The sequence below is a fragment of the Pseudomonas sp. HMSC063H08 genome, from assembly GCF_001813645.1.
Lineage (GTDB): Bacteria > Pseudomonadota > Gammaproteobacteria > Pseudomonadales > Pseudomonadaceae > Pseudomonas > Pseudomonas aeruginosa.
Map to the genome: position 1 here is coordinate 40880 of NZ_KV813543.1, position 57221 is coordinate 98100.

A 57221-nucleotide genomic window follows, 5' to 3' on the forward strand; every position below is an offset into this window, starting at 1 on the left:
CGCTACGACAAGACCTACTTCGACAAGATCGTCGCATCGCTGCTGCCGCTGCTGGAGAAGCTCACCAGCGGCAAGATCGCCCAGCTTCTGGCCCCGAACTACTCCGACCTGGCCGACCCACGCCCGATCTTCGATTGGATGCAGGTCATCCGAAAGCGCGCCGTGGTCTATGTCGGCCTCGATGCGCTGTCCGACGCCGAGGTCGCCGCCGCAGTCGGCAATTCCATGTTCTCCGACCTGGTTTCGGTCGCCGGCCACATCTACAAGCACGGGATCGACGACGGCCTGCCGGGCGCATCGGCTGGCTCGCGCGTGCCGATCAACGTCCATGCCGATGAGTTCAACGAGTTGATGGGCGACGAGTTCATCCCGCTGATCAACAAGGGCGGCGGCGCTGGCCTGCAAGTCACCGCGTACACACAGACGCTCTCGGACATCGAAGCACGCATTGGCAACCGCGCGAAGGCCGGTCAGGTGATCGGCAACTTCAACAACCTGTTCATGCTGCGCGTGCGCGAGACGGCTACCGCTGAATTGCTGACCCGGCAATTGCCGAAGGTCGAGGTCTATACGACCACCATCGTCAGCGGCGCGACCGACAGCTCCGATATTCGTGGAGCGACAGACTTTACGTCAAACACCCAGGACCGCATCAGCATGTCCAGCGTGCCGATGATCGAGCCATCGCACATCGTCGGCCTGCCCAAAGGCCAGTGCTTCGCGCTGCTGCAGGGCGGTCAGCTTTGGAAGGTGCGTATGCCGTTGCCGGCGCCAGACCCGGATGAAGTGATGCCGGCGGACTTGCAGCAACTGGCCGGGCACATGCGCCAGAGCTACAGCGAGGCCACGCAGTGGTGGGAGTTCACCAGCTCCCCGGTCTTGCAGGACGCGGCCTTGCCGGACGATCTGCTCGATGAGACGGCCATCGCCACACCCATCACCGGCACGGGCGACACGGCCAGCGAAGAGGCCGCGCCATGAGCGATGCCGCCTCGACTGCGCAGCGCGAGCAGAACCGCCGCCAGGGCTTGATCGTCGGCACCATCACCTTGCCGCTCCGGCTGCTCGGGGTGCTGGTCGGCTCGCTGCTGTTCTCGATCCTGATGGAGTGCATCGGCATGCACCTGTTCTGGAAAGACCAGGGCTGGCAGCACTCCCAGCAAATGTTGCAGTACGAGCTGGGGCACCTGTCCAAGCATTTCACGCGCAGCGTGGTCGTGCAGGAGCCGGGGCGAACGGCGCACGAGCTGGTGGACACGGGTTATGAATGGGTGTTCGTGCGATCAGGGCTCCTGGAGCGCATGAGCCAGACCGCCGAGCGCGCCCGCGCGCCCAGCCAGGGGAAAAACCAGGACGGAGGGCGCAACTTCCGCTACTTCATCAGCCAGGTCTATGTCTGGACGGAGAGCTACCTGATCGCCGCAGCCTTCACGACGCTTACTTTCCTCGTGCGCCTGCTGGTCCTGGCGCTCACGCTGCCGCTGATCTTCACGGCCGCTTTCGTCGGCCTGATCGACGGCTTGGTACGGCGGGATGTGCGCCGGTTCGGCGCAGGCCGGGAATCCGGCTTTATCTATCACCGAGCGAAAGCGAGCCTGATGCCGCTGGCCGTGCTGCCCTGGGTCACGTACCTGGCGCTGCCGATCTCGGTGCATCCGCTGCTGATCCTGCTGCCCAGCGCCGGCTTGCTGGGGCTGGCCGTGAGCCTGACTGCAGGGAGCTTCAAGAAGTACCTCTAGGCCATCAATCCGGTCATCCGCAGGTTCTTATTGTTTGCGGCCTGATACGCCTTTGATCGCCACGATCAAGCCATTGCTTATCACACAGGAATGGCGCGATGTTGGCTCCGATCTGGCTGCGCGCCGCGCATCGCGGCGTGCCCACTTTTCTCGTGACGGCCCTGCTGATGGGTCAGTTCCCGGTTGCCTTGGCCGAATCCCCGGCACAGCGCCAGGAGCTGGTTGCCGCGCTACGCCAGCTCGACGCGCTGGAGCGCACCATCGCGGATGGCGCTGCACACGCACCCATCCAGCCGGGCGAGCGCTACCACTTCGATTACCCACGACTGCTGGCTGATCTGGCGCGTGTGCGCGCCGGCATCCAGGCCCATCTCACACCGTCGCGCGCCCAGCCACGCGACCTCTCCGAACTGGCTGGTGAGTACCGCACCGAGCGGACCGCCCCGCCATCGCTGCCGACGACTGCGCAGGGCAGACCATGAACGGCGCCCAGGTCTCGGCATTTCAAGCCAACAGCGGTATCGCGCCGTCCGCGATGGCGACCGTTCTGGTCGGCATCGTGTTTGCGGTTCTGCTCGTCTGGGGCGTCTGGGCCATCCGAACGGCCTACGTGGGGTGGGCCGAGAACCGCCTCAACCAACGCCAGTTCCTCGGCGTCTGCATCCGCTTCGTCGCGATGTACCTCGTCATGACGTTCTTCCTCCTCTCCTGACCTGAAGGGATTGACCATGCCAAACCGCATCCTCACTACTCGTTTTGTCCAACGCGCCGCCGTCGCCCTGGGTGCCGCCGCGCTGCCCGCGCTGTCGTTTGCGCAAGGTCTGCCGCAGCTGGAAAACCCGACCCGCGGCGCCGGCAGCGGCATCATGGAAACAATCAGGAACTACGGCTACGACATCATCATGCTCGTGGCCCTCCTGGTGGTGGCGTCGATGTTCATTGGCGTGTGCTACCACGCCTACGGCACCTACGCGGAAATCCACACCGGTCGCAAGACTTGGGGGCAGTTCGGTCTCACGGTCGCCATCGGCGCCGTCCTGCTCGTGATCGGCATCTGGCTGCTCACCGAAGCCACCGGCATCCTGTAAGCGAGGACGGGCTATGTCCGAGCAACAGCATGTCCGTGCCGATGGGACAGTCACGTTCCTTCCACACCGGCTCAACAGGCACCCGGTGGTCGTGCGCGGCCTCACTGCCGATGAGTTGTGGATTTGCTGCGGCCTGTCCGGCGCTGCCGGCCTGGTGGTTGGCGCGCCGCTGTCCTGGGTGTTACGCACCATTGCCATCGCGCCGACCTTCGTTGTCCTGGGCGTGGCGCTGGGCGTTTTCATCGGCGGCGGCATCCTGCGCCGTCTCAAGCGTGGGCGTCCCGACACCTGGCTGTACCGGCAGTTGCAGTGGCGCATTGCCACGCGCCATCCGCTGATGGCCGGTTGGGTGGGCGGCCATGTGCTGATCTCGCGCTCCGGCTTCTGGACCATCCGCAGGGGCATGCACGGGGGCGCGCGATGAGCCGTTTCAAGAACGAGATCACCCACCTGCAGGCGCACATCAAGACGCTGCGCCTCGGCGCGGGTGCGCTGGTCATCGTCGCCCTGGTCATGGGCGGCGGCTGGTGGAGCGCACCGCGCGATCTGACCATCCACGTCCCGCCTGACCTACGCTCCGGCAGTACCCGCAAGTGGTGGGAAGTGCCGCCCGAGTCGGTCTATGCGTTCACGTTCTACGTGTTCCAGACCCTCAACCGCTGGCCGACGAATGGCGAAGAAGATTACCCGCGCAACCTCCATACGCTCTCGCCGTACCTCACCCCGTCCTGCCAGGCATTCCTCAAGGCGGACTACGACTACCGCCGCAGCACCGGCGAACTGCGCCAGCGGGTGCGCGGCATCTACGAAACCCCCGGTCGCAGCTATGGCGACAACCCCACGGCGCGCGTGCGTGTGATCTCCGACCGCGACTGGGTGGTGACGTTGGACATCAGCGCCGACGAGTACTACGGCGCCGAGCAGGTCAAACGCGCCCTGGTGCGCTACCCCGTAAAGGTCGCGCGGGTGGACGTCGATCCCGCACGCAACCCGTTCGGCCTGGTGATCGACTGCTACGAGGGCACGCCCCAGCGCATCAGCGCACCGGAGCCGACGCGCCCGGTGCCTGGTGGCCTGACGCCGCAAGCGCCTCAAGGAGGTAATTCCCCATGAAGCCCATGAAGCATCCTGTACTCGCGCTGCTGGGGCTGCTGGCCGTGGCCGCCGCAGTGGTCGTGTCCCCCGCTGTCCAGGCGGTGGAGATCCTGCGTTGGGAGCGCATGCCGCTGGCGGTGCCGTTGAAGGTCGGCCAGGAGCGCATCGTGTTCATCGACCGAAACGTCCGCGTGGGCGTTCCCGCAGGCGTCGGTGAGCGCTTGCGCGTGCAGAGCGCGGGCGGCGCGGTGTACCTGCGCGCCAGCGAGCCGATCGAGCCCACTCGGCTGCAATTGCAGGACGCCGACACCGGCGCGCTGATCCTGCTCGACATTGCGGCGGAGCCGCCCAAGGACGGCGAAGCCGAGCTGGAACCGGTGCGAATCGTCGAGGGCAACAACTCAACAGCGCGCTATGGCGATCAGCCTGACGGTGCCGATGCGCCCCATGCACGAGCTCAGGAGCAGGCGGGCACCCGGACGGCGCGGCGCGAAACGCCAATCCCCGTCGTGCTGACACGTTTTGCTGCGCAGAACCTCTACGCACCGCTGCGCACCGTGGAAGCCTTGCCAGGCGTCATGCGGGTCAACCTGCGCCGCGACCTCGACCTCGGCACGCTGATGCCGACCTTGCCGGCACGCGCGGTCGCGCTCGCCTCGTGGCGCCTGGAAGACCAGTGGGTCACTGCCGTGCGCCTGACCAACAGTAGCAGCGACTGGATCAGCCTCGACCCGCGCGTGCTGCAAGGGGATTTCCTCACCGCCACCTTCCAGCACGAGGCGCTTGGCCCGCGCGGAACCCCCGAGGACACCACCGTCCTGTACCTGGTGACGCGCGGGCACGGCCTCGCGCAATCGCTGCTGCCGGCGATCCATCGCTTCGACCCCGCTGTGCATCTCCCGCAGCCCAAAGCAGCAGCCAGCGACGACAGGGAGGCCCGCCATGCGCAGTAACGGACTCCTGAAGTGGCTGCTGATCCCCGTGGCCCTGCTGGTGCTGTTTGTCGCCATCCGGCTGTTTTCCGGTGGCGGTGCGTCGGCACCGCCTGTCGCGGATGGCGGCGGCAGGCTTACGCCGGAAGAAATGAAGGCGCTGGGCATCGAGGGTGACACCCCGCGCGACACCGTGGCGACGCTGGTTGCCCAGGTGAAGCAGTTGCGCACCGAGCTTCAGACCGCGCTGTCCGACAACAGGTCGCAGCGTGAGGAGAACCAGCGACTGCGCCAGCGCGAGAACGCCATCGACCAACGCATCAGTTCCGCCCTCGAATCCGAGCGCTCCAACCTGCGCCGCGACCAACAGCAGGCGGCCAGCGCGCGCCAGCAGACCGAGGGGCTGCTCGCTGACCTGCAGCAGCGCCTGGACAGCATCGGCGGGCGTGGCGGCGGCCATGCCGATTTGCCGGTGGGGCTGGGCCTGCGTGACGGCGACGAGGCCGGCATGGAAGGCGGTATGCGCTGGGTGGAGCCGGATGACGCGAAACAAAGCGACGGGCGTGGCAGGTCGAATGGCGGCATAAGCTTCCCCACCAGCTTCGGTTCCGCACAGAGCACGCTGGAAACCACAGCGCAAACCGTGGCGAACGCGGGCGCACGCGCGGCAGGCGTCAAGAGCCCGACGCCCGTCTATACCGTGCCGACCAACTCGACGCTGATGGGGTCGGTGGCGATGACGGCGCTGATTGGCCGCGTGCCGATCGACGGCACGGTGAACGATCCATACCCCTTCAAGGTCTTGGTCGGGCCTGACAATTTGACCGCGAACGGCATCGACATTCCCGATGTGGCCGGGGCCGTGTTCTCCGGCACCGCATCGGGCGACTGGACGCTCTCCTGCGTGCGCGGCCAGGTGCGCAGCATCACCTTCGTGTTCCATGACGGGACCATCCGCACCATCCCCGAGGATCGTGAGGGCAACCAGCAGAACAACCAACAACGCGACGGCCTGGGCTGGATCAGCGACCCGCACGGCATTCCCTGTGTCAGCGGCGAGCGGCGCAGCAATGCGCAGCAGTACCTCGGCACCCAGGCGCTGATCACGGCGGCTGGGGCTGGCGTGGCCTCGCTGATCGAATCCGACAGTGGCAGGGCGTCCTATGTCGGCGCCGACGGCTCCATCGGCAGCGTGGGCATCAGCGGCCAGGAAGCCGTGGGCCGGATTCTCGCCAGCGGCGTCCAGGACATGTCGAGCTGGGTCAACAAGCTCTACGGCCAGGCCTTCGCTGCCGTTTATGTGCAGCCCGGTGCCAAGGTCGCCGTCCACCTCGAAAAGCCGCTCGCCATCGACTTCGATCCCGAAGGCCGCAAGGTCGATCACCGCGCAGGAGAAAGCCATGCCCTCGAACTTGAATAGCTGGGCTCAGGGCCTGGCGCTGGCCTTGGCCGTCGCGCTGCTCGGTGGCTGCGCCACCAGCAAGGAAAAGCTGCTGACCCACGGCGACAGCACGATGATGAACATCTGGCAGCAGAACGCCGGCGACGGCGGCGGTGGTGCCGGCCAGGTAGCGCGCAGGCAGTTGCTCGATGCGCGCCAGAGCCTGCGCAGGCCGCTGACCGAGATGGACGTGCAGGCCGCGCCTGCCGAGCAGATGCGCTACACGCGCACGGCGCGCAACGAGGTCTACCGCCAGTTCCAGCGCCTGCCCAACCCCGATCTCGTGATGTACGTGTATCCGCATTTGGCGGGCACCGACCCAGTGCCGATTCCGGGCTATACGACCGTGTTCCCGCTGTACCAGCGCGTGCAGTACGCCATGCCAGGCGAGCGCGTGGAGGATTACTGATGCGCTGGAAACTCCCCAGACCGAAGCCGACCGCGCCGAAGCTGGCCGCATCCGATGCTGACGACGACGAGCAGCCGGACGGCTGGCAACGCCACGTCGAGGCACTGCGCCAGGTCGGCATCCCCGAACCCGGCACGGCGGTGCAAGGCCGCAGGCCGGCGACCCTGGCAGACGAGCAGGCGCTGTACGAGGTCGCGCCGTCGTTCGTGGAACTGCTGCCCTGGGTGGAGTTCCTGGCGCAGTCGAAAGCCATGTTGCTGGAGGACGGGCAATCGGTGGCGGCGTTCTACGAGCTGGTGCCGCTGGGCACCGAAGGCCGGGAACCTGGCTGGCTCGCGCAGGCCCGCGATGCCTTGGAAAACGCGCTGCAGGACAGTTTCGATGAACTGGATGAGAACCCCTGGGTGCTGCAGCTCTACGCTCAGGACGAGCCCAGTTTCGACCAGTACATGCAGACCCTGCGCGACTATGTGCAGCCGCGCGCCCGTGAGACGGCGTTCACCGAGTTCTACCTGCGCTTCTTCGGCCATCACCTGCGCGCGGTGGCCAAGCCGGGCGGTCTGTTCGAGGACACGGTGGTCACACGGCTGCGCTGGCGCGGCCAGACCCGGCGTGTGCGCATGGTGGTCTATCGCCGCGTGACCGGCCAAGGGCAAAACAGCCGCCGCGGGCAGACGCCCGAGCAGATGCTCAATATCGTTTGCGACCGCCTGTGCGGCGGACTGGCGAACGCCGGCATTCAGGCCCGGCGCATGGTGGCTGCGGATGTTCACGACTGGCTGCTGCGCTGGTTCAACCCGCGTCCCACGTTGCTTGGGCCTGGGGCCGAAGACAGGGAGCGCTTCTATGCGCTGGCGCGCTACCCCGACAGTACGGAGGCCGGCGAAGACGGCGAGATCGAATTGGCGAGCGGGCGGGATTTCAGCCAGCGGCTGTTCTTCGGCCAGCCGCGCTCCGACGTGGCGCAGGGCACCTGGCATTTCGACGGCCTGCCGCACCGCGTGCTGATCACCGACCGCCTGCGCATGCCGCCGGGCACAGGGCACCTGACCGGCGAGACACGCAAAGGCGATGCCATCAACACGCTGTTCGACCAGATGCCCGAGGACACCACCCTTTGCCTGACGATGGTCGCCACGCCGCAGGATGTCCTTGAGGCGGACTTGAACCACCTGGCCAAGAAAGCGGTCGGCGAAACCCTGGCGTCGGAGCAGACGCTCAAGGACGTGCATGAAGCCCGTTCCCTGATCGGCAGCGCGCACAAGCTCTATCGCGGCACGCTGGCGTTCTACCTGCGCGGGCGCGATGAGGCGGAACTGGACCGACGCGGCCTGGATCTGGCGAACGTCATGCTCAACGCTGGCCTGCAGCCGGTGCGCGAGGACGACGAGGTGGCACCGCTCAACAGCTACCTGCGCTGGCTGCCGTGCTGCTACAACCCCGGCCAGGATCGGCGCAAGTGGTACACCCAACTGATGTTCGCCCAGCACGCGGCGAACCTCTCGCCGGTGTGGGGCCGCGCCCAGGGTACGGGGCACCCCGGCATCACGATGTTCAACCGCGGCGGCGGGCCGATCACCTTCGACCCGCTCAACCGCCTGGACCGGCAGATGAACGCCCACCTGTTCCTGTTCGGCCCGACGGGTTCGGGCAAGTCGGCGACCCTCAACAACCTCTTGAATCAGGTCACGGCGATCTACCGACCCCGCCTGTTCATTGTCGAGGCCGGCAACAGCTTTGGCTTGTTCAGCGACTTTGCCCGGCGCCTGGGCCTGACCGTGAACCGGGTCAAGCTCGCGCCGGGCTCGGGCGTTACCCTGGCGCCGTTCGCGGATGCGCGCCGGCTGATCGAGACGCCCAGCGACGTGCAGACGCTCGACGCCGATGCCCTGGACGAAGACCTGCCGCCCGATGCTGTGGCCATGGAGGCAGATGAGCAGCGCGACGTACTGGGCGAATTGGAGATCACCGCGAGGCTGATGATCACCGGTGGCGAAGACAAGGAAGAAGCCCGGATGACGCGGGCCGACCGCTCGCTGATCCGTCAGTGCATCCTCGATGCCGCAGAACACTGCCACAGCAAGGATGGCGAGAAGCGCACCGTGCTCACGCGCGATGTGCGCAATGCGCTGCGCACGCGCAGCCAGGACCCGACGCTGCCGGAAATGCGGCGTGTGCGACTGCTGGAGATGGCCGACGCCATGGACATGTTCTGCCAAGGCACGGACGGTGAAATGTTCGACCGCGACGGTTCGCCGTGGCCCGAGGCCGACATCACCCTGGTCGATCTGGCGACCTATGCCCGCGAGGGCTACAACGCGCAGCTCTCCATTGCCTACATAAGCCTGATCAGCACGGTGAACAACATTGCCGAGCGCGATCAGTACCTGGGCCGCCCGATCATCAACGTCACCGACGAAGGGCACATCATCACCAAGAACCCGCTGCTCGCCTCCTACGTGGTGAAGATCACCAAGATGTGGCGCAAGCTGGGGGCCTGGTTCTGGCTCGCCACACAAAACATCGACGATCTGCCGCGCGCCGCAGAGCCCATGCTCAACATGATCGAGTGGTGGATCTGCCTGTCGATGCCACCCGATGAGGTGGAGAAGATCGCCCGCTTCCGCGAACTCTCGCCTGCGCAGAAGGCGGTGATGCTTTCGGCGCGCAAGGAAGCCGGGAAGTTCACCGAGGGCGTCATCCTCTCCAAGAGCCTGGAAGTGCTGTTTCGGGCCGTGCCACCGAGCCTCTATCTCGCGCTTGCGCAGACCGAACCCGAGGAGAAAGCCGAGCGTTACCAACTCATGCAACAGCACGGCATCAGTGAACTCGACGCGGCCTTCAAGGTGGCCGAGAAGATCGACCAGGCGCGCGGCATCGAGTCGCCGGCCTTGGGCCTGCCGCAATAGCCGCCGGAGACTGCCGTGAAACCGAAACATCCTTCCATTCCGATGCCAGTCCAGGCGCTCCGCCATCGGCGCTCGCGCAAGCGCTGGCCCTGGTTCTTGGCCGCTGGATTGATCGCGCTGCTGCTGATCTGGCTCGTGTCCCGCGCACCCAGCGAACCCGCGTCGTTGGCTCCCGCGCCGGTCAGTACCGCGCAGGTGGCCGGGCCGCCCTGGCAAATGGGCAACGCGCAGGGCCGGTTCACGCTGACGCTCTATGCCGACCTCGAATTTCCGTTCTGCCGGGAGTACTTTCCGCAACTCAAACGCTGGGTGGGCGCCAACGCGGACGTAGCCCTGCAATGGCAGCACCAGCCGCTGGCCGCGCACGAACCGGCCGCCTCTGCCGAGGCACGCCTGGCCGAGTGCGCCGCCGAAAGTGGCGGGCATGTGGCCTTTTGGCAGGCCATTGAATGGGTCTATGCGCACACGCGCAGTGACGGCCTGGGCTTGCCCGAGGGCCTGCGCTATCCCGGCCTAAACCCAGCCGTCGAGCAGTGTTTGGCCAGCGAGCGGCCCGAAACGTTGATTCGCGCTCAGGCCGAGGAAGCCACCAAGGGCGGCGTGACCGCGACGCCATCCCTGCGACTACACGATCGCCAGACCAGCCAGGCGATCCTGCTGCAGGGGCCTATCGAAGGCGATGCACTGCTGTCGGCCATGGACATGCTGGCAGCTGAGGATTCGGTCGTTTCACCCACTACGGAAATGCCTGCCGACGTCGTCGGCGACATGCCCAGGTAGCCCGCGGTCATTGAGGCTACGGCGCAGCACGCTGCGCTGACCGCTACCCGTTCGCCCCGCATCCTGGCCGCGAACGATCACCGCTGCTGCGGTGATGGATGCACCTTGTTCCATTCCCTGGAGGGCCTGCCCTCCAGGGGCATGTGCGCCCTCCGATTTCCCTGCCTGGAGGTTCGCCATGTCTGTCGTCATCAATGACTCCTGCCTGGAGTCGCTTTCCGATATTTCTGTTCAGAACGAGGACTGGATCGTCCAGCAAGCCATCGTGTTGCTGGAGCGACGGGTTTTCAAAGCAGGGCCACGTCTTGAACGGCCCGCTGCGGTCAGGGACTACCTTCGCTTGAAGCTGGTCGCCGAGCCCAATGAGATATTCGTCGTCGTGTTCATGAACAGCATGCACGACGTGCTGGCCGTGGAGCCGATGTTCCATGGAACGATCAATACGACCTCGGTTTATCCGCGTGTCGTGCTGCAACGCGCTTTGCAACTGAACGCCGCTGCGGTCATCTTCGCCCATCAGCACCCCTCGGGCACCACCGAGCCATCCAATGCGGATCGCTTGCTGACCGAGCAGTTGAAGACGGCCTTGGCGCTTATCGACGTGCGGGTACTTGACCATTTCGTGATTGGTCAGGGCACACCGTACTCGTTCGCCGAGTCTGGTCTTTTGTAGGAAGGCCCGTGGTTCACTGATCACAGCGGGGGCTTCGGCCTCCGCTTTTTTCCATGCGGCAGCACCGAACAGGTATGCGGGGTGCCCGCGATGCGCATTGTTTGTTGGGGCGGCAGCGGGTTCGCGTTCGACTATGGCTCTGATCAACTTCCAGGGCACGCGACATGCCAGCATCTTTATTCCGCTTCGCATCCGGCTGGCGAACCCTTGGCCTGGCCGTTGCACTGCCGGCATCCTTGGCCGTTTTCAGCCCAGCCACCTTCGCCGCCGATGTGGTGGTCGTCACCGACAGCCGCCACCCGGTCAAGACCATGGGTGGCGAGCGGTTGATCGAGTTGGATGAAGGCCCGCGCATCGAAGCCGAGCTTTCCGCACAGCTGCCCGCCGATCCTGAGCAGGCCACGGCCATCGTCAAGCGCCGTCTGAACAACGGCGGTGCCGACCTCCAGCGCCGCATTGCTTCCGCATACCAGGGCGTCGCCGACGCATGGAGCCTGGGCGTCACCAGCATCCCGGCGGTCGTGGTGGATCAGCGTTACGTGGTCTATGGCGAGCCGGACGTGGCCCGTGCCGTCGCGCGCATCGAGCAACACCGGAGGCCGCAGCCATGACCCGACCCTTCGAGCGGATGCGCCGCCTGCGTGCTGGCGTGGTCTCAGTGCTGCTGCTCAGCGCCACGGGCAGCTACGCCCTCAACACCGCAACCATCGTTGGCTCAGTGGCATCGCCGGACTGCCTCGAATACCGCGTCGTCGGCATCTGCTACTGGCTCTACTGCACCTGGACGGGCTGCACGGTGCGCACATCCATCAAGGTCCGCCACTACATCCCCGATGCGGTCGTCTCCAGCTACAGCAACACCGGCGAGAACCCTTGGGTCGAAGTCCGGGCGATGAGCGCGCCCAACCCATCCGCGCAGGCCGGCGGGGACGGCACCACCAACGAAGACCACGAAAACAATCTCGCCAAGTTCAAGAACGCGGACGTCATCGGCCATCCCGGCGTCGAGGTGTTCAACCAGTTCGTCTCATCGTCGGGCTACTTCTGCGAGGGCGCGGGCACGGCGTTCATGCCGTATCTGCTCAGCACCCTGGACACACTGGCCTGGCGCTACAACGTGCCGGATATGGCCTACCCGGAGGCACTAATTCCGGGCAGGCGCGAGGTCGGCGCGCGCACCACGATGAACCTGTGGGGCAACGTCTATCCGCGCGGCGGCTTCCTGCACCAGGCCGACGACCACAAGGCCGGCGCCGTGGTGGCCCAGCGCGCCGGCGATGTCGTCACGCGCCGTGGGCAGATTCACGTCTATCAGCCGCTGCTCGCCAACTCGCGGCCCGGTTACTGGCCTGCCGGCGCGCTGATGGAAGGCGATGCCTCGACGGGCAAGTGGCAGGAACTCACGCCCGTCCTGTCCTCGTCCTGCACGGTGTTCCCGCGCAGCGGCTTCCTGACCCAGGCGCAGCAGGGCGATTACGCCTGGGCGCTGTGGCGGCCCTATGCGTGCTGCGAACGTCGCGGCCAGGTATTCCTCGGCAGCGTCGATTTCCAATGAGGGTACGGCGATGAAGCGTCCTGAACTGACAAACCTCTCCACCAAGGCGTGCCGCCTGCTGCGTCCCACGGTATTGGCTGGGCTGCTGGCTGGCGCACTCGTTCTTGGCGGCGGCCTGGCGTGGGCGCAGGCCGGATTTCAGACCGGCGGCTCCGTGATCGGCGACGAAGTGATGTATTCGATTGGCGGCGGCAGCGCGGTGTCCATGGGCCGCGCGGCCGGCATGCGCTCGATCGGCGTTGGCGTGGGCTGGAACAGCAACCTGATCTGCGGCGACATGAGCATCCAGACCACGCTGCGCAACCAGCTCAACGGCGTCACCAACGGCTTTCAGCAGATCATGAGCAACGTGATCCAGAGCGCCACCAGCGCGGTGGCATCGCTGCCTGCGCTGATCATCCAGCGCGCCGATCCCGGCCTGTACAACCTGCTGACCAACGGCGTGCTGCAGGCGCGCCTGGATTTCGACCGCTCCAAGCTGACCTGCCGTGCCATGGCCGAGAAGATGGCCGACACGGCGGGCGGACAACTCGGCTGGAGCCAGATGGCCGAAGGCATGGCACTGCGCGATGCGGTGTCGAGCACGGATGCCGTGTCGGCAATTGAACAGGCGGAGACGCGCCGCGGCAACGACGGCGTGCCTTGGGTGGGTGGTAGCAATGCGGGCGGCGCAGGCCAGTCGGCCATCCGCGTGGTCGGCGACGTCACCCGCGCAGGCTACAACCTGGTCAACGGCCGCAGCGTGACCGACACATCGTCCATCGCTGCCGCCAGTTGCGCGAGTCTGTCTTGCCAGACCTGGACCTCGCCACAGCAGGCGACCGAATGGGCCACACGGGTTCTCGGCGAACAGGTGCAGCGCACTTGCGATGCCTGCACCAAGACCGAAACGGTGCCCGGCGTCGGGCTGACGCCGCTGATCCAGGAGGAGTACGAGGCAAAGCTGGAAGCCTTGCAGGAACTGGTCTCGGGAACGCGCAACACCACCTTCGAGAACCTGCGTGCGGCTGGCAGCACCTCGCTGCCCATCACACGCGGCGTCATCGAGGCGCTGCGCGACGAGCCGGATCAAGACCTGCTGGCGCGGCGCCTGGCCTCGGAGGTCGCGCTGGCGTCGGTGCTGGAGAAGGCATTGCTGCTCCAGCGCACCCTGCTGACCGGCAAGAAGGAGCCCAACGTCGCGGCGAACCAGTTGGCGGTCGAGGCCGTGAACCACGAGAGCGACACGCTCGACCAGGAAATCCGCAACCTCAAGACCGAGCTGGAGCTGCGCCGCGAGCTGGCGAACAACTCGCCCATGGCCATCATCCAGCGCCATGGCACACGCGCGGCTGGCTCACGTGGCATCTACGAAGGCGATCCCATTCCCGACCGCCTCGACCGGCTCCAGAAGGGCAATCCGGGAGGCAACCCATGAACCCGTCGCGTGCCAGCTGGCTGCGCCCGCGCTGGCTGTTCAACCGGCGCGCGATGAAGGCGCTGCTGTGGACGGTGTTGCTCGTTGCCGCCGCTGTGGGCGCCAACATCGTCGGCATTTATCTCGTCGGCAGCGTTGCCAACTGGGAGCGGTGGCTGGCGGCCACGGCAGGCTACTTTCTAGTGTGGCGGATGTGCCTGTACGGCGCGACAGCCTACGGCTGGGTCTGGATGCGCCGCCGGCTGCTGGCGCGTGAGGCCCAACGCGGGGCTGATAGGCAGGCGCGACGGCGCCTGCTGCGCAGCGAGATCGCCGGCGTCGCCGCCATTGTGGCGCTGGAAGCCAGCCTGTTGATGCAGGCCGCTTGAAGGGGCGAGGACATGACGCTTTTCACCACCGACTACTTGGAGTACTACCTGACGCTGGTGTCGTGGATCGTCCATAACGGCATCTGGGCCGTGCTGGTGGCGAGCGGCGTATTCGCGCTGCCTTTCATTGCCATCATCGTGCAGGAATGGCTGAAGGCCCGTGCGGAGGGCGCCGACGAAGGCAACAAGGGCGTGCTCTCGGCTGCGCGCATTGAGAACCGGGTGTTCGTCGCCATCGTGGTGGTGATGTTCGCCGGCATCCCATTCATCGACGTGGATCTCAACACCATCCGCTACGACAGCTCGCGCTCGGCCCAATGCCAAGTCAGCGTGCCGCAGCCCACCGATACCGGCTGGTCGCAGTCCTTCAGCACTATCAACAACCAGTCGGCGAAGGTGCCCGTCTGGTGGGCCTTTATGCACACACTCTCGCGAGCAGTGACCGGTGCCTCTGTGGCGGCGATTCCCTGCGGCACCGACTTGCGGCAGATGCGCATGGAGATCGACGCGACGCGCATCGACGACCCGGTATTGGCTCAGGAAGTGGCGGATTTCTCGCGGGACTGCTACGGACCGGCACGCGCCAAGCTCTTCATGCAGCGCCCGGACCTCGATGAGACACAAATGCACGACGTGACCTGGATCGGCTCGCGCTTCTTCACGGACACCGGCGGCTACTACGACAGCTATCGCTCCAGCACACCACGCGATGACTGGCCCTACGACAGCAACCGTGATGCCGGGCTTGCGCAGGTGGCCAGCGGTGGCGGCTATCCGTCCTGCAGGCAGTGGTGGGCCGATGGCAGCAATGGCCTGCGCGCACGCCTGCTGGGGCAGGTAGACCCAAGCCTGCTGAATCGCCTGGCGGGCTGGGCCGGCTTTCTGAGCCGAGCCGAGGTGGACGACTCGGTAATCCGCACCATCGCCTCGCCGCGGCAGCAGAAACTGAACCAGGGCAACGTCTATACGGACTACGGCGGCCAAATCGACAAGACCCTGCCAAACATCGTGACGCGGGCCACGGGCGACGTCGGCATGGCTGTCGGCGCGATTGCCGCGTTTCCCGCCATGGACGTGGTGCGCCAAGCGCTGCCCATGGTGCTCGGCTTGCTCAAGATGGCGCTGGTCATCTGCATCCCGCTGGTGCTGGTTGTGGGCACCTATGACTTGAAGACGGTCGTTACCGTGAGCGTCGTGCAGTTCGCGCTGTTCTTCGTCGATTTCTGGTTCCAGCTCGCGCGCTGGATCGACAGCACCATCCTCGATGCGCTTTATGGCTGGGGCTTCGGCTGGAACCGGCCACACGCCAACTTCGATCCACTGGTGGGGCTGAACAACGCCTTTGGCGACCTGTTGTTGAACTTCGTTATGGGGACGATGTTCATCGTGCTGCCCACCTTTTGGATCGGTGCGCTGACCTGGGCCGGAATCCGCGCTGGAACGATCGCAAACAGTTTCTCAGCAGGTACGAGGGACGCAGGCGCTGCCGGTGGAAAAGGAGCTGGCGCAATGTCAAGGAAGTTGAAGTGACGCACGCTCAAGCCGAGTGTCAGTCATCATCCTTGTACATCTCATGAGATGTGTCGTTGTAGAGATTCGGGTCATAACCCGGTGTCTCTCGAAGTTCTTCCAAGGTGGTAGGAAACTGCAAATGGAACTCTTCGTCTGAATGGCTCTGATTTGCTGCCCATCCCACAGCCACGACACAAACCAACAGCAGTGCCAGCCAGAACGCGGAATAGAGCAGTACACCGAGCACGGCCAGCTTGACCACCCACAACAGCACGGTGGCACCAACTACCGGCACGCCCCTGTACACCAACCAGCTCGACGCCCGCCGTTCGCCACGCGCATAGGCGCGCCATCCACGGCCAAAGCTACGGCCGAGGCGTTCTGCGGTGCTGATGCGGGTCGTCGTGTTCATGGTCGTCACCTGCTATATGTGAAATCACTACTCCAGTTTGCTCCAATCCTGCTTGCTTGCCTGTACCAATGCGCTCCATTCGTCCGGCGGATTCCCGCGCCCGAGCATCTTCTCGAACACGGCATACGGGTCTGATTTGCTTCCCGAAGACCGCAGGGTCTGTTCATCGTTGACCCAGGCGTACACGATGACCTTCGCCTTCGAGTCGTAGCGGAAGAACAGCCGGTATCGCCTTCCGAGCTTGGCCCGCCGCCAGTGGCGATATGCCGGCCCCATGGTGTTGCCTTGCCGGTACTCATCGCGCGCCGGGTCACTCGGTATCACGTCTTGTATCAACTGGGTCAAGGCCCGGAAGAACTTGACGTTGGCGTTCGATCCGAACCCTTCCGGGTCGTTGCCTTGGGCGCGCAGCACAGCCGCGCGCAGCTTCATCAACTGCTCGATCAGGTTGTCGTGGAACAGCAGTGTCCAGCCATGCTGTTGCATCAGATTTCCACGTCCTCATCGAAATCATCGCCCAGGTCCACCTTGTGCCCCGCGTGCTCCAGCATTGTGCGAGCCAGATTCTCGGGCAGGCCGCGCACATTCCGACCCGCTTCAATGTCGCGGGCCAGCAAGGTCAGAAACGCGGCAATGGCCGGGTCCTCGTGCTCGGCATCGGCGCGGGTCACGACGACCTCACTGCCACGAAGCTCGAACGCAAGCTTGCTGCCGGTATCGGCCCCAAGTGCCTGTCGGATGGACTTGGGTAGTGTGATCTGGCCTTTGGAGGTCAGCGTGGCAACTTCGTGAATGGCAGGCATGGCGGCTCTCTTGATCGCAATGCCCGTATTGTAAGGAAATATCCTTACCTCGTCAATGAAAGGTCTCACCGGGGTCCTCCAGCATCCAACAATGAATCTCATCGTAGGGTGGGAACAGCCAGCCTTCCTGCATCAATCCGGCCCCGCCATACCCGCATTGACGGTGGACAACCAATGCTCACCGCTCTATATCCAAAGGCTTCTAAAGGCCAAAGGGCCGAAACGGCAAGGGAATGGGGTGCAAGGGGAAAGGCCCTACCCGAAAAGGCGAAAAGGCCGCCCGCTTGCCCGCCACCAGGACACCCACATGCTCTCTCTGTTCCAGCGGAAACGGCCTCCGGTCGCTGCCGCTCCGTCGCCTGCACCCGTCACCGATCTCCCGAAAGGGCTGCTGCAACCGGAATCGGCCGCATCGCTGCTGGCGACACCGCGCCGGCAGAAGCTGCTGGAACACATCTGGCAGCGCACCTCGCTCTCGCGCAAGCAGTTCGCCGCGCTGTACCGCACGCCGATGGAACGTTATGCCGAGTTGGTTCAGGCTTTCCCTGCATCCGAAGCACATCACCATGCCTACCCAGGCGGCATGCTCGACCACGGCCTGGAAATCGTCGCCTACAGCCTGAAGCTGCGCCAGTCTCATCTGCTGCCCATCGGCGCCAACCCCGAGGATCAGGCTGCGCAAGCCGAAGCCTGGACCGCTGCCGTCGCCTACGCCGCACTGCTGCACGACATCGGCAAGATCGCCGTCGATCTGCACGTCGAGCTGGCCGACGGCTCGATCTGGCATCCGTGGCACGGCCCGCTGTGCCAGCCATACCGCTTCCGCTACCGAGACGATCGCGAGTACCGGCTCCACAGCGCCGCGACAGGCTTGCTCTACCGGCAACTGCTTGACCGTGAAGTCCTGGATTGGCTCAGCTGCTATCCGTCGCTGTGGGCACCGCTGCTCTACGTCCTGGCCGGGCAGTACGAGCACGCTGGCGTGCTGGGCGAATTGGTGGTGCAGGCCGACCGAGCTTCCGTGGCCCAGGAACTGGGCGGCGATCCCACACGCGCCATGGCCGCGCCCAAGCACGCACTGCAACGCAAGCTGCTCGACGGGCTGCGTTACCTGCTCAAGGAGGAGCTGAAGCTGAACCAACACGAAGCCTCGGATGGCTGGCTCACCGAGGATGGTTTGTGGCTGGTGAGCAAGACGGTCTCGGACAAGCTTCGGGCACATCTGCTGTCCCAAGGCATCGACGGCATCCCAGCGAACAACACCGCCGTGTTCAACGTGCTGCAGGATCACGGCATGTTGCAGCCCACGCCGGACGGCAAAGCGATCTGGCGTGCGACCGTGACCAGTTCCACCGGCTGGAGCCACTCGTTTACGTTGCTACGGCTGGCACCCGCGCTGATCTGGGAATCTGGTGAGCGACCGGCACCGTTCACCGGGACGTTGACGATCGACACGCCCACCGCAGTTGAAGATGTCGAAGCAGGAGCCACCCTTTCTGCGAACGGCGCGACGTCCGCTTTGGAGAATCCAAACGCTCCGCCAGCGGAGGGTAGTGGCATCACCTCAGCCCCTCCACCCAAGGCCCAGGCCAGCCCCGACGTCATAGCGGACATGCTGGCGATGGTGGGAACGGGAAACTCGCCAACCACAGATCAGGATGTGGAAACCGTCCCGGACGAAGTACCCGCAACTCTCCCCGATGCGACCCAGCCGCCCTTGGCCGCCGCTGCGCCTTCGTCACCGGCCTTCACGTCCTCGACGACACAGCCATCCGGCGAGCACTTCATGGCGTGGCTGAAACATGGCATCGCCACGCGGCGGCTCATCATCAACGATGCGAAAGCGCTGGTGCATACCGTGAGCGACACCGCCTACCTGGTCAGCCCTGGCGTGTTCCAGCGCTATGCGCAGGAACACCCGCAGGTAGGCAAACTGGCCAAACAGGAGAACCTGCAGGATTGGCAGTGGGTGCAGAAGCGCTTCGAGCGACTGCAATTGCATCGCAAGCAACCAAGTGGCCTGAACATCTGGACTTGCGAAGTCACAGGCGCCAGAAAATCGAGGAAGCTACATGGCTATTTACTTATCAAACCAGAAATGGTTTTCGAATTTACGCCTCCAAATAACCCATATCTATTTTCAATGAAATTTCCCGGCCTATGAAGATCAAGATATGAAAATCATCTATCAAAATTAAATGGTCTCATCAGTATTTCCATCAGAAACACTAGATATGTGAATAGCGTTCGCACCATCGTCACCAGTGAGGTACAGGCGCAGCGCGTAGAGCAGATCGGGGGTGCGGTCGCCTGAGGGTTTCTGGATGTTGATTTTCACACGGGAGAAGAGCTTGATGTTGGACAGTGTGACAATTTCTGTCACTCGCTCGATTTTCTTGGCCAATTCCTTGGTGATTTTTTGATGCGGCTGAAGGAGAATCTTGATTTCGGGGGTGGATGATGCACGGGTGCGAAGCAGGCCGAGCAGAAGTTCAAGCGGTTCTGTCGTGGCGCGAATCCAGTTGCGAGCAGTCCACTCGTCTTTCCGGGGCGGATATTGCTTGATGTTGAGCATGATGTTCAGAGCATTCAGAATGGACTGCAAGTTGGCGAGGCTGAATTTCTCAACAAACTGCTGCTCTCGCCAGATGGCATAGGCCAAAATACTGAGCGCGTCATTTGACGGATTCGCAACGAGCTGGGATAGCAAATCTTTCTGCCATTGCTGCGAAACATCACCAAGCGCGAAGCCGACGGCTCGCAGGTCACGAATTTTCTGACCCTCAACCTGCCCGGTTATCCACTGAACGCAATTTTCAGGCGCATCCTTGTGCATACAGGCCATTAGAAATCGAATTTCATTCTTTACTTGCTCAGGAATGCCACTCTCGTTCAGCAGGGCAACGAGGTGTTCTCCTCTGGCCTTCATTGCGTCGGCAAACCCTTTCGGACATTCACGGTCTCCAGTCGAGCGCCCATCGCGCCAAACCTGAATGACAGGAAAGTAAAGTCTCTTGCGTATACTGGCAACCAGATTTTTTGCTGATTCTTCGTCAAAGTTTTTCAGACGCACTTCATCTTTGTATCTCGGCCCTGCCACTTTCCAGCCAGAGAATTTCCCATCGCGCTCCTGTAGCTCGAATGAAATTTCTGCCCCCTCAGTGAAGTCGGCGTAGCTCAGTTCATGAACAAAACTGTTCTGATGAATGAATACAGACTCATCGGTGGATTTACATGTAGCAAAGGTAAACTGCCCGCCTATTTTGTCGGTCAGCCACTTTCTGTTTACCGTGCCAGTCGTCCTCTGTTTGGGGCGGATGTAAAAATCACGGTCAAGCTGTTCAATTGCCCTTTCCACCCAGTCCAACAGATCAGAGGTTTTATTACTGTCTTGCTTCGGAAACCGCTGCAACTCCGCCCAAGTCATTGGCTGCGGATATTCCGGCGCAGGGGCATCGGTGATTTCTTCCGTGCGTCGCCAGGTAGCGCGGATGGGTGGGAAAGATTTGTCGCGCGGTGTGAAGACGAGTTTATAGGGATCATCCGCGCCGTATTCAAAGGTCAGGTTCAACTCGCAGTCAACCTTGTTTTCCAATGGGAAGGCGGGTGAATCGAGACGAGCAGAGAAACCGAAGTCGTCACCCTTGTCGCCGACATAGAGCGGAAACGAGTAATGCGGCCTGCCAGCGGGCAGTGTGAAGAATTCATCAACCGGGATGGTGACGGGTTTACCCCGAATGGGTTTGACTGTCGTTCCGCGCAAAACCAGGTGGAATCGTTGCTGATGTCCATCCTTCATCACTTTGACTGAAAGCTCAGGAATCTGGTCGCGCCAAAGTGGAATATCAGCCACCTGTTGTTGTAAAGCATGTAGATGGATTCCGCCCATAACGGGGCTTTCCATCAAATTGATGCAGAACGCGAAATTCCCGATGTTTGGAATACGCTTCAGGTGTGCTGCCTCAATGAATGGGGGCTTTGCCGGGCGGATCGCATCGTGCCACCGCCCGTTGGCATCCAGCGTGATGATGTCGTAGCCGCTGCCACCTAGCCTTTCTGCTTCCTCGCCAGGGATAACAACCGGCGGGCAACGCTCCCAATAAAAGCCTTTGGTGATGGGAAGACGTTTCGCCAGGTCTTTGTCGCGCTTGGCGATGAGCTTGGTGGCGGTCGTCTTGCCGCCAATGGAATCAACGACGATGATGGCGTAACCCTCGCCCGTGATTTTGGCCGGGTCAGCTTGAGCGAACACGGCCGCCACACTTCGCGGCAACGGCTCGGCATTCGGGAAACGCGCGTTGAGGTTGCGACGGATGACTTCAAGCTCGAAATCGTTGAGAAAGTCAGGCGCAAGCCAGATGAGTGTATCGTTCTTGAACTCTTCGCGTAGCCGAGTAGTGAACGCGCGGGCGGCGGGGTCAAAAAGCTCAGTGGCGTTGTCTTTGGCGAAAAACAGATCTGGCGCAGAAATGGTGGTCGCATCGGGATTCAGCCAAACGGCATCGGAACCAAAGAGTTCGATGTCAACGGTTTCATTTTCGCGCTGCCACCTCTGCCAAAGAAAGGGGGCCGCCAGCGACTGCGCTCCTTTTCCGTCACCACTGGCATAGCGGGGATGCAGGGCTGTGATATCAACACAAATTGGTTCGGCACTCGCGCTTTGTCGCAAATGCCGGGGCATCTTGTACTTCACTTCCTTGAACAAAGGTGGCTTGGAAGTCCACGGAAGAATCTCAAACTTTTCATAATCGAATAGTAACGGTATCTCAGCAAAAAGATGCTTTCCATCAAGCCACATTTGCGCGCATTGCTGCCAAAGGCGCATGGTTTTCTCGCGGACATCCAGTTGAGAAAGGTCGCTGGTGATGTCCTCATCGAGGGTTTGCAGCCAGCGCCATGCATCCCACACGTGACGGTAATCTCGGTGTGCTAGTAGCGTGTTGTTAGGTGGCAGATTTTCCCAATTGCCGATGGCTTGCGCCTCATCAGAACGCAACCATAAGTAGATTTTTGATAGAAGCTCATCCTCTTGACCGAGACAATCACCGCGTAAATCAAGCATTTCCGCAAGGCGAATGGCAAAGGCTTTCAGCAAGCGATTTTCCGGCAGGTCGACGGATTGAAAACGACGCACAGCCTGTATGTAGGGGTTACCTGCCAGTTTTTCCCGAATGGTACGACCCGGACGATTACTCAGCTTAATAAAACTGTTGGCATCCAGTTCACGCACAGCATGAACAGGCAGTAGAGCGTGTTCGCGGCGAGGACTTTCGTTGAGAGAATGAAATAATCGCTCGACAGAAGCGCGGCAGTGTTCCGTTATGCGCCAAAGGCGGTCACGGGTTATCTCACTCGCTTCTGGCTGTGCGACTTTGGCGAGGAACCCTGACAAGGATTTCGGCAGAGCCGCGCCGGTCTTAGGATCGAAATCCGTGATTGAACCAAACCAATTCATTTGCTCAAGCAGTTTTTTGGCAAGTTTTTCTTTGGCACGGAAGTCGGTATAGATTTTTTCTAGAGTAATACTCATTGCTTGGCGTGAATCCTTCCTGCTCTGGCATTTTCTTCAAGTTTCACGCGCAGCTCATCTCGTTGCTCTGGTGTCTTTAAGTTCCACATTTTATGACGCTTGTCTGAATCTGGTTCATCTTTCATAAAAAGGGAGTGTGGCAATTCAGCATTGTCCGAGTCTCGACCGGCCGTGGATCTATCATTGGTTTCCGTGTCACCGACGTTTAGGTAATTTGCCGACTGCCAAATAAACTGACCATAGCCAAGATCACAGGCAAGGTCGAAATCCTCTGTCAGATTGAATGAGTTACTGCCGATTCCTGTAACGAGTTGTCCACGAATCCTGTCCAGGCACTCTGTCTTGCTCTTGCCGCGTGTATCAATACCCCGCAATTTGGGCATGACCTTCTGCACGAGTTGATCCTCGAAGGCGACATGCATAGCTCTGGCAAGCGCATCTTTATCGCGTGCAGCACGGACATCCGGGTAATTGGCCATGTAGTATTCAATGGATTGCCAAACGCGGTGACCGAGGGCACGGCCTGTAACCGCTAAAGAAGCATTGATTGCTTCAATGAATTTTTTGAACGGGCTGACTTGATCGTCGGAGAAGTTGCTGCCCTGTGCTAGCCAACTCTGCCACGACGTTTTGTGTAGCGCCGGGCCTCGATTTTTGTCATCAAGTGGAGCAAGCTTCAGGCGGCGTTTGAGTTCCGTCGGGCGCGGAAAGTTGATGATGATGGAACGGTCAAGCACCTTGTCCGAAAGGGACTTGGTGGTTTCGTCCTGGTTCATCGTCCCTGTCCAGAGTACATTACGACCGAGGGGAAGCTTATAGGGTTCCATGCCGGCGCCAATTTTCACCGGTATGAACGGAACATCATCACCCTTTCTGCCACGCCGCAGTTCTAGCTTGCTCAAAAACTCTGCAAAATAAAGCTCAGGGTGTGCCAGATTCATCTCATCAAGCAGAACAAGACACACTGCGTCCTGCAATCCTGGATAATCTGCTTGTTTCAACGCTTCAATCAGCTCTTTGTCCTTCTCAGGGTCAAGTGCTATTTGCTGATCTGGCGACATACTCTGCCAACGTCTAATGCGCTGTTCATATTGTTCGCGGCCTGATATCTGACTTTGCGCGAGAAAACGCAGCACCGGCTGTGCATCGAATTTATTGTCTATGGAATTGAAAAAGCCCAGCATGGATTCCTGCGAATCCCAATTAGGCTGGACAGACAGCGGCTCGAAATAAATTCCGCCAAAGTGCGAGTAGAGGCGCGGCAGTTCGGATTTTCCGGTTCCGGAAACCCCTGCCAGGACAGTGAGCGGCGACCATTCCGCTGTTTTGAGAGCTGTATGAAAAGCTTTCAAAATACGTGGATTGAAATGTAGTCCGTATGTATCGCAAGCATTACCAATCCCAGTGAGCCAAGTTAGCTCATCGATCTCGTGCTGCACCGGCTGCTTGACCTTATCCACACTGATGTGCGGCATCTCAATTTCTTTGTAGCGAGCGGTAACTTCAGCAGGGCGCTCATAAGCTGCACGCAAACGCTTGAGTTCGGCTTGCGCTTCGTTGGCTGCTCCCTCGAAGATGGATGCCCTTTGCGCCAGAGATTTGTTTTCGGCGTTGAGCTCCGAGCCTTGACGGCGCAGCTCGCCAATTTCAGCGACCGCAGCCTCATTGGTGGAAAGTTGCCGTTCTAACTGGTCTGCCCGTGTTTTCTGATTTTTGGCTTCTGATTCAAGGGCTTGATACCGCTCGCGCATTTCCTCAGTAGGTCGGGTAGCAAGCTCCTCTCGTAGGCGTTTGAGTTCGTCAGCCTGGCTGTTCAGCGCACGCAGAATTTCAGCAGGGTCTTTGCCACCAAGTTGCAACTTTAACTGTTCGAACGCGCCGAGAAGTTCGTCTTGAGTTTTAAACGCCTCGCGCAGTCGAATGTTTTCCTCTTTGGCAGATTGCAGAGCAGCCTCTAGCGATTTTCGGCGATCCTCAACACGCCTCTCAACCTCATCGTCCAGTTGCTCGCTGCGCCTCTGGTTCTGCTGTTCCAGCCGTTGTTCTTTGCGTTCGAGTGTCCGCTCTGAAGTCTCAAGCTCTGCCTGTCTTCCTTCGACTTCGCTTTGCAAGGCGGAGAGTGCGCCTTTTTGTTTCTCAAATTCCGTGCGCTCTGCATTCAACTGCTTTCGAGCGTCACCCTGTTGTTTTGTCCATGCATCGCGCTCTTGGGCGATTTCTGTCCGAATGCGCTCCCGTTCGGCGTTTTCGGCATGGGCAACCGCACCCAGTCGCTTTGCTTTCAGCTCGGAAATTTCAACCTCCAACGCTGAAAGGTTTTTCTCTCGCATCTCGGCAATTGCTCTTTCGCCCTGGGCGCGCTTTTCACGCAGCTCATCATTCAGCGCGGCTCGTTCATCGGCAAAACCTGCATCACACTTTTGCTCAGCCTGCGTGACGGCCTGCTCGCGCTGCGCCAGCTTGGCCTTGTCTTGCTCGATGACTTGACGCTCTGCAGTCGCATCCCTTTCACGTGTAGCCACGGCGGTTTCACGGCTGGCGATTTCGCTTTCCTTGGTGTTTATCCAGCTCTCACGCGCGTTCAAATCGGCAAGCCGCTGGGCTTCGGTGTCGGGTTGGACGGGGCTGTTCATTTTCAAGATTCCATAAGTGTTCTGATAGTTGTGAAAGCAGCTTTGCGAAGCTGTGCGATGTTCTCTTTGGGCAATGGCAGCGGCTCGTTGCCATGCCCACGCCGAGCGATAAGGTTTGCCATATCGCCGATCAAGGACGGCTGCGTGTCATGAATTGCGGCAAGTTCATCAGCATCGCTCACCAGCAGCCATGCAAGAACGCAAGCCCCGAGCGTTTGGCTGCCGCCTTGCAATGCCTGGCGCACAGCCGATGTTTTGACGGTTCGCAGGCTCTCCGACAAGCCTTCGCAGAAACCAGCCTCAACAGCCTTGCGTTCAGCCGTGTCTTTGAGCTGCGCGTCACTGGTATCGGACGGCAGCCTGCCTGTCAAAGCTCTCTCAAATGATGACTGGATTGCGGCATAAAGGTCGCGGACATAGGCCAAAGCGTCATCCCCGTCATGGCAAGACTGGAAAAAACGTTCCGCGTGAACCAGCCGGTCTTGCAAGTTTGCGCCCAGGCGGTTGAACAACTGGTGGCCGAACTCCTCCTGAATGCTAGTGCGGGCATCCAGCAGTGCATCACCCTGCTCGTCTTTGTCTGGCGCGGTAGGAGGCGTGTCGGTAAACACGATGCCTGGCACAAGCGCATGAACGACTTCGCGCATGAACGAATCGTCAGTTAGTGCCTGCTGCGGTGCGTCTGCGCCGCCCTTGCCGTGGCCCTTCTCGTTGCGTTTGGCGTTGATAGCGAACAGGCGAGTGATGAGGTCTGAATACGCGGCCGCAACACGGCGCAAGGGATGCAAAGCGTCGTCTTGCGCTTGAAGCAAAGCTATGGCAAGAACCGTCTCTTGGAACGCGCCGCCGTCCTCAAATTCCCGCAGCTTACCTTCCCGAATCGGCCTGAAGCCAATCGGCGGCTGCTCAAGACCGAGGGCTTTCGCGGCCTGCTCAAGCAGGGCTGCGTGTTGGTCTTGCGTAGTGAATTTCAGCCTTGCAATAACGGAATCAACCGGTCTGCGGCAGCAGGTATAGAACAGCGCCCATTCGATTGCGGCATGGATTTGGGCGATGGAGCGGAACGGGCTATTCCGCAAGGGGCGCAAATTGGCGACGAGCTTCGGGTAGCGTTGCCGGTTGGCATCGTTGTCGAACGGCTCTTTGACCGTGGCATCCTGCTTTTCTGGACGAGGAGTGCTCAATGACTGCTTCCAACCATGCAGCCACGTGGTCAGGCTTTCCTCCTGCTCAAGCAACTGTTCGAACGATTTTTCGAGAATCAAGGAAAAACCGTTGCCGAATGGGTCGGCGATGCGGAATTCGCCATCGCTTTTCTGGATGGCGATAGGGCAGTCAAGGTGAAGCAGGTCGGGCTCGGCGACTATCGTGATCTGCTGGACTACGGGCATCTTGGTGTCCTTGCCGAACGCAGACGAGCGCTTTTTCATTGCGCGCAAAGTTCTGATTACATCACGCGGCGCGGGTATCGCTTTTCTTTGGACACCATCCCAGCGGATTATCCGGAAGTCTTTGTCCTCGTTTTCCTTTTTCCGCATGGGGTTTCTGTCGTCCAGCCAATGCAGGAAGGGCAGAATTTTTCCAGTGGCGAGTTCGCGGAACAAAAGCGCGGTAACGAATGCCGGGGCACATTCTTCTTCGCGCTCCCGCTCAATGATGGCATGGTGGTCGTCAATCAAGTCCTTGTCTTGCAAACGGAGCAGAACGCTCTTGACCAAATCGACTGGAATGCGGGTTTCATCCGCCAGCGCATCGGCGTTCATCAAGCCGACAGTTTCAAGCAGTTTCAGGATGACGCGTTCAAATGCGTTCAAGCCATCGCCATCGTCAAGAACTCTGGGCAAGGTCACGCGGTATACGTTCACCGGCCACGCGAGGTGGCGAGGCCTGCCGATGATCCCTCCGAAGGGGGCAGGTTTACCGTAATCAAGGAGCTTCAGCATGGCAGCACCACTCCTTGCTCGCGGCATAGTCGAAGGAAATCCACCAGTCCCGGCACAAAGTCCGCCGCGAGTTCACTTTGCAGCAAACCCGTATCGCCAACGACCACCAGTAGCTTCTTCTGACGACTCATCGAGACATTCAGGCGGTTGTAAAGGCAAAGGTGTCCGAACAACCCTGTGGCCTGCTTTTCACGGTCATCGCTCTTGGATTTCCAGTTATGCGGCAAGGTTCGCACCATTGAGAGGAAGACGACATCGAACTCCATGCCCTGGAATGAGTCCACCGTGCCGACGCGGAGTTTTCTCTCGTCGTCCGCGATGCTGCCGAGTTGTCTCTTGATGAGTTCGGCCTGCGCCTTGTAGAACGAAATCACGCCGAACGAGAGGTCTTTGCCTGCATCTGAACTCATCCACGCCTGCAATTGGCGGGCAATAACGGTGGCCTCTGCCGGGCGCGTCCAACTGGTTCCGCTGCGCTGGTGTCTGCCTTTCGCCGCTGGCACGTCCAGCCACACAGCAGGTTTACCGTTTATGCCGGGCAGGTTGTGGGCGAAATCGCTTTCAGGCCGTCCAGAGCCGAATTGTTCCGTCGGATCGAAGCGTTCATAAAAATTGCGGCTGATAAAGCTGCCGAGCAGTGGGTGCATCCGATACTGCTTGTCGAGCGTGACACGGCGGGAGATACCGTCGCCGTCTTCCAGCGTTTTCAAGCGGGTGGCGAACAGATACTGGAACATGGATTTCTTGAGCCAGTCAGTTTCATTCTGTGCCGGTTCGTCGGCCGATGCTGCCTCGCCAGCCTCCATTTGGCGTGCTACCTCCTCATCAATGATATGCGGCAACTGCCGATGGTCGCCCACCAGAATGATGCGCTTGCCTTGCGCCATCGGAACCATCAGGTCGCGGGGTGAAACGCGAGCGGCTTCATCCACGATGACATATTCGTATTCCATGCCTTTCTGGTTTTCATTGACGTCGCGCCCGACAAGCCCTTTGCGCTTTTGCATATCACGATTGACGCTCTGTTGGCTGGTGGCGGCAAAGGCAAAACTGTATTCGGACAGGGCATCTACCATGCCATAGGGGTTGCCTTCCAGTTCGGCCAGAAACTCGGCCAGCGCAGCAGATTTTTTATCCTTAGCCGAATACTCGGCGTTTTTGATGCGTTGTATGGCGAATTCTGCCAATGCAAGCACTGCGTCGTTCTGCTTTTCCACGCGAAAAATCGGTGGAGCGGTGAACCGGGCGAAGAGCCTCTTTTTCAACGCGACCAGGTTGTCCAAAAATGGCGCTGGGCCATCTTCATTGCGCCACAGACTGGCTTTGTCCAGCAGTTTGCGTTCGTCTTCTTCAAGCACATCACGCAGGTCATCCAGTGCGTCCATCGCCCTTTCTGGCCCGTCGTCAGAAAAGCTTTCATGGCGAACACGCAGACGGCGCGCTGCATCAAGCCATTGGGTGGAGCCATCGTTGAGGTTTTCCTCGTGCGCGAGCTTTTTCGCCAAATTCGCCGACCGCCGAGCGCCGTCTTCGCCAAGAATTACACTGCCGAGCGCTGTGATTTTCCCAGCAAGGTTGGCGGCGAGCGCGCGTGACGGGGCTTGGACATATTGCAGGCACAGGTTTTTTATTTCCCGCTCCTGCTCGGCTTCCGCAATCTGGGGATTGCGCTCGCGCAGTTCGGTGGCAAGCGAGCTGCACCAGGCTTCAAGATTGCGCTCGAAGGTGCTGAGATCGTCTTCCGTCGCGCCAGACCGTTTGCCGAATTTCGGCACGGGCAGGCTGTTGAGCGAGAGCCGCTCGATCATGTTTTCCACCGCATCGTGCTGAAAGCCGGTCAGCAGCACTTGGCCTTTGATGTTCGCGCCGCGCTTGTCGGCCATCTCGTTCAGCCGCTCCAGAATGGCGGCGATGACGGTGGTTTTTCCCGTTCCCGGCGGCCCCTGAATAAGCGCGAGATCTGGCGTATTCAGCGCAACCTCAATAGCCCTTTCCTGCATGACGGTTGGCGGATTGCGAAAGACCTTGTTGCGAACGAATGCGGTGAGTGACTGGACTTTTTGCGGCGGGCGGACTTGTGTGATTTGCCCCTGTTCCTCAATCAATAGCCCAAGCTGTGGATTGGCGGAACGGCCTTCCAGAATGGCTTGACGGGCCGCCATACGCCGTTTGATCTGGGTGGTTTCACCGGCCAGCGACAGGATGAGCGTGCCGGATTCCTTGGGCAGAGCCTCGATTTTGAGCGTAAGTACACGGGTTTCCTGGTCAAACCCGACGACATCAAGGTAGGTCTTTCCTTCACGTTGCTCGCGATTTCCGTCGCCCTGCTTGATCTTCTCCGCTTGCTCAATTCCACTTGCAAAATCCTTGAAGCTCAAGCGTTCATCTTTCAAATAGTCCGGCAGTTCATCCACCAACTCGACTTCAGGTACGGCACCGTTCCCCAGCGCTTTCAATGCAGAGTCAAGTGCCTGTGAAATGCGAACCGTGACGGTTCCATCCCGCTCCTGAGCCATCTCTGTGAATTGTAAAGCCCCCACTTCGCGCGCTTGCTTGAGCAGCAATTCGCCCTCCATGTCACCAAATTCATCCCACTTTTTCAGGTAGCTGTTGTCGTCTTGGGTAAGAGCGCGCATTTGCGCTTTGGCAAGAGTTTGCACTTGCCCTGCTTGTGTCCAATCGGCAAAACGCAGCCGGCCTTTGGCGAGGCGCAGGGCGCGGTCGGGTTCTTTTTTGGTCCTGGTTATGCGTGTGGCGATGTAGATGGTTTGGCCGCCTGGCATTGCTTTTTCGGTGGCAATGAAGCGGATACCTTCGCCAGTAACACAGAAAGCGTTTATTCGGGTCGGCTCCGCAGCTGCATCGCGTGGCGTGTCCTCGCCGACAGGTTTCAGTTCTTCATCAATCGCCGGGCCAGCAGTCAGGAAGAAAAATGCGTCGTTTCCCAGTTGGAAGCAGCAAAGTTCGCCCAGCCTCTTGTAAAGTGCCTCGCCCTTCGTCCGCATCTTTTCTTGCACATACTCATCCACACCGATTTCAACATCGCCCATTTCCAGGCAGACGCCAGTGAAAAAACCGATCTTCAGCTCGATGCTGCCATCGGCGGCAGGGTTTTCAAGTTGTGCAAGCAGGGAACGCCCACTGGCAAGTTCAGCGTTGAGGCGGCGGATGTCAACAGCCGCGACGGGGCGAACGAAAACAACCGCGTCTCTCAGGCGGATTTCAAATTCATCTGCGCGGGATAGGCTGGCCTCTACCGAGAATACTGGCTGCTCTTGCAGGGCTTCGACATTGTCAGACCGCTTGATGCGGACAGTTATGATGTTGACAGGAATGTCCTGAAACTTCATTTGCAGGCCTCCACGAACTCAAAGGTGAGGTTGTCCGGGAAAGGCAGCGTGCCCCGCACGGGGACTGCGGTTTTGGCCGCGAAGTTCAGCATGGCTTCGTATGCTGTGTTATCGAAATACTCGAATGAAAACGGGTGAAAAAGCCGCTGCGGCAATCTGAACTCCGTGGCACCACCAGGAATCAGGATTTCCCAACGTGGCGTTTTGACGCGAATGAAAGCCGGGCGCGCCGCGCCACAATACGGGCATTGCGCGTATTCATCGGCGAAATGGCTCATGCCACATTCGAGGCAATCCAGCGACTGATCCGCCGCCCTCGCAAGCTCCAATATCCAGAACGCCATTGTCGGGCGGCGGTGCGGCAGTTCACGTCCTGCACCGAAAGTTTCCTGAAACAGGCGGCGTAATCCTTCTGTTGCGACTAATACACGGGGCAGGCCTCCAACTCCTTCGTTGGAATCGTCATCTTCGTCATCCACGAAAGGCAAGAAACCAGCGAATGCCTGTTCGTTCAGATCGGTGGCAGTGCCATTGGGCGCAGGGTCGGCATCCCAGCCGTCTTCTTCATCTTCGGGCTCCAGTACTTTCTTGCCAATGAAAGGGTGGCAAAGCGCCAGTAGCTTGAATGTCATCACAGCGAAAGCCCAGCAGTCGGTTCGCGGGCGGGATTGGTCACGGCCCAGCACTACCTCCGGTGCACCGTAGCCCGGCGTATAGACGGACACGCCGCCGCTGGGTAACTCCAGGCGCATATTGTCGGCATCTATGAGCCAGACATCGGTGGTGTCGTCTTCGCCAATGAAAGCGTTGTTGGTGGAAATGTCGCCATAGACCAGTCCCGCGCTGTGCAGGCGGGCGAGGATGGCAGCGCACTTGGCAAGCGCGAGCGAACGGCGGCGGGTGGAGCCAGTTTGTGCGTAATGCAGCAGTCGCAGCGCCAGGTCCTTGTCAGGAATCTTCGTCAGCCATTGGGGCAAGGCTTGGCTTTGATCTTCCAGCTTCTTTTTGCTTCTGCCGTCCAAATCGAAACTGGCGAAGGGCTTCATGCCGCTCAACAGACGCATCACATAGCCCGGCTCGTCGCGCAGGATGGCGAGTGGCAGGGAAACGGGGATGCGCCGTGGTATGGGCAACAGGCGGACGTGCTGGAAGCGCTCGCGCAGATTGGCGTTTTTGTCCGGCTGGCCGGCTGCGTCCAGCGGCTGCTTGACGGCCAAATCCGCATCCTTGGTGCGATAGACCACGCCTTGTCCACCGCGCGCAAGCTCATCGGCCATCTGATGAACATTGTCGTATTCATCCACAAGTGGCTTCAGAGCCTGGTGTTCGGCGTTACTCATCTGCAACCTCCTCACTGCACAGGCAGGCGAGGGTTTTATCGTCGCTGTGCTTGGGCGTGGGCCAGTTTTCGAGCATCTCGTGGATGCGCCGGTTGGCACTTACCGGCGCGAGGGTTCGATGCGTTTCGGCGAAACTGCTCACAAACCCGTCAGCGTTATCCAAATCGTCAGCCACCCCATCAGTGCAGAGCAATACTGCGATGCACTGCTCCCCCGGCAGCGACAAATACTGCCAGTCTTTGGCGGAGACCTTGGAGGACAGCGCAATGGTGATATTGGAGAAGCCTTGTGTCTTGTTTTCCGACAGCGAAACGACTGATCCATCGGACTTGGCAATAGCGGCAAGTCCGTCGCCAAGCATCCCTAGGTGGATTACGCCATCCAGGCGTAGTGCGAAAAGACAGGTGGCCGCGCAATCGCGAGGTTCCAGCGGAGCGACAAGCCTCAGCCAGTTAGCTTGGATGTTGCTAAACAGCGCGTTGTGTTCGATTTCACCACTGGTGCAACAAGCCCGGGCTGCGAACTCGACGGCGAGACAGGCAGCATGGCTGCCGAAGCTGGAGAAGGGCTTGGAGCCAACCCCGTCGGACACGACGATGCCATCACCCCAAACATGGTGAAACTTCGCCCATGCATCCTGATTTGGCAAACCTTCGGCGATATGGCTCGGGCCGCGAACGCTTGCCCCAAAACTTTTCCAAAGCGTCATGCCCATTCCTCATCCGCCTGCAGCCAGTTATCGAGTACGGCGAGCACTTCTTCTGCGGCAAACACCTTTGCGCCTTTGAGCCCCTTGGAAAGATGCGGGTTGGCATCCGCGCCGATTTGGATGACGCGCAGCGTATCCGGCGGTAGGCCTTCCTGCCAGCGGCTCAGAGTCTTCACGCCGTCTCTTGTCCAGAATCCATCCGTGAGAATCAGAACCTTTCCATCCGGCTCGCTACCCAACAGTTGAACCAGCGCCTCGCCATTGGTGCTTCCATGGCAAACCAGCATTTCCACCGGGAGATCGTCCGTGACGCTCCAGTTCGGGATGCTGCGTGCCTCGCTGCTCCAAGCACAAAGGCGGATTTCCGCCTGTCCATACCCATGCCGCACCCATTGCGCCACGGTCGTGGCCAAGGTTCGCAGGATGAAGGGCTTGCCTCCTTCACTCATGCTGCCGGAGATGTCGCAAACCAAATGGAGCATCATGGCGTTGCCTCACTCGCTTCAGCCCGCTCAGTGATGCTGTTCATCATTGCCGTTATCTGCTCAGAAAATGATGCACCACTCCAAAGCATCAGCCTGGCATCTTTTATTTTTTTCTTGACCGACTCAGTATTTGGGAGAACACAGCAGGCAACGATACCGCGACCTTCAATTCCTCCGTAGAAGCGCACAAGGTTCTGCAGCTTCATAATCTGCTCTTGCGTTACATTGCCCGCCTTGCATTCCACGATATAAAGCGAATAACCGTCGGTGAATGTGATGTCCAGCTCGTTGTATTCAACACCGAAGCTCGAATAGCCTTTTGACTCTTCTAAATTCAAGTTCAGCTTGACATTGATGCGCAAGTCTTGAATGACTCCAGCATCCTCGTAGGGTTTGCACTGCAAATAAACAAACTCCTCGAACCAGCCGCCAGATAGGTATTTGGCGAAATCAGGCCATTTCTCAAATCTCAGATCTAATCCGTAGCCCTGGACGGATACTGCCTCCATGTCATCCAGCTTGAAATTGAAGCCGTCACGACAAATCTCGAATGGCCTGAATGCATTGTTATAGTCGGTCAGTTCTCTATAAAATCTACGCACCTTGTCACGATGCAGCCAAAGGGTCTCGGTCAGAAGTTGGCGACTTGGCGATATATCCTTCATGAAGGAACTGCCTGCAATCTCCAAACCATCGCTATTCAGGTGCAAAAATGTCTCGATTGAATCAATCTGCCTGATTTTTTCGCGCCGAACACTGTCAATGAATATGACGCGACGATTCTTGCTGTCAAAATAAAACGGAACAGCGCCCAGTTCACGTGCAGCAGAGAGCGCGCCAGCAAACATCAATTTTGTGCCGCCAGTTAAATTGATTCCAATTCGTGTTTTTTCTGGAAATTGCTTTGCCAGCTCGGTGATTTGTTCGTGAACAGCGCGATCATCCCAGGGGTCAACGGTAAGTTCATGCAGGTCCCGAGAGCCAATAAAGGTTTGCATACATGCAGCAGGGAAGTCTTTTGAGTTGACAAAAATGTGATGCGCCGACTCAAATTGCCGGATGCTCAACAAGGCAGGCATCCGTTGCTCACCAAAAAGATGGAATGTCACATCGAACCCGTTGGAGATGCCTCGGATCGCAGCCTGTTTTGAGCTGTGTCGCTCAAGCCACTCAGCAGGCAACGCTATGACTTCAGGTGCTTTGCCAATGATGGACGATGCTATGAGTCTTTTTTTGAGCTCAGGGTAGCTCAGCGCCGCGAGCGCCCAGACAAAGGCCATCACCGGAGTTCCTGGGCTGAGATAGAGCGTGACGAGCTTTTCACCTGGCTCCTGTTCAACCCCATCCAGCGCCCGCATTGCGCTAGCGTAAATACCTTCGGTGTCGTTGAGCTGGTAAAGTTTCTCGCTATTTAAACGGATCCTTGCGTTGCAGCCCAGGGCGGCGGCTTTCTTTTTCAGCCAGGCTTCAAAATGTTCATGTGCGACAGAGGTATTGGCGAACCTGGAGACAAACTGATTAGTAAGCTTCCAGTCTTTCTCTTGCCCCATGCTTCGTATTGACGCCAATTCAAGCGTGAACGTCTTCTGTGCCTCGATCAATTCGCTGGCATCATTATCCGTCCGGGTGTAACCCAGGATAATGATGTCCGAGTAGGACGCGCCCGCAAGGGCGCTCGCAATAGGGCCGTCGGTATTCTCAAACCCCAGAGACGCGCGAAAATCGGTGATTCCATACCACGTGAGCAGAAATCTCTTCATTGAGTGCTTTCCTGAACATATGGCCGGAACCATGTGATGTCATTCGTCATTTTGTTTACGAATACAGCTCGGCTCGGTTTTTCAATACCTTTGAACTTACCAACACCGCCACTCACAAGCGATCCGGCATCGTCTTCATTCATGCAGTACGCCACGCGCAATTCGAAAAAGGAGAAAAGGTCTTTGCAGGCACTGGCACAGCGCTGCCAACGGTCAACAAAAATAAATACAAACGTCCCCTTTCTTGGGCCGTCCTCGGCGAGACGCTTTAACAAGTCAGCCGGGGTAGGTGGTTCGCCAGGCTTGGGCGATCTAAACGCTGGGGCTGGCTGTAGTACTTTCTCGGAATCCAGGCCATCGATAATCAATGCTACGCGGCGATTCCCAATATCGTCTGATATCGCTTGAAGTGGTAGCTCGGATATATCGTCGAATATCTTGAGGCGTGCACCGAGCATCTGCGCTGCGGCTGAGAATCCTCCTCCTGGGGGGATCCCGCGCGCGTTGAAGTACACGATTTCATCAAAGCCATCGACGAAAGTCAGACTAAAAAGCGTAGCGGACAGGAGTCCATCGTGAATGTGGTCATTGTAGCCGCTGAATAGAACATTGAACGCGGATCGACGAGTAAGTGATACCGTCAACGGTTTTGAATCGAATGCGAGGTTTTCGCCCAAAAGAAGAGCTTCTTCATGCGCACAAGCTGTCTGATATTCAAAGGGAGACGGTATCTGCGGAAGGAATGCACCGCTGAAGATTTTGGTTTTTTCAGCCACCCCAGAAAGAGATGTACGCGCTATCAACTTCGTCAACAAATCACGTCGATGCTCACTTTCTCCGGCGAATGGAATCATGAACTTCACATTGCCGGATTTGGCACCATTAGCATTGTTGATGATGCCTTCAGGTGGGCTGCGCAGCTCTGCGGCTGCCCAATTCCCGCCCCCGAGGATCATTGCGGAGTCTTCCTGCCCACAAGCCAGTGCAATACGGCATCCCAACTGGGTGATGATGCTTCCGATTGACTGTGCGTTGATGCCTTTCAAAGTCTGAGTAGCCAGGAGGATGTGAATACCGAACGAGCGCCCCTGTTTCAAGAGCTTCGACAGCAACTGCTCAGCAGCTTCTGCCACCTGGCGACTTTCTGAGAACAGAATTTGGAACTCATCTATGACTAGCAGGACGCGTGGCAACCGTATCCCGCTTGATTTTCGGTATTCGCTGAAATCGTTGACATTTTTTGACTTGAATATGCGTGCACGCGTTTCCAGTTCATCCACAAGATGCCTTAATACAGTGACGCCATATTCAGGGTCACTTTCCGTAGCGACAAGGCGGGCTTGTGGGACTGGGGGAGTTGCGTAAATATTGAACTCAGTCGATTCCTTGTAATCCAGTAGATAAAGATCAAGCTCCTCGGTCGGGTATTTCTCGCATAACGTGTGAATCAAAACATGGAGCAGATTGGATTTTCCCGAGCCTGTCTTCCCCGCAAGCAGTACATGATGCTCGGAGTCCGTCGCGCCCAGTCTCAGGGGAGCGAAGTCGCCTGTGGTCGTCCAGCCGATGGGAATATCAAAGCCAGCAAGAGTCGTCTCACCCTTGCCGAAGCTCGTCCAGAGATCAGGCATCGTTTTCTTGAAGCGCGTCTTAGCAGCACAATCTTCAACGAGCTTTGCGAGAAAGCCATCCAGCACATCCTGTCGCGGCCATTGCTCCGGCTGGTATGTGAATGACAGCTCGCCAGCCCCAGCGCGTTGCAACAGATCATTCAGTTGCATGGTTGAGTTTTTCAGCGTGGCGTTGAGCTTTTCATATCGCCGGTCTTCCATGCGCTGCTCATCAATTGCAACGATGGGCAGCACGCCGCAGCGTGGACCGTTTTCAAAAATGCGGCCAAGAAACCAGAGAGATTTTTCCGACATCTGCTCTGGCACATCAAAAAGCACCACCACCTTGTGAGGTAATGAATTGCCGGGGTTGATCGCGTTGTATTCCGACCAGTTGGATGCCTTGTCATTGAACCGCTGCTGGATCAACTCCTCAATTTCGTCCGTCAGCTTTCCGAGCGCAGCTTCGATTTCATCCGAACGAGTAAGAACATGACCTTGCGGCACCAATTGCTCTACCTTCAGCAATGGCCGGAACGGCTCGACCGATTGCCCCTGCTGCAGGGGGTCAATCAGTGTCAACTCTACTTGACCTACTGGCAAAGCCTGCAGCAACCGTAACAAGAGACAATGCACGAGGCGTTTCTGCTCTGCATCGCCTTGTGAAAAAACAAGAGCACTGGATAAGGGGAATGAGATGAATTTAGGGGCCTGACAAGATAGCTTCTCAAAAGAGACTTGCTCCGTGCCAAGCACAAGACCTGCTGGAATTTCTGATGCCATCAATGGCTTATCTACACAAAAATCCACGAAGGCAGGTTGTTGTTGTCTGAGCTGCGAGCTTGCGTTCGCTATAGCAGTTGCATTTCTTTCCCACTCTTTGGAAAAACCTGCCTGCCAATTCGACCTCCTTATGTTTCGATTGCGTTCCTGGTCTTCGCTTAATGCTTTTTTGGTGGTATCGAATTCGCGGTCGATGCGCGCACAACCTTCTTGATAGTCCGCAACTGCCTTGTGTAGCTTGGAAATGATGCTCTGAAAATCCTTTGCGCTTCCACTCATTGATTCCACCCGCTGTCTTTGAATTGAAGCTCGCGAACGTCATTCAAAGTTCGATCAATGGCGAGCGATTGTTGCTGAAAAGCAGCATTGAAAATGCAGAGTGAATCGACTTCCTTGAGAATCGGATCAAGTACATCGGCAACAATGGACGCGCCGAACGTATCACGCACTCCCTCGCGAAATTTTCCAGCACACATCGCAGCCATTCCAAAAGCCTCATCAAACATCAGCTTCCTCCTCTTCCATATCACCATCGATTGGAAGTTCGAGAACATAGTGGTCAGCTACCGAGACTTTGGGAAACAGGGGTGCGCAAATAGTCCCAGGCAAAAGGTAGCTCGATTCGAACTCCGGGCTCTTGGCCCTGAGTTCGCTTAGAAATGCGCGCCACTCTTGCTCGGACAACTCAATCGATCTGCAATTAACTGTCAGCTCCAAGAGGCGTGCGGTGGACGCATCCACACCGTCCATATTTCCGACATTTACTGCATGCAGGAGGACATCAACCTCAGCTCGAACTTGCGCGAGAAGGTCATGGCTAATAATTGCGAAACGTATTTTCATGGTTGCTCCTCCTCGTTTTGGCGGATGAAATCAAGACAGGACTGATCTATTTCATTTTTCCTTGGCAGCATTCCCACCATCGGTGAGCCAGCTTCGCGCAGGGCATCGCGCAGTTCTTTCTGTTTTTCTTCTGGCAAATCGTGGATGTCTCGTGAGCAAAGAGTGCATTGCGCGTCTGCTTGCTTGTGCCCTTCGGCCTGAAAAATCATGTGATCTTTCTGCGAATAGAGGTATTCCGCCTTGCCGCATTTCACTTCGAATGCCATCGAGCCTCCCACAGGAGCCCCCATGCCCTCACCACGTCCCAGAATGACCGGAACCCGCAAGTCAGTGACTATCAAATCTGTTTTTGTGTAGCGTCCGTTATCGCCCACAAAGGTTCGCCCTTGCGTCTCGATCCGGCCGCCAAGTGGCGCAAGTGCGTGCCGAACTATCTGCTCCCCGAATTCACCGCTCAGGTGTATCCGTGCCTTACGTGCGACGATGTTTCGCTCTGCATCACCCTTGGCGGCTACCCATTGGTTCCGAAATTTATCGACCTGCTTGCGATACGCTGGATCACGGTCGTAAAGATATTCCTGAAGCAATCGTCTCTGCTCTGACGATAGGTTCATGCGGTCTCGCAACATATCCGGAGTCACAGGGCGGCCATCTTTGGCAGGGTCCCATTTCAACCAAGCATGGAATTGCGCAGCGGACGGGTTTGTCGCGAGATAAGCATCCAGTGCTTGTTGCGCGGATATCAAGCGTGCAGTGCCAGCTTCAATCGCCTGATCGACAGTTGCCAAGTGCGCATTGCATGCTTGTAGGGTCTGCTCCAGGGTATGTTCCGCCATCGCCTCGGCCTGATTCGCAAGATCCACGCGCTGCTCCATGGATATGCGATCTCCTTTCGCCACCTCAAGCTCTGCTCTTGCTTGCTCCAGCATGCTCTGAGCCTGCTCAACAGCGGCTTCTGCTTCAGCCACGGCAGAGTCCTCGCCGGAGCAGTCCGGGCAACGTCCATCGTCATCGTGCGGCTGAGCAAGGCAAGCAGATAGCGCAGACTCGGCGGAAGAAAGCGAGCTCTGACTGCTATCGAGCGCTTGCTCAGCGCCGTCAACATTTTGCGTGGCGGCTTGCTCCTGCTGGATGGCACTTTCCAACATGCTTGCGCTGTTCTGCGCTTCTTCACGAGCCTCTGCGCATTTCTGCTCCGCAACAGCAATTTGTTCGCGGCATGCGGCCTCTAGCGCCTCGCGCACTGACTGCAGATCGCGCACGAGGTCTTCCAAATTCTCCACTTGCCCAATTGAAACTTGTGCCATTGCGACCTCGCTGCCCTTAGCTTTGCAAATAATCCCGCAGCCGCGCCGCGAGCGCTGCCAGATATGGAACCTGCTCAGACGCGTTGTCGTTGAAGTGTTGCAACTGCTGAACGAGCGCGTTGTAATCCTCCTCAAATCGCGCCCGCTTTTCGTCTTGCCAGGTGTCTCCGAGTGAAGCAAAGGCACCGTTAAGATTGCCGACAGCATCGTTGAGCGAATCAATAAATTGTTGTAACGAATATGCGAAGCGCTCAAGTTCTTCTGGATCGCCGATTGCTTGTGCCATTACCAATACCCTCCATCTTCTGTCGAAGAACTTTGTGTCACAGAGTTCTGTTTATCCTGGCGTGCTTCGATTGTGGCCGGCTGGATGTCAATGGTGCTCGCTTCAGGTACATTATTTGGCGTCTGTGACTTCGTGCGAATGGTCACCGACATGGTGACAAACTTGAAGAAGTCACGTAGCTGCTTGGCGTTCTCTGCGTAGAAGAGGCGATTCGAGGTGCCTTCGATAAATTTCCCAAGTACCGCCTCGTCAGCATCAGCGCCTATCGCCATTGCCAAACGGTCACATTTTGCAGAGCGTCCGTCGCTAATAAACGCGTTCAGAGGTTTTTCCCACGCATCATTAGGCCCACCATCAGAGACCAATACGACCGTTGGACGATACGCACGCGAAGGAATGACATCTTTGTCTTCGATCATCGCTTTGGCCATTTGCAATGCCGTGCCAAGCGGAGTCATGCCGCCAGCTGAAAGGTCCTGCCAATGAATATCGCTGGCGCTGGCAAGCGGCTGATGCAGCGCTACCTGAGAACCGAAAGTGATGATCGCAACATGGATTTCAGTTTCACCGTTCTCGGTGTCGCTGAACGTATCCAACATATCGCGAACGGCATCATTCACATTGCGGATTTTCTCTCCGCTCATGCTGCCGCTGACATCGAGAAGAAGCACGACTGGTAGAGGCTTCGCTTTCGGTGCCGTGAATTTCGACGGGTCGAATGGGATATTGCTCATATAAAAACTCCTTTATTCAAAGCTACGGTGTCCGCTCGTGTGCATGACGAAAACTTATCGTGCCGTCGCGACGGCAGAACCTACCCCTTTGCCGCCTCGGTCAAAAGATCACCAACCGAGCGCGCAACCACATACCGGGCTGGGTTCTCGCCGCCCTCCAGCGCAGTGAAATGCGCCTTGCCGCATTCGATCTTGGCGCTTTCCTTGTCGCGCATATCGTCGGTGAACAGGCTGCTCTTGGTTTCCACCACAAAATACAGGTGCTGAGTGCCGTCTTCTTCCACCAACACGGCCCAGTCGGGGTTGTAGGTGCCCAGCGGCGTGGGCACTTTGAACCAGCCTGGCAACTTGGCGTAGAGCTTGATGGCGTCGTTCTTCTCCAGCCCATCGGCGAAATCCCGCTCAGTGGTCGAGTCGTACACCACGTGCTCGTAGATCGACTTCTGGGTATCCAGCAGCATGTTCTTGAGATAGCCGGTGAGCTCTTCCTTCTCGAACAGCTCCTGCGCATAGACATGCTGGTCACCCAGCTTCTGGTACTTGATGCCATCGACCAGGGCCAAGCGCTTGCAGCGGTTGATGGTTTCGGCAGTCAATTCGATGAACTGCTGCGGATTGCGTTTGAAGTCGTTCAGGCGACCGCTTCCCGTCAGGATGCTGACGATGGTGCGCCGGGTGAGCTGGGTGCGATCCTGAAGGTCGGTCAGCAAATCCGGCAGCTCAATATCCGCCTCGTCCAGCACCACGGTCGCCGCGCCCGCTTTCTCCGTCGCGGCGACACCCGCCTTGCCGATAGAGATGTCGGCCTTGCGCCATTGCAGTCGTGCTTTGGCAATCACCGGGGCCTTCTGCAACGCTGCGATGCAATCCGTCACCAACTTGGCGTTATCGAACTGCACGCGGTACGTTGTTTGGTGCTTGATGCGGTCCCACAGTGCCTTGAACTCGTCACTCAGATAAACGGCCTTGCCATCCTTGCCCTTGCGCAGCGGCACTTGCCTGCGTTCATCGGCATTTTTGATATCGAGCCGGCCCGACACCTTGCGCAGCACTTCAGCAATCTGGGCCTTTTGCGCATCAAACTCGTCCGGCAGTTCCAAGGTGCCGTTCTTCAGCGCCGTTTTCAGTGAATCCTGCACCTTGCCTTTGGCATCTATATGGCCGGCGGCTTTCAGGTGCTCCCACAGTGCCTTTGATTGCTCGATGCCCAGCGGTGCGGCGTGCCCATCAGCGCCAGTCACGGCAATGGCGGCAAATTGGTGCTGCTCCACGATGCCAAAGCGGATGCCTGTGTCTTTCTCGATTTCCTTCTGCAGGTTTTCGGCAAACTGTTCGTAGTTTTCCGTGGCCACCACGGTCAGGGTGTTGACCTCAAAGCCGCGTACCCGCTCGCCATCCTGGTTGACGCACAGACGCAGGCCACGGCCAATGGTCTGGCGGCGCTCGCGCTCGGTCTGGATGTCGCGCAAGGTGCAAATCTGGAACACGTTGGGGTTGTCCCAGCCTTCCTTGAGGGCGGAGTGGGAGAAGATGAACTTCAGCGGCGTACCGAAGGACAGCAGCTTCTCCTTCTCCTTCATGATCAGGTTGTAGGCGCGTTCGGCATTCTCCCGGTTACCCGCATTGTTCTCGGCGGTGTCAGTCCAGCCGCCTTTCTTGTCGATGGAGAAATAACCGTTGTGCACTTCTTCGGCGGCGGACTCCAGGTCGATCTCGGCAAACAAACTCTGGTAAGCCGGCAACTTGGCGGCACGGCGATATTCCTCCTCGAACATCTGCGCATACACACCCTTGACCGGCTGGCCGTCCGCATCGTACTGACGATATTTGTCCACCGCGTCGATGAAGAACAGGCTCAACACCTTGATGCCCAGCGGGCGCAGGTGCTTCTCCTTGTCCAGGTGTTCCTTGATCGTGCGGCGGATCATCTCGCGTTGCACGGCAAGCGCATCCACATCACCGTGGGCTTGGCCAGGTTGCAAAAACACCTCGCCACCGGGGTAGCGCAGCTCCATGAACGCTTCGCCCTTGGCCGTGTTGATCTCGCCGACGCGAAAATCGGCATAGATCGCGCGGCCATCGGCGCTCTGCTGGAGGTCGTCGCCGTCGCTGACCGTCACTTCAGCCCGCTGCACACCAGTGGCGGTCTGTTTATCTAGCTCGACCTTGGCGCTGATGCGGCCGCGCTTGTTTTCCACCTTCACCAGGCGCACAAAGGGCCTGTTGTGCGCGTCCTCTACCGTGGCCGACGCCACCTCGATCTGCTTGACCAGTTTGCGCTCGTAGGCATCGACGGCATCGAGGCGAAATACCATGTGGTGCTTGTCCACATGGGTAGCGGAGTAGCGCAGCGTGCAGAGCGGGTTCATGGCGTCCAGTGCTTCCTTGCCACGGCCTTCCATGCCGCCGTCCACGCTTTGCGGCTCATCCACGATGATTATCGGCCGGGTTGCCTTGATCAGGTCGATGGGCTTCTCGCCGCCGGTTTTCTCGCTCTCTTTGTAGAGGTTGTTCACATCCTTCTTGTTGATGGCGCCCACCGTCACCACCATGATCTGGATGTTGGAGCTCGTGGCGAAATTGCGCACCGGCCCCGGCTTACCGGAGTCGTATAGGAAGTAATCGAAGGGTACGCCCGCGTAGAGCCCCTTGAAGTGTTCCTCGGTGATCTGCAGGGTTTTATAAACACCCTCCTTGATCGCCACTGAAGGCACCACGATCACGAACTTGGTGAAGCCGTAGCGTTTGTTCAGCTCGAAAATCGAGCGCAGATACACATAGGTCTTGCCGGTGCCGGTCTCCATTTCCACAGTGAAGTCGCCCGAAGTCAGCGAACTGGAAGGCGGCAAGCCACCGCGCAACTGGATGTCAGCCAGATTCTTGAGCAGCTCGTCATCGAGCAGGGTCAAGCGGTTGCCAACGCCAAGGTCGGACTGCGCCACGCCCAGTGACATCTGCACGTCATCGGGCAATTTCATGGTCACCGTGAATTCGGTGCGGCAGACCTCCTGACCACGGAAAAGATCGCATACAGCCTCGATGGCCTGCATCTGGTAGTCGAGGTTGGGCTCGAAGTGCAGTTTCATGGCAAGCCCCCTTACAAGCTGCGCACGTTCTGGATGCCGTGTTGCTCCAGAATGGCTGCGAGATTGGTTTTGGCCACGTCATCGGCAAAGGCGCTGTCGCGGAACACGCAGGTGGTGTCACCGGCAGGGGCCAACGCCTTGTGCCAGCCGATGATGCCCTGGGCGAGCGGCTCTACCTGTTCGCGGGTGATGGTCTCAGCCAGGCACGCCAGCAGCACGCCGCCGCCAATGGCATGGACGTGAAGGCCTTCGATATTGCGCTGTTCGATGGGCACACACAGATCCAGCCCCAACTTGAGCAGCAGTTCGTAAAGCACATCAGCCTCGCTGCGACCTTCGAGCAGATGATCCTGATGGTCGAATAGTGTGGCTTCCAGATCGTCTGGTTTGGGATTCCAGACGCGGATATTGGAGGTGTCGAGCTTGAAGACGCGGAAGCCGGTGTCGCCCTGCCAGCCAGAGCTTTCAGCCTTAATCTTGGTGCCTGCGCGGCGTAAGCGCTCTTTAGTGAGTTCTGCGATAGAACGAGGCTTGGTGATCTGGTCGCAGAATTCGGCTGCATTTTTCTGCCCCTTATCCTCCGGATCGAGATACTGGGGGAGTTGAACAAGAATAAATCTACGGTTTCCTTCATCTAAGAAATTCTGTGCCATTACTGCATGACCAGTTGTTCCAGTTCCAGCAAAGAAATCAAGAATGATGTCCTGAGGAGACGTACCAATTGTTACAAAGTCACGAATTAATGAGCGAGGTTTTGGAGGGCTATCGAACACATTGCTTCCCAGCAACGATGAAATTTCGGCCGTTCCATTACTACTACTGTACTCAGGCTTGTAGAGAATCGATTTGGGCTTGCTGGTTGGGAGGTCGCCGAGAGTGGCTCGTTGTTTTTTGTAGATATTCTTTCCTGACCTACCTTCAACAACAATCAAGTTAAAGTTTTCATCGTTTATTTTCTTTTTGCTCCACGTCCAAGAGAGCTCTTCGCCTGCCTCTGAAACTGGCCATAGAGTTAAATCTGAACCTGAGCGAGGCTCATCATCAAGCGTCGCGTAGACTTCACCCTTTTCGTCAATAAAGACTGGAAACCACCCGTTAGGACGGCGCTCCCTCGATGCATCCTGCCCTGTCCGCCTTAAAGTGTCAGCGCGCTTGTAGAGGCCACGCTCATCTTCCAGCCAATCATCTAGCGATTCCTCTGACACTGGAAGTTGAAAAACCACACATTTTTCTTTATTCCGAGCATAAACAACTGTAAATTCATGAGTATCCGCGAAAGCGAAGGCATCGTTATTGCCTTTCAGATTCATGATAGTCGGCAGTAAGCCGATGAAGTTCTCTTGACCAAAAACTTCGTCCATAATTAGCCGCAAGTTAGTGGCTTCAGAAGAGTCAATGGAGATAATTATTAATCCACTATCGAGAAGAAGATTTTTTGCCAGCTTAAGTCGTGGATACATCATATTCAGCCAGTCGGTATGAAACCGCCCGCTGGCCTCGGTATTGCTGCTAATTCTCTGCCCACCTTCTACCTGTCCGGTCAGTTCCAGATAGTTCTTGATGTTGTCCTGAAAATTGTCCGGGTACACAAAATCCTTGCCGGTGTTGTACGGCGGGTCGATATAAATCAGCTTAACCTTGCCGGCATAGCTCTTTTGCAGCAGCTTGAGCACTTCAAGGTTGTCGCCCTCGATCATCAGGTTCTGGGTGGTCTCCCAGTCCACGCTGTCTTCCGGGCAGGGGCGCAAGGTGCCGGTGCTGGGCGTCAGCGCCAGTTGCCGCGCGCGGCGTTTGCCGTGCCAGTTGAGGCCGTACTTCTCATCGGCGTCGGTCACGCTGGCATCACCCACCAACGCCTTGAGCACGTCCACATTCACCGCCACGCCGTCCGCGCCTTCGGTAATCAATTCCGGGAACAGGGCCTTGAGCTGTTCGATATTTGCCGCCACCAAGTCGGCGGACTGGGCTTCGGGGCTGGCTGCCGTGAGTTTTTCCATGGTCTTCTCCGTCATTCGTTCAATCTTCAAAGCTGTTGTTGTGCAGCGGCCAGTTCGGACTGGATGCGCTTGAGCGTCAGGTTCAGTTCCACCTGGCGCGCCAGTTGTTTTTCTTTGGCCGCCTCGGCCCGCAGGCGACTGATTTCGCCTTCCAGCCGCTGGCAATCGATCAATGCCTGTCGTCGCGCCGCGGTCTGTTCGGGTGTTGCAGCGGTTTGATAGATTCCCGTCCTTCGCGCTGCGTGCAGGGCCTGCACGCATTCGACCCAGCCTTGATAGAGGGCATGTAGCGAAGCCTGGGGCTGACGCGCAAGCGCAAGCGACTGCATGAAACCCTGCTCAATGTGGGACGTCGCCTTCGCATCAGCTCCAGGTGAGCCATCGGCTGCTTGAAACAGCGAGGCCGACACCACGTCACCGTCGAGCACGATCTTGCCCGCCTCGTTATGCGCCCAGCGCTTATGCGCCAGCGAGAGGGTCATTGTTGGCCCTTCAGCCCGCTTTTCACCCAGCAGTAACAGCACCGGGTAAGGCACGGCCCGATGCACCAATTCGACCAGGCGTGAAAGACTGGTGGGCTTGATGGCACCGCGCAAGGTGACCGCCAGCACCGCGATTTCCAGGTACTCGCGTTGCGTATCGCGGTACTCGGGCACGCCGATGGTGTTGGGCTTGAGGGCGGCCAGCCACTGGATGTCTTCAATGGCATCGGTGATCAAGCGCTTGTCGGACGCCGTGGGCGCACCGTTCTCCAGCAACAGCTTTTTGGGCACGCGCTGGTCCACCCGTGCGCTATCCGGGAGATTCAGGGCACTGACGACATCCGACCTGTTCATGACGAGAGTGTCGCCCCAAATGCCTTGACCGTTTCTTCGCTGTCGCGCCCGGCGATGGTTTTGCCCATGGCCTGTTCGATCAGCGTCAACAGTGCGGCGGCGCGTTGGCGGATAAACGCATCGAAGTCGTCAGAGCGCAGCGCGGTCACCGGGATCACGTGGGAGAGCAGAAACTCGTCCAGGCTATCGGGGGCCACCTGCTTGGCTTTCTGGATGCGGGCGAGGTACATGCTGGGCGCATCACCGCTGATGAAACGGTTGGTGCCAGCGGCCAGAGGGGCCTTGTTGACCACGCTGTTCCATTTCTCCTTGGGCAATTTCTGCTTTTCGCACCAGGCACGGGGGAACACATGGTGGATGTCGATGGCGTTGTTGAAGTAGGTGTTGAGGTCAATCGGCGTACCGCTGACGAAATCCCGGCCGCCATGTTTCATGAGCAAGGCGGCCAGCCCCTTGTAGGCGGCTGCGAGGCGGCTTTGCAGGGACAGCAGGCGCGTCGGCGCGAAGTTGGCGTCGCGCACCGTGCGCGGTTCGCTGCCGCTTTCGACCCAGGCGACCACATCCTGGATGTCCATGCCAAAACGGGTTTCGTTGGCGCCACCGTACAGTTCACCCAGAACGCCGCTCCAGTACCAGCGCAGCAGCTTTTGTTTGACGCCATGTTGCGTGGTGCGGTCTGCCAAATGAGCGCAGATGGCCGACAACGGAATGAGTTGCGTGGCATAAGGCAGGCTTCGGTCGTCGAAGATTTTTTCCTCCGCCAGCAACTCGGCTGCCCGCTTGAAGCCTTTCTCCAAATCAGATTCCAGCGCCTTGAAGTCCGCCAGCGGCAGCTTCAGCACGTCGGCACGCTTGCAACTGACGGATGTGCCATGCGTTTTGTGTCGACGGTAGCTGGCCAACAGGGTCACTGCGGTGAGAAAGCTGGTGCCGTCCACCGCCGTGAGCACGTCGTGCTTGGCCGTCAGTCGCTCCTGCCGAGCTTCCCAGTCATCGCGCAGGTTGAATTCATCGGCCGCGAAGGTTGCCGTCATTAGCTCGAAGACGGTGAGCGTCACGCCACCGGTATTGACCTTCTCGAAGACCTGGCACACGGCTTCGCGCGGCGTGTCCTGGGTCAGTTCGATGGCAGGCACCTTGAACTGTTGGAAGCGCAGCCAGATTTCGTTACGAAACCGCTGCATGAACTGCATGGCTTCCGCTGCGAACTGATGGTGCGCGCTGAAGCCGCTTTCCCAGGCCATAAAACCTTGAATATCGAAGAGTAATGCCACCGGGAAGAGCCGCTGGTCGTACTGCAAATCAGGTGTGCGGACATCCAGATCGACTTTACGGCCGAAATCCGACGTGACTTGCAGTGTCTCCGGCAGCGAGAGAACTGCGTCTTCCCGGTCTGCCGACTCATCCAGGCATTGGGTCATGTCAAGGAAGTACAGGCGGCGAATATTCGCGCCTTTCTCCGTGCGTGTCGGCACGGGCTGGCCGCTGCGCAGCGCCAGGTACATGGAGGTCAAGCGTTGCTGACCATCAAGTACGAGGGTTTTTGGAGCAGGCGCAGGCTGCAGGTTGACGCCGGCAAACAGGCGAGGTTTGAACGGCACACCGCCTGCTTCCAGAAACATCACTGCGCCAATCGGGTAGGACAGCGAGAGGCTCGCAATCAATGACCGAATATGGTTGTCATCCCACACCCAACCGCGTTGGAAGTCAGGAAGCTGGATTTGCCCCGATGCAATTCCATCGAGGACATCTTTCAATGCGGGTTCGGCGGTGCGAAAGCTCATGCGGGTCCTTGTAATCAAATACTTTGTTCATCGGGCAGCACGACGAGAAATGCCACCACCTCAAAGTCGCCACTGCCGGCGAACTCGCCTTTCATGGCGTGTGTGCCGCCGGGCGTGAACAGGCTGGCCACGGCCCGTTCCTCTTGCTTGCCGGCGACGGATGCCACAGCCGCTGCGAGCAGCTTCTGGGCGTGGCGCATGTCTTCGCCGCCTTTGCTTGCCTTGTCGAAGCGCGCACAGGCACTGTCATCCGGCCGTTCGCGCCCCAGCGCCAAGCGCTTGAGGCGATCCAGGATGCGCTTGGCCTGCGGGAACGGCAGCAACACGGTACCGTCATCGCCGACATGCACCAGGTAGTGCGGCGCGAGCGGGTAGTCGGACGATGTGGCGGTCTTTGTCGCCCCACCGCAGGCTTGCAGGCAGAAGATCACGCCGGGCGGAATGTCGACATCCAGCGTGGTGGTGACCGCATAAGCACCCAGCGGCTGGGTGTCCAGCTTGCCGGGGTGGCTTTTAAGGAACTGCGCCAGGTCGATGCGGAAGTCGGTCAGGGTGAGGTCGGTAATCGCCACGCCAGTGGACAGGTCTTCCATGTCGATGACCGTGTCCTGCAATTTGAGCAGCTGCTTGCGCCGGTACTCCAGGTCGTTCATGGCGTTGCCGGACTGCTGCTCGATCAGGTTTTCTTCGCCCGTGGCCGAGACATCGAGCAGTACCATGCGACCGCTGACGCGCTGCTCCAGGTTGATGTATTCCTCCAGCTCCATGTTGGGCCAGAAGTTCACGAGCTGGATGCGCTGGTTGGGCGAGCCGATGCGGTCGATGCGCCCGAAGCGCTGGATGATGCGCACCGGGTTCCAGTGGATGTCGTAGTTGATCAGCCAGTCGCAGTCTTGCAGGTTCTGCCCTTCGGAGATGCAATCGGTGGCGATCAGCAAGTCGATCTCGCCTTCACCCGCCATGTCTTGCGGGCGCTCCTTGGCGCGCGGCGCGAAGGCCGAAAGCACATCGCCCATGCTTTTGCGCAGGCCCGGCAACGTGACCTGGATGCCGGCGCTACCGGTGACGACCGCCGCATGCATGCCCAGCGTATCCCTGGCCCATGGGGCAAGCTGGGCGTAGAGGTAGTGCGCCGTGTCCGAGAAGGCGGTGAACACGATGATCTTGCGGTTGGCTTTGCCATCGTGCGTGTTGATGGGCTCAAGGCATTTGCGGGCAATCATGTCGCGCAAGGCTGCCAGCTTGGCATCACGCGCGGCATCCACTTGGCGGGCTGCCGCCAGCAAGGTCGCCAGGCGGTTGCGGTCTTCCAGCAGATCCTGCTTCCAGCGAATCAGATCCACATCGCCCAGCAGCACCTTGACCTTGCGCCCGACCAACAAGGTCTCGAACGCCGGGTCGTCGATATCGACGTCGGCAATGTCGATTTCCTCCAGCGCCTCGGCATGGGATTCGATGCGCGCCAGCGTGTTCTCTACATCCTTGAGTTGGCGCTGCACGGTCAGGGTGAAGGACGAAACGCAGCTTTCCATGCGTTTGAGCACGTTCACACGCAGCAGGTGGATCAGGCTTTCTTCGCGATCCGCCTGACGGAAGAAACTTTCGCCGCCACGCACCTGGGTGCTGTACTTGGCGTCGTAGGCCGCCTGCTTGTGGGGCAGCACATAGCGCAGCGGCGCGTAGCTGGCGAGCGTGAGCCGACGGATTTCCTGATTGATGTCGCGGATGGCGCGGAATTCGCCCGCAAGGTCTACATCGGCCTTGATGTTGATGGGCGGGAGCCGGTCGGGGAAGCGGCCGGTCTCGCTGGTGCCGTAGTACTTCTCCACATGCCGCCTGGAGCGGGCAATGGTGAGATGATCCAACAAGGTGAAGTAGTCAAAACCCAGCATTTCCACCAACTGGGTGGGTGTCTTTTCAGCGTCGTCCAGTGCCAGCCAGCGGTTGAACTGCGCCTGCGCCTTGCGGGTCGTGGCCTCGATGCTGGCGATGCCGTGCTCCATCAGGGCAGTGTCCTCCCCCTCTGTGACAAAGGCGATCTGGTTGCGCAGGTCGGCCAGGCGATTGTTGACCGGCGTGGCCGAAAGCATGAGCACGCGGGTCTTGACGCCTTCGCGGATGATGCGTCGCATCAGGCGGTCGTAGCGCGATTCCTTGCCCTTGTGCGTGGCCTTGTTGCGGAAGTTGTGTGACTCGTCGATCACCACCAGGTCGTAGTTGCCCCAGTTCACATGCGACAGTTCGATGTCACCAGATACCCCGCCATCGCGCGACAGGTCGGTGTGGTTGAGCACGTCGTAGTTGAACCGGTCAGCCGCCAGGACGTTGCGCTTGTCGTTGGCCTTGTAGAGCGTCCAGTTGTCGCGCAGGCGCTTGGGCGCCAGCACCAGCACGCGGTCGTTGCGCAGTTCGTGGTACTTGATGATGGCCAGGGCTTCGAAGGTTTTGCCCAGACCCACGCTGTCGGCGATGATGCAGCCACCAAAGCGGTTCAGCTTGTCGATGGCGCCCACCACACCGTCGCGCTGGAACTTGAAGAGCTTTTTCCACACCACGGTATTGCGGATGCCGGTGGCGGACTTGACAATACGCTCCTCGTCCATCTCGTCACCGCTGTCACGAAACAAGTGATGCAGCATCACGGTGTAGATGGTGAAGGGGTCACGGTGCTCGCCCAGGGCCTGCAGTGCTTCAAGCACGGCTTCGCGCCCTTTGCTCTGACCCTCGGAGTCGGTTGCAGCAACACCTTGCAGGCCTGCCCACTGGTGATCGAACCATTGGGCGAGCTGCGCGGCTTCGTCGGCCGTTTCTGACGCCTGAATCAGGTTCAATGGGTTGCCTGGCGTCAGGCCAAGGCCTGACGTGCTGAAGGCAAACGAGCCCAGGACTACTTGTGCTGGAGCCCCTTCCGGACCGCGCATGACGGCAGCCCCCTGCGGCACCGATCTTGATGCCCGCCGAAGCTCCACTTTCTCACTGATCCATTTCGCGCACTGATTGGCCAACCAACGTGCCTGCAGACGATTGCGCGCGGCACGGTCGCCTTCCGAGCCCAGGAACTCAAGCGCCTCGTTATCGGGAGGCACAATCAATTGGACTCGCTCCAAAGCGGACAACGCCTCTCGGATTTCTGCGAAGGCATAGAGAGAGAACGAAGGCGTTACACAGTCGAGTCGGTTGCCGTGCTTGAGGTGGGGCTGCATCAAGTCGATGACGCGCTGTGTTCCGGTGTTTTGGATCAGCTTCATGGTCGTTTCCGTTCAGTCAGCAATCGACGTTTCTGCACTCGGCGATGCATACCCCGGCGCCAGCACTGCATTGCGCACGCCGTAGATGGCGAGGTGGTCCTTCAACCAAAGCCGGTACTCAGGGCCGCGCAGGCTATGGTCGGGGGAGCAGTCCACACTCCATTTGCGCAGGATGTAGCCAGCGGTGGCGGCGCGCAGCTTCATGTGCAGCACGCCGCCTCGCATGCCGTAGTCCATTTCAGTGATTTCTGGCCGGGGCTGATCCGGGTGAGGAACCAGCTCCAGCTCGACGATCCGTGTCCATTGAATGTCCTGATCGCTCATCTCGTGGGGCGCCACGGGCTGCCCCTTGCGCACCACAGGACGCTTGATCCGGGTGATGACGAAATCCCGGAATTCCTGCGATTTGCGGTCGAAGGCACGGACGTGCCAGCGCAGGCCGTTGTCAATCAACGCGAACGGGACGATCTCCCGCACGGTGCGGCCACTGGAGATGGAGTGGTACTCGATCCCCATCGGGCATTCATAGTGGATGGCACGGGTCACGCTCGCCAGGATGTCCAGGTCAGGGTGGGTGAGCCGGGACGGGCTCTCGCTGGCCACCCAGGCCTTGATGTGCATCGGCTCACCGTCGCCAAACCCCTGTGTCAGCCACGACAACACTCGCTCGGGCGGGAAATCGAAGATCGGCTGGAAGCTCGGACCGAGGACGTAGAACTTGCCTTTGCCGTCGTAGTCGATGTTGCCGGGGGCGAGTTCCTTGTACAGCGCCAGGTCCCTGGACGCAGCAGCGGACTGGATAGCAAAGCGCGCAACCAGGTCCTGGCGGCGCATCTCCCCAATGAAGCGCAGGCGCAACTCCACGAACGCGAGCCGGTCACGCTGTGGCTGGGTTAGATCGGTAAGCTGTTGCTGGGACATCCTGGGTAGCTCGTTCGGGTTGACGAATGCTTATGCAGACTTCTGCCGGAAGTATATGGCCCGTGTAAAAAGACGTCTATAAATCAAATTCAGCTTGTTAGTATGCCGCATTATGATAACCATTTTTTGAGGCGCAAATGAGCGATTTGACGTGGACGAGTAGGCGATCAGCCCAGCGGAGCGCACCAGAAGCGGCGTGCAATAGCATGCATCCAGTAGGCCATCGCGGACGAAAACTGGCGCGAATAGATCCTTGAAAGGAAACAGGAGTACGGCCTATGGAACTGCGACACCTTCGCTGCTTTGTGGCTCTCGCAGAGGAGCTGCACTTCACACGGGCCGCCGAGCGCCTGCATATCGAACAGCCACCCTTGTCCCGTGCCATCAAAGAGCTTGAGGACGATCTGAGCGTGCTGCTCTTCGAACGCAACCGTCGAGGTACGGTACTGACCGAAGCGGGAGCAACGTTCCTGCAAGACGTGCGCAGGGTGTTCACCGTCCTCAAGCAGGCTCAGGAGAACGTCCAGGCGGTTGCCGCAGGCCTGAGTGGAAACCTTCGCATTGCCGTGTCCGACGGCGCCATCGATCCACGGCTGTCGGCTCTCCTGGCCCGTTGCCGCGAGGAAGAGCCGGAGATCGAGATTCGCCTGTCCGAAGTGCCGCTGGCCGAGCAGTTGCGTGGGTTGCGCTCGGGCGACTTCTCGATCGGGTTTGCGCACACGGCGGAGGTCGGCGATGACATCCTGACCGAGCCACTCTGGCACGACTCGCTGGTGGTTGCGGTGCCCGCCCGGCACCCCTTGCTTTCACATAAGACTGTTCCGCTGCACAAGCTCGCGAGCTACCCACTGGTCTTATGCGATCCACAGGTATACGAAGGCTACTACCGTGAACTGGCGCGGCTCCTGCGGCCGCTGGAGCGTCAGCCTGACGTCGCCGAGCATGTGTCTTCGCTGGACATGATGCTCACCCTGGTCGGTGCGGGCTACGGAGTCGGCTTCATCAGGGCAACCAGGGTCGCGGCGAGCCAGCGCCCCGATGTGGTGATCCGCCCCCTGGCCATGGATTCCGCAGTCATCACGACCTACTTGCTTCGGCCCGTCAGCGTGGATATGCCGGTGTCGGCGGAGCGGTTCATTGCGCGCCTGCGCGCGCACTCGGGCGATTGATCGGGCGGCAAGGGCTGCTACTGAAGTTCGCGGCTGTTTATGGCGAGCCTTGCGGTTCACTGCCAGAGTTGAGGTTCTTTTCAGTCGCCGCCATCAACTCACTGGCGCTGATCCCGAGCGCGGCAGCAATTTTCAGTATCAGGGGAAGCGTCGGCACATGCTCCCCGCGCTCGATCTTGCCCATGTGTGAACGCGATATTCCAGCCTGAAATGCAAAGTCGTCTTGAGCGACGCTTTGCGCGACGCGAGCGGCACGCACGGCCCGCCCGAAAGCTAATGCTGGTTCGGATTCATAGGTGGGTGTGCCAGGTGGACGACCTGGCTGAATAGTAAGCTTCTGCATCGACAGAAGCGTCAAACAATCATCTTAAATTAACCACGTTAAACATATAGACGTTAAAGTTCTCTCTTTACTATGATGCTGGTTTGCCCTTGACCTGCTTCGTCGCTTCTGTAGGTTCTCCGTGGACAACATCACCAGCCAACCCGCCCACCTCAGGCTTGCGATTGCGCCAGGCGTATCGTCATCTCAGCTCTCGGCGCTGCTCGCGCTGCAACGAGCGGAAGAACCCGAGGTCAGCATCACGTTCTTTGAAGTGGCAGGTGACGAGCTGCTTGATGGGCTTCGTGAAGGCCGCTACGACGTGGGAATGTCGCTTCAAGGAGCGAGCGATCCGGCCCTGGAAACCCAGCCCTTGTGGATTGAGCACATGGCCGTTGCGATACCGCTGAGGCTTCCCTTGCTTGAGCAGGCATCGCTCACCATCGCCGACCTCCAGAACTATCCGATCTTTCGCTGGGAGGCTGAGACCTGTTCTTCGCTGGATCGTCGGCTGCTCGCGCGTCTGCCTGCTGACCCGCAGAACCTTCAGTACGTGACTTCCTTCGAGATGATGGCGCTATGGGTTTCTGCCGGCTACGGTGTCGGGGTATCCGCACAATCGCGTATCAAGCACGCCCCTGGATGGGGAGTCAGCATGCGACCACTGGACGACGGCCCCTACGAAATCGTGGCGCACCTGCATAGGCCCCAGGGGCAAGCGAACCCTGTTTCCGAACGGTTCGAGCGCAGGGCACTGCAGATCGCAAAAGCGCTCCCTTCCTGATCGCAGTGGCTGTCGGTAGCTGCCAGCAGAAGGCGGTGGATTTATGCCTTTCGCCAAGAGGGGTGATGTGGTACATTCAGAGGCCACTTCTGGTTTTAATAACCAGAAAAAATCTTTATTAATCAATGGGTTGGCTGCCTTGGGTGATTCCCATCGCCCGCTCCAGATCACCCTGCCAAGCCCCTGAAATGCCTAGCGTTTCGGGGGCTTTGCTTTTTGGGGGAAGGAAAGGTGTCGAAGAAGTGTCGAGGCGCATTCAGCGCTACATGCTCAGGAGTAGAAAGCCATCACTCGATTGGCCCCACCAAGCAGTAGCGGATCAATTGCTGCTCAACGCTCTGCTTCTGTCGCAAAACCAAGATCACTGCCACCTCGCCTTGCTCTTCGTGGAATTCGTAAAAAACACGATAGGGGCCGGTATTAAGCTCGCGATAGCTCAGCACCCCCAGAAGACTCGCCTGCTGGCTGACTGGGTAACCTTTAGGTGCAAGTGAAATCTTCTCTTCAATCTCATCCAAAAGGCTCAGTACTGACTGGAGTGCAGCCTGTTCACCTTGGAATGGAGCCAAGTGGTGGACTTGGTCTTCGATGCTTTGCTCTGCGGTATCAGTAAAACGAATGACGACCGGGGACATTAAACCTCCTTATTCTGGCTGAGCGAACCTCCTGGAAAGGCGAGCTTTCAAATCATCAACAGAGCGATGCTTGCCTTCTGCGTACTGGCGGGAGCCAATCGCAAGCAACTTCACCAGCGCAATTGCTTCATCGCGCTGCTTCCGCTCAGCATATGACTCAACCACATAGGCAGGAACACCGTTCTGCGTGACGACCATTGGCTCGGATAAATCCAGGTCAGCCGCATGACGTTTCAAATAACTAATTGTCTCGACTCGCATGAGCCGGTACCTCCATTGCTGTGGGAACACTTAAGGCCTGGAACTCAGGTTCTACGGTGTTCGAACTCCACCACGCTCCATATCCAGGCGACGAGTGGGATTCGCGCGTCGGCAGTCTGTCTACCGTCGGCTCCAACATCATAATCCGAATTCAGACCGAATTTGAACCACCTCAAGTCTATTTTTCTTTCCCTCTGTCGACCCCCGCAGCCTTCAACCTATGAGCGGGTTGAATCGAACAGCCTCAGATAGGTGGTCTTGGGAGAGGTGCGCATATCGCATCGTCATCGACAACGAGGCGTGCCCCAGGATGTGCTGTAGGGTCACGATGTGCCCGCCGTTCATGATGAAGTGACTGGCGAACGTGTGGCGCAGTACGTGGCTGGCCTGCCCCTTCGGCAGCTTGATCGAGGTCGACAGCAGCACCAGGCGGAACACGCCAAGGCAGTTCGTGAACGGCCCGTGGGTCTGCCAATGCCGGCGAAGGTCGGCGCCCAATTCTTCCGAGATCGGCACCGAGCGCACACGCTTGGACTTAGTGTTGGCAAAGATCACCGTATTACCTTTCAGACGTTCCGGCGTCAGCGCCTGAGCCTCACCCCATCGAGCCCCTGTCGCGAGGCAGATACGAGCGACCATCTTCGGATGTGGCGACGTGGTGCGCGCATCCAGGGCCGTAAGCAGTTCGGACACCTGATGCTTGGTCAGGTACGACAACGGTCTTTCCTGAAGCTTGAGCGGCCGCATGCGCCCTACCGGATTCTCATAGTCAATGACGCCGAGTTGGCGCAATTCGTTGTACTGGACTTGAGGTAGCCAAGACGGTTGTTCGCGGTCTTGCCCGACATGCCATTGGCTATCTGTCGGCTACGCAACCGAGCCACTTTCGCAGGCTCCAGGGAGACAGCGACCGGGTCGCCCAGGTCCTTTGCCACCAACCGCAGAATCGCCACGCAACGATGCCCGTTGCTCAAGGTCTGGCCGTGCAGTTCATACCAGAGTTCGACCAACTCCGAGAGACGCCGACGGTCCTTCGGCCTGAGCGTCCAGCAGGGGTTTTCCGCACACTTCTGACGCGCGGTGGCCTCGAATTGCTGCGCCTCCATCTTGGTCTTGAACCGCTTGCGAAAGCGCTTGCCCTTGATCGGTTCTACATCGACGAACCAACGGCCATCGGGGAGCTTGGTGATCGACATTAGACGGCATACCCCCGCCGCAGATACCGATCACACATCAGCTTGTGTATGTGCCTTTCCAGATCGCGACGAGTCCAACCCTTGGCGAGATAGTGGTCTTCGATAACGTGCCAGAACTCCAGTTTACGGGCGGACTCAATAGCCTTTTTTGCCGGGACACGCTCCCGCGCGATCAGGCTCACGAACTGGCCGAGAAACATCTCGCAGTTACGCCCGCTAAAGCCCTTGGCGGTCTTGTAATAGCGCCGATACTCGGTGCGCTCGATCAGCGGATCGCACTCGACCTGGACGCGGGCGTCCTGGCTGATCAGGCTCCAGAACGGATCGTAGACCGCCGTCCGGCTCAGCAGCTTGAAGCTTTCGCAGGCGTAGTTCCACAGTCCTTGCAGGTGCGGGCAAAGCCCCTCATAGGTGCGGCAGCCAATGACCTCTCCCGAAGCCATGCGCGAGCCTTCGGAGAACTGCTGGACGATGGAGTGATGGAAGCGGAATTCGAGCCGCCAGACCGTTTCCAGGGGGTTATAGGCCGGGTCGCC

47 protein-coding genes and 2 pseudogenes are annotated in these 57221 nt (G+C 59.0%); 21 read left to right on the forward strand and 28 right to left on the reverse strand.

What is annotated here, in order from left to right:
* The 18 genes from traD to HMPREF2924_RS24655 all read left to right on the forward strand — a co-directional run.
* Positions 1-981: conjugative transfer system coupling protein TraD (gene traD / locus HMPREF2924_RS24570; protein WP_141765569.1), on the forward strand; the 981-nt coding region annotated here is incomplete at its 5' end.
* Complete coding sequence (locus HMPREF2924_RS24575; RefSeq protein WP_012205979.1) at positions 978-1739, forward strand: TIGR03747 family integrating conjugative element membrane protein; 762 nt, start codon at positions 978-980, stop codon at positions 1737-1739. The genes traD and HMPREF2924_RS24575, both read left to right, overlap by 4 nt.
* A 98-nt stretch (positions 1740-1837) precedes the next feature.
* Positions 1838-2221: an integrative conjugative element protein, RAQPRD family gene (locus HMPREF2924_RS24580; protein WP_012251136.1), complete on the forward strand. Its 384-nt coding sequence runs from the start codon at positions 1838-1840 to the stop codon at positions 2219-2221.
* Entirely contained in the window at positions 2218-2451 is a 234-nt protein-coding gene (locus HMPREF2924_RS24585; protein WP_012205981.1) for a TIGR03758 family integrating conjugative element protein, read from the forward strand. The genes HMPREF2924_RS24580 and HMPREF2924_RS24585 overlap by 4 nt, the downstream gene beginning before the upstream one ends.
* 16 nt (positions 2452-2467) lie before the next feature.
* A complete protein-coding gene (locus HMPREF2924_RS24590; protein WP_012205982.1) occupies positions 2468-2827 on the forward strand; it encodes a TIGR03745 family integrating conjugative element membrane protein in 360 nt (119 codons plus the stop codon).
* 13 nt (positions 2828-2840) lie between these two features.
* A complete protein-coding gene (locus HMPREF2924_RS24595) occupies positions 2841-3251 on the forward strand; it encodes a TIGR03750 family conjugal transfer protein (RefSeq protein ID WP_023124764.1) in 411 nt (136 codons plus the stop codon).
* The gene (locus HMPREF2924_RS24600) at positions 3248-3940 is read left to right on the forward strand and encodes a PFL_4703 family integrating conjugative element protein (protein ID WP_070700691.1); all 693 of its coding nucleotides are present in this window, start codon (positions 3248-3250) and stop codon (positions 3938-3940) included. Before HMPREF2924_RS24595 ends, HMPREF2924_RS24600 begins: the two co-directional genes overlap by 4 nt.
* A 5-nt stretch (positions 3941-3945) precedes the next feature.
* Positions 3946-4875, forward strand: coding sequence for a TIGR03749 family integrating conjugative element protein (locus tag HMPREF2924_RS24605; RefSeq protein WP_026383919.1), 930 nt, complete (start codon positions 3946-3948; stop codon positions 4873-4875).
* Positions 4865-6274: a TIGR03752 family integrating conjugative element protein gene (locus HMPREF2924_RS24610; RefSeq protein ID WP_012205986.1), complete on the forward strand. Its 1410-nt coding sequence runs from the start codon at positions 4865-4867 to the stop codon at positions 6272-6274. Before HMPREF2924_RS24605 ends, HMPREF2924_RS24610 begins: the two co-directional genes overlap by 11 nt.
* On the forward strand, positions 6255-6704 hold the full coding sequence (locus HMPREF2924_RS24615; RefSeq protein ID WP_012205987.1) for a TIGR03751 family conjugal transfer lipoprotein: 450 nt from the start codon (positions 6255-6257) through the stop codon (positions 6702-6704). Before HMPREF2924_RS24610 ends, HMPREF2924_RS24615 begins: the two co-directional genes overlap by 20 nt.
* Entirely contained in the window at positions 6704-9613 is a 2910-nt protein-coding gene (locus tag HMPREF2924_RS24620) for a conjugative transfer ATPase (RefSeq protein ID WP_023124765.1), read from the forward strand. The genes HMPREF2924_RS24615 and HMPREF2924_RS24620 overlap by 1 nt, the downstream gene beginning before the upstream one ends.
* A 15-nt stretch (positions 9614-9628) precedes the next feature.
* The gene (locus HMPREF2924_RS24625) at positions 9629-10393 is read left to right on the forward strand and encodes a DsbA family protein (protein ID WP_023124766.1); all 765 of its coding nucleotides are present in this window, start codon (positions 9629-9631) and stop codon (positions 10391-10393) included.
* Positions 10394-10571: 178 nt separating this feature from the next.
* The gene (gene radC / locus HMPREF2924_RS24630) at positions 10572-11066 is read left to right on the forward strand and encodes a RadC family protein (protein WP_023124767.1); all 495 of its coding nucleotides are present in this window, start codon (positions 10572-10574) and stop codon (positions 11064-11066) included.
* Between the two features lie 164 nt (positions 11067-11230).
* Complete coding sequence (locus HMPREF2924_RS24635; protein ID WP_008266034.1) at positions 11231-11677, forward strand: TIGR03757 family integrating conjugative element protein; 447 nt, start codon at positions 11231-11233, stop codon at positions 11675-11677.
* A complete protein-coding gene (locus HMPREF2924_RS24640) occupies positions 11674-12621 on the forward strand; it encodes a TIGR03756 family integrating conjugative element protein (RefSeq protein ID WP_014596090.1) in 948 nt (315 codons plus the stop codon). The genes HMPREF2924_RS24635 and HMPREF2924_RS24640 overlap by 4 nt, the downstream gene beginning before the upstream one ends.
* A gap of 10 nt (positions 12622-12631) precedes the next feature.
* Complete coding sequence (locus HMPREF2924_RS24645; RefSeq protein WP_008266424.1) at positions 12632-14038, forward strand: integrating conjugative element protein; 1407 nt, start codon at positions 12632-12634, stop codon at positions 14036-14038.
* Positions 14035-14406 (forward strand): hypothetical protein, encoded by a 372-nt coding sequence (locus tag HMPREF2924_RS24650; RefSeq protein WP_014596088.1) that lies wholly within the window; start codon positions 14035-14037, stop codon positions 14404-14406. The genes HMPREF2924_RS24645 and HMPREF2924_RS24650 overlap by 4 nt, the downstream gene beginning before the upstream one ends.
* 12 nt (positions 14407-14418) lie before the next feature.
* The gene (locus HMPREF2924_RS24655; RefSeq protein ID WP_023124768.1) at positions 14419-15936 is read left to right on the forward strand and encodes a conjugal transfer protein TraG N-terminal domain-containing protein; all 1518 of its coding nucleotides are present in this window, start codon (positions 14419-14421) and stop codon (positions 15934-15936) included.
* Between the two features lie 19 nt (positions 15937-15955).
* Here the strand turns inward: HMPREF2924_RS24655 and HMPREF2924_RS24660 are convergent, their stop codons facing one another.
* The 3 genes from HMPREF2924_RS24660 to HMPREF2924_RS24670 are packed head-to-tail and all read right to left on the reverse strand — an operon-like array spanning position 15956 to position 17133.
* Positions 15956-16330, reverse strand: coding sequence for a DUF3742 family protein (locus HMPREF2924_RS24660; protein WP_014596086.1), 375 nt, complete (start codon positions 16328-16330; stop codon positions 15956-15958).
* Positions 16331-16357: 27 nt separating this feature from the next.
* Positions 16358-16816 carry a type II toxin-antitoxin system YhaV family toxin gene (locus HMPREF2924_RS24665; RefSeq protein WP_023124769.1) on the reverse strand — a complete coding sequence of 153 codons (459 nt, stop codon included), beginning with the start codon at positions 16814-16816 and terminating at the stop codon, positions 16358-16360.
* The gene (locus HMPREF2924_RS24670) at positions 16816-17133 is read right to left on the reverse strand and encodes a type II toxin-antitoxin system PrlF family antitoxin (protein WP_014596084.1); all 318 of its coding nucleotides are present in this window, start codon (positions 17131-17133) and stop codon (positions 16816-16818) included. The genes HMPREF2924_RS24665 and HMPREF2924_RS24670 overlap by 1 nt, the downstream gene beginning before the upstream one ends.
* Before the next feature lie 307 nt (positions 17134-17440).
* Between HMPREF2924_RS24670 and mobH the strand changes: the two genes are divergently transcribed.
* Positions 17441-19297, forward strand: coding sequence for a MobH family relaxase (gene mobH, locus HMPREF2924_RS24675; RefSeq protein ID WP_023124770.1), 1857 nt, complete (start codon positions 17441-17443; stop codon positions 19295-19297).
* A gap of 30 nt (positions 19298-19327) precedes the next feature.
* On the opposite strand, the gene HMPREF2924_RS24680 is transcribed toward mobH, so the two are convergent.
* The 20 genes from HMPREF2924_RS24680 to HMPREF2924_RS24775 form a co-directional block, all read right to left on the reverse strand.
* Positions 19328-22663, reverse strand: coding sequence for a cold shock domain-containing protein (locus HMPREF2924_RS24680; RefSeq protein WP_012205995.1), 3336 nt, complete (start codon positions 22661-22663; stop codon positions 19328-19330).
* Positions 22660-25296, reverse strand: a complete 2637-nt coding sequence (locus tag HMPREF2924_RS24685) for a hypothetical protein (protein ID WP_023124771.1) — start codon at positions 25294-25296, stop codon at positions 22660-22662. Before HMPREF2924_RS24685 ends, HMPREF2924_RS24680 begins: the two co-directional genes overlap by 4 nt.
* Before the next feature lie 2 nt (positions 25297-25298).
* On the reverse strand, positions 25299-27239 hold the full coding sequence (locus HMPREF2924_RS24690) for a hypothetical protein (protein ID WP_023124772.1): 1941 nt from the start codon (positions 27237-27239) through the stop codon (positions 25299-25301).
* A complete protein-coding gene (locus HMPREF2924_RS24695) occupies positions 27233-30589 on the reverse strand; it encodes a DEAD/DEAH box helicase (RefSeq protein ID WP_008266894.1) in 3357 nt (1118 codons plus the stop codon). Before HMPREF2924_RS24695 ends, HMPREF2924_RS24690 begins: the two co-directional genes overlap by 7 nt.
* Positions 30586-31929: a protein kinase domain-containing protein gene (locus HMPREF2924_RS24700; protein WP_014603592.1), complete on the reverse strand. Its 1344-nt coding sequence runs from the start codon at positions 31927-31929 to the stop codon at positions 30586-30588. Before HMPREF2924_RS24700 ends, HMPREF2924_RS24695 begins: the two co-directional genes overlap by 4 nt.
* Positions 31922-32638, reverse strand: coding sequence for a PP2C family serine/threonine-protein phosphatase (locus tag HMPREF2924_RS24705; protein WP_023124773.1), 717 nt, complete (start codon positions 32636-32638; stop codon positions 31922-31924). Before HMPREF2924_RS24705 ends, HMPREF2924_RS24700 begins: the two co-directional genes overlap by 8 nt.
* Positions 32635-33123 carry a hypothetical protein gene (locus HMPREF2924_RS24710; RefSeq protein WP_023124774.1) on the reverse strand — a complete coding sequence of 163 codons (489 nt, stop codon included), beginning with the start codon at positions 33121-33123 and terminating at the stop codon, positions 32635-32637. Before HMPREF2924_RS24710 ends, HMPREF2924_RS24705 begins: the two co-directional genes overlap by 4 nt.
* Complete coding sequence (locus tag HMPREF2924_RS24715) at positions 33120-34883, reverse strand: Card1-like endonuclease domain-containing protein (protein ID WP_023124775.1); 1764 nt, start codon at positions 34881-34883, stop codon at positions 33120-33122. Before HMPREF2924_RS24715 ends, HMPREF2924_RS24710 begins: the two co-directional genes overlap by 4 nt.
* A complete protein-coding gene (locus HMPREF2924_RS24720; protein WP_023124776.1) occupies positions 34880-37555 on the reverse strand; it encodes an FtsK/SpoIIIE domain-containing protein in 2676 nt (891 codons plus the stop codon). The genes HMPREF2924_RS24715 and HMPREF2924_RS24720 overlap by 4 nt, the downstream gene beginning before the upstream one ends.
* Positions 37552-37782, reverse strand: a complete 231-nt coding sequence (locus tag HMPREF2924_RS24725) for a hypothetical protein (RefSeq protein WP_031757235.1) — start codon at positions 37780-37782, stop codon at positions 37552-37554. The genes HMPREF2924_RS24720 and HMPREF2924_RS24725 overlap by 4 nt, the downstream gene beginning before the upstream one ends.
* Positions 37775-38119, reverse strand: a complete 345-nt coding sequence (locus HMPREF2924_RS24730; protein ID WP_031757237.1) for a hypothetical protein — start codon at positions 38117-38119, stop codon at positions 37775-37777. Before HMPREF2924_RS24730 ends, HMPREF2924_RS24725 begins: the two co-directional genes overlap by 8 nt.
* Positions 38116-39426, reverse strand: coding sequence for a hypothetical protein (locus tag HMPREF2924_RS24735; protein ID WP_012206005.1), 1311 nt, complete (start codon positions 39424-39426; stop codon positions 38116-38118). Before HMPREF2924_RS24735 ends, HMPREF2924_RS24730 begins: the two co-directional genes overlap by 4 nt.
* A gap of 16 nt (positions 39427-39442) precedes the next feature.
* Positions 39443-39712, reverse strand: coding sequence for a WXG100 family type VII secretion target (locus HMPREF2924_RS24740; RefSeq protein ID WP_012206006.1), 270 nt, complete (start codon positions 39710-39712; stop codon positions 39443-39445).
* Positions 39712-40446, reverse strand: a complete 735-nt coding sequence (locus HMPREF2924_RS24745) for a vWA domain-containing protein (protein WP_012206007.1) — start codon at positions 40444-40446, stop codon at positions 39712-39714. Before HMPREF2924_RS24745 ends, HMPREF2924_RS24740 begins: the two co-directional genes overlap by 1 nt.
* 80 nt (positions 40447-40526) lie before the next feature.
* The gene (locus HMPREF2924_RS24750) at positions 40527-43532 is read right to left on the reverse strand and encodes a type III restriction-modification system endonuclease (protein ID WP_008266576.1); all 3006 of its coding nucleotides are present in this window, start codon (positions 43530-43532) and stop codon (positions 40527-40529) included.
* A gap of 11 nt (positions 43533-43543) precedes the next feature.
* Positions 43544-45529: a site-specific DNA-methyltransferase gene (locus tag HMPREF2924_RS24755; protein WP_012206008.1), complete on the reverse strand. Its 1986-nt coding sequence runs from the start codon at positions 45527-45529 to the stop codon at positions 43544-43546.
* 26 nt (positions 45530-45555) lie between these two features.
* A complete protein-coding gene (locus tag HMPREF2924_RS24760) occupies positions 45556-46365 on the reverse strand; it encodes a DUF4391 domain-containing protein (RefSeq protein ID WP_023124777.1) in 810 nt (269 codons plus the stop codon).
* Positions 46362-48149, reverse strand: a complete 1788-nt coding sequence (locus tag HMPREF2924_RS24765) for a DUF262 domain-containing protein (RefSeq protein WP_023124778.1) — start codon at positions 48147-48149, stop codon at positions 46362-46364. The genes HMPREF2924_RS24760 and HMPREF2924_RS24765 overlap by 4 nt, the downstream gene beginning before the upstream one ends.
* Before the next feature lie 14 nt (positions 48150-48163).
* Positions 48164-51397: a helicase-related protein gene (locus HMPREF2924_RS24770; RefSeq protein ID WP_023124779.1), complete on the reverse strand. Its 3234-nt coding sequence runs from the start codon at positions 51395-51397 to the stop codon at positions 48164-48166.
* A gap of 12 nt (positions 51398-51409) precedes the next feature.
* A complete protein-coding gene (locus tag HMPREF2924_RS24775) occupies positions 51410-52318 on the reverse strand; it encodes a BrxR family transcriptional regulator (protein ID WP_023124780.1) in 909 nt (302 codons plus the stop codon).
* A gap of 278 nt (positions 52319-52596) precedes the next feature.
* On the opposite strand from HMPREF2924_RS24775, the gene HMPREF2924_RS24780 reads away from it, so the two are divergent.
* Positions 52597-53487, forward strand: a complete 891-nt coding sequence (locus tag HMPREF2924_RS24780) for a LysR family transcriptional regulator (protein ID WP_023124781.1) — start codon at positions 52597-52599, stop codon at positions 53485-53487.
* 37 nt (positions 53488-53524) lie between these two features.
* Here the strand turns inward: HMPREF2924_RS24780 and HMPREF2924_RS24785 are convergent, their stop codons facing one another.
* Positions 53525-53830 (reverse strand): helix-turn-helix domain-containing protein, encoded by a 306-nt coding sequence (locus HMPREF2924_RS24785; protein ID WP_031757238.1) that lies wholly within the window; start codon positions 53828-53830, stop codon positions 53525-53527.
* A 121-nt stretch (positions 53831-53951) separates the two neighbouring features.
* On the opposite strand from HMPREF2924_RS24785, the gene HMPREF2924_RS24790 reads away from it, so the two are divergent.
* Complete coding sequence (locus HMPREF2924_RS24790) at positions 53952-54593, forward strand: substrate-binding domain-containing protein (protein WP_003158902.1); 642 nt, start codon at positions 53952-53954, stop codon at positions 54591-54593.
* Between the two features lie 287 nt (positions 54594-54880).
* Here the strand turns inward: HMPREF2924_RS24790 and HMPREF2924_RS24795 are convergent, their stop codons facing one another.
* The 4 genes and pseudogenes from HMPREF2924_RS24795 to HMPREF2924_RS24810 all read right to left on the reverse strand — a co-directional run.
* The gene (locus tag HMPREF2924_RS24795) at positions 54881-55228 is read right to left on the reverse strand and encodes a type II toxin-antitoxin system RelE/ParE family toxin (RefSeq protein WP_003114156.1); all 348 of its coding nucleotides are present in this window, start codon (positions 55226-55228) and stop codon (positions 54881-54883) included.
* Between the two features lie 9 nt (positions 55229-55237).
* On the reverse strand, positions 55238-55489 hold the full coding sequence (locus HMPREF2924_RS24800) for a type II toxin-antitoxin system Phd/YefM family antitoxin (protein ID WP_003114155.1): 252 nt from the start codon (positions 55487-55489) through the stop codon (positions 55238-55240).
* Positions 55490-55702: 213 nt separating this feature from the next.
* Positions 55703-56685: pseudogene (locus HMPREF2924_RS24805) on the reverse strand (tyrosine-type recombinase/integrase).
* A pseudogene (locus HMPREF2924_RS24810) lies at positions 56685-57221 on the reverse strand (hypothetical protein); the annotation flags it as partial. The pseudogenes HMPREF2924_RS24805 and HMPREF2924_RS24810, both read right to left, overlap by 1 nt.

Excerpts from the sequence above, each read along its gene's own strand:
- HMPREF2924_RS24575 (WP_012205979.1), top strand. The coding sequence starts at position 978 with ATGAGCGATGCCGCCTCGACTGCGCAGCGCGAGCAGAACCGCCGCCAG.
- HMPREF2924_RS24580 (WP_012251136.1), top strand. The coding sequence starts at position 1,838 with ATGTTGGCTCCGATCTGGCTGCGCGCCGCGCATCGCGGCGTGCCCACT.
- HMPREF2924_RS24585 (WP_012205981.1), top strand. The coding sequence starts at position 2,218 with ATGAACGGCGCCCAGGTCTCGGCATTTCAAGCCAACAGCGGTATCGCG.
- HMPREF2924_RS24590 (WP_012205982.1), top strand. The coding sequence starts at position 2,468 with ATGCCAAACCGCATCCTCACTACTCGTTTTGTCCAACGCGCCGCCGTC.
- HMPREF2924_RS24595 (WP_023124764.1), top strand. The coding sequence starts at position 2,841 with ATGTCCGAGCAACAGCATGTCCGTGCCGATGGGACAGTCACGTTCCTT.
- HMPREF2924_RS24600 (WP_070700691.1), top strand. The coding sequence starts at position 3,248 with ATGAGCCGTTTCAAGAACGAGATCACCCACCTGCAGGCGCACATCAAG.
- HMPREF2924_RS24605 (WP_026383919.1), top strand. The coding sequence starts at position 3,946 with ATGAAGCATCCTGTACTCGCGCTGCTGGGGCTGCTGGCCGTGGCCGCC.
- HMPREF2924_RS24610 (WP_012205986.1), top strand. The coding sequence starts at position 4,865 with ATGCGCAGTAACGGACTCCTGAAGTGGCTGCTGATCCCCGTGGCCCTG.
- HMPREF2924_RS24615 (WP_012205987.1), top strand. The coding sequence starts at position 6,255 with ATGCCCTCGAACTTGAATAGCTGGGCTCAGGGCCTGGCGCTGGCCTTG.
- HMPREF2924_RS24620 (WP_023124765.1), top strand. The coding sequence starts at position 6,704 with ATGCGCTGGAAACTCCCCAGACCGAAGCCGACCGCGCCGAAGCTGGCC.
- radC (WP_023124767.1), top strand. The coding sequence starts at position 10,572 with ATGTCTGTCGTCATCAATGACTCCTGCCTGGAGTCGCTTTCCGATATT.
- HMPREF2924_RS24635 (WP_008266034.1), top strand. The coding sequence starts at position 11,231 with ATGCCAGCATCTTTATTCCGCTTCGCATCCGGCTGGCGAACCCTTGGC.
- HMPREF2924_RS24640 (WP_014596090.1), top strand. The coding sequence starts at position 11,674 with ATGACCCGACCCTTCGAGCGGATGCGCCGCCTGCGTGCTGGCGTGGTC.
- HMPREF2924_RS24645 (WP_008266424.1), top strand. The coding sequence starts at position 12,632 with ATGAAGCGTCCTGAACTGACAAACCTCTCCACCAAGGCGTGCCGCCTG.
- HMPREF2924_RS24650 (WP_014596088.1), top strand. The coding sequence starts at position 14,035 with ATGAACCCGTCGCGTGCCAGCTGGCTGCGCCCGCGCTGGCTGTTCAAC.
- HMPREF2924_RS24655 (WP_023124768.1), top strand. The coding sequence starts at position 14,419 with ATGACGCTTTTCACCACCGACTACTTGGAGTACTACCTGACGCTGGTG.
- HMPREF2924_RS24660 (WP_014596086.1), bottom strand. The coding sequence starts at position 16,330 with ATGAACACGACGACCCGCATCAGCACCGCAGAACGCCTCGGCCGTAGC.
- HMPREF2924_RS24665 (WP_023124769.1), bottom strand. The coding sequence starts at position 16,816 with ATGCAACAGCATGGCTGGACACTGCTGTTCCACGACAACCTGATCGAG.
- HMPREF2924_RS24670 (WP_014596084.1), bottom strand. The coding sequence starts at position 17,133 with ATGCCTGCCATTCACGAAGTTGCCACGCTGACCTCCAAAGGCCAGATC.
- mobH (WP_023124770.1), top strand. The coding sequence starts at position 17,441 with ATGCTCTCTCTGTTCCAGCGGAAACGGCCTCCGGTCGCTGCCGCTCCG.
- HMPREF2924_RS24680 (WP_012205995.1), bottom strand. The coding sequence starts at position 22,663 with ATGAGTATTACTCTAGAAAAAATCTATACCGACTTCCGTGCCAAAGAA.
- HMPREF2924_RS24685 (WP_023124771.1), bottom strand. The coding sequence starts at position 25,296 with ATGAACAGCCCCGTCCAACCCGACACCGAAGCCCAGCGGCTTGCCGAT.
- HMPREF2924_RS24690 (WP_023124772.1), bottom strand. The coding sequence starts at position 27,239 with ATGCTGAAGCTCCTTGATTACGGTAAACCTGCCCCCTTCGGAGGGATC.
- HMPREF2924_RS24695 (WP_008266894.1), bottom strand. The coding sequence starts at position 30,589 with ATGAAGTTTCAGGACATTCCTGTCAACATCATAACTGTCCGCATCAAG.
- HMPREF2924_RS24700 (WP_014603592.1), bottom strand. The coding sequence starts at position 31,929 with ATGAGTAACGCCGAACACCAGGCTCTGAAGCCACTTGTGGATGAATAC.
- HMPREF2924_RS24705 (WP_023124773.1), bottom strand. The coding sequence starts at position 32,638 with ATGACGCTTTGGAAAAGTTTTGGGGCAAGCGTTCGCGGCCCGAGCCAT.
- HMPREF2924_RS24710 (WP_023124774.1), bottom strand. The coding sequence starts at position 33,123 with ATGATGCTCCATTTGGTTTGCGACATCTCCGGCAGCATGAGTGAAGGA.
- HMPREF2924_RS24715 (WP_023124775.1), bottom strand. The coding sequence starts at position 34,883 with ATGAAGAGATTTCTGCTCACGTGGTATGGAATCACCGATTTTCGCGCG.
- HMPREF2924_RS24720 (WP_023124776.1), bottom strand. The coding sequence starts at position 37,555 with ATGAGTGGAAGCGCAAAGGATTTTCAGAGCATCATTTCCAAGCTACAC.
- HMPREF2924_RS24725 (WP_031757235.1), bottom strand. The coding sequence starts at position 37,782 with ATGTTTGATGAGGCTTTTGGAATGGCTGCGATGTGTGCTGGAAAATTT.
- HMPREF2924_RS24730 (WP_031757237.1), bottom strand. The coding sequence starts at position 38,119 with ATGAAAATACGTTTCGCAATTATTAGCCATGACCTTCTCGCGCAAGTT.
- HMPREF2924_RS24735 (WP_012206005.1), bottom strand. The coding sequence starts at position 39,426 with ATGGCACAAGTTTCAATTGGGCAAGTGGAGAATTTGGAAGACCTCGTG.
- HMPREF2924_RS24740 (WP_012206006.1), bottom strand. The coding sequence starts at position 39,712 with ATGGCACAAGCAATCGGCGATCCAGAAGAACTTGAGCGCTTCGCATAT.
- HMPREF2924_RS24745 (WP_012206007.1), bottom strand. The coding sequence starts at position 40,446 with ATGAGCAATATCCCATTCGACCCGTCGAAATTCACGGCACCGAAAGCG.
- HMPREF2924_RS24750 (WP_008266576.1), bottom strand. The coding sequence starts at position 43,532 with ATGAAACTGCACTTCGAGCCCAACCTCGACTACCAGATGCAGGCCATC.
- HMPREF2924_RS24755 (WP_012206008.1), bottom strand. The coding sequence starts at position 45,529 with ATGGAAAAACTCACGGCAGCCAGCCCCGAAGCCCAGTCCGCCGACTTG.
- HMPREF2924_RS24760 (WP_023124777.1), bottom strand. The coding sequence starts at position 46,365 with ATGAACAGGTCGGATGTCGTCAGTGCCCTGAATCTCCCGGATAGCGCA.
- HMPREF2924_RS24765 (WP_023124778.1), bottom strand. The coding sequence starts at position 48,149 with ATGAGCTTTCGCACCGCCGAACCCGCATTGAAAGATGTCCTCGATGGA.
- HMPREF2924_RS24770 (WP_023124779.1), bottom strand. The coding sequence starts at position 51,397 with ATGAAGCTGATCCAAAACACCGGAACACAGCGCGTCATCGACTTGATG.
- HMPREF2924_RS24775 (WP_023124780.1), bottom strand. The coding sequence starts at position 52,318 with ATGTCCCAGCAACAGCTTACCGATCTAACCCAGCCACAGCGTGACCGG.
- HMPREF2924_RS24780 (WP_023124781.1), top strand. The coding sequence starts at position 52,597 with ATGGAACTGCGACACCTTCGCTGCTTTGTGGCTCTCGCAGAGGAGCTG.
- HMPREF2924_RS24785 (WP_031757238.1), bottom strand. The coding sequence starts at position 53,830 with ATGCAGAAGCTTACTATTCAGCCAGGTCGTCCACCTGGCACACCCACC.
- HMPREF2924_RS24795 (WP_003114156.1), bottom strand. The coding sequence starts at position 55,228 with ATGTCCCCGGTCGTCATTCGTTTTACTGATACCGCAGAGCAAAGCATC.
- HMPREF2924_RS24800 (WP_003114155.1), bottom strand. The coding sequence starts at position 55,489 with ATGCGAGTCGAGACAATTAGTTATTTGAAACGTCATGCGGCTGACCTG.